Raw genomic sequence first — 56172 nt, 5'->3', positions numbered from 1 at the left:
GCGCTCACGTCGCCGTGCTTCAGTCGGGTCTGCAGTTGGCTTCTGCCTGTTCGGGTTCGTCTCGCACCACCAGGTCTGCCTGTAGATCGGCCCTGCGCCCTTCAGGCCGCGGGTAGGGTAGACCTCGAAGCCCGTGAGCAGGATGCCGCGGTCATTGATGGCCAGCAGCCGAACCTTGTCGAGCAGCGGCACCACGTAGCTCTCTCGATCGGCAGCGAGCAGCACTGCCACGCGCTTCATGCCTTTGCGCTGAACGCGCAGTTCGCCGTGAACTGGCGCAGCCTCGATGTCTTCCGGGTGCAGCGGCAACCCTTCTCGGCGGCAGCGGTAGAGGATGGTGAACACATGCAACTACTGGATGAATGTCCAGTGTATGCCGCCGAGTCAGGTCAGCGGTGGCCGATTCTTCGGCGGCCTTCCCCTTCGCTTCGGGACCGGAGGTATGTAGTTGATCCCGGCAATCATCTCGGCGATCAAAGCGCCTGGCTGGTAGCCCCTGTCGGGCGCTGATCCATCTGCTGGCATCCATTCAAACGTGTAGCGCTCGACAGCCTCGGCAAGAAGGTCACGGAGGACGTCAGGGGCCTCGCGTTGATTCCTATGGCAGAGCGCCTCAAAGTCTTCGAAGAGCTTCCGGTCGAGAAGCACGCTCAACAGATCGTGCCTGCTGTCGATCGGCTTAAGCAGCTTGAAGATGGTCATGGCGATTGAGATTTTGAGCCACCTTTCCGCGGGCGAGGAGGAAGGCGAGGAACTGTTCAACGTCGCAGTCCACCAGCTCAGGCTTCCGAGGAGCATCGTGGCAAAGCACGCAAGCAGCCGCTAACCTGCCAGGCGTCCGCACGGCTGAATGGGTAAAGTGAAGCGGAAGGGCGCCATACCGGCGGAGCGGTTCAGGCGTTGAGACAGTCTCCCGCGGAGGCCCGATACTCGACCAAATTGTTGAAGGCCCAGACGTTCCGAAATGACAGTGATTTCCGCGTTTTCCATCGCAGACACAGCAGCGCTAGTGGGCGATCTTTTGCTATCGGGGAGCAGTGAGACAAAGGCGCCAGAATTGTCAATCCCTGCTGTTGGTCGAGTTGACGACTTTTTCGGTGGGGCAGACGGGGGCTGGCAAATTCTTGGCCTTCGCCAGAAAGTCGTGCTCATCAGCCCGAAGTGTGTCATCGGATGGGCTGGGAGTTGGTTGCAGGCAAGAGTCATAGTTGCTGACCTGCGCTCTCTTGCTGGCCAAGGTCCGCTTACCGTTGAGCAAATCGGGCAGTATCTTTGCAATACCACTGAACAGATCGATGACTTAAGTCTTGTAGGGTGGGTGGCCCGGGGCGAGCGTTTCGTCAAATTCAATTTCAACGCAGAAACTTTTAGTGTGGACGGAGTAGGCCAGGTGATGGCAGGGGGAACCGGCGCCGATGCAGTCAGGGAGTACTTCAACTTTAGACCGAGCTTCACGTCAGTCACCGGCGCTACAAGTTCGTTGCATGAAGCCTTCTTTCACGGCGTCATGATGGCCATTCTTTTTCTGCGAGCGGAACTGCACGGAGGCGATGCTGCAGCAACCATAAGAAACTCCTTCGGCGGAGGTTATGAGATTGCTTGTTCTATGGGTGGGGAGTTTCGGAAATTGAGCGACGTCGCTTTTTTAGTCTGGCGCATTGACCTGAGTGACCCAAACCACTTCAACGTGGCCTTGGACCTTTCGATCAAGCAGCAGTATCAAGACGACACACTGCTGTTGCGCTCAGCGAGATGGACGCGCGACGAGACGGGTCGCCCGGCGCAGTTTGATGAGCAATTTCATGCAGTGCCGCCGATGTACGGAGCTGGTCCCCTGACCCTCCCGCCGACCAGAGAGTCCATGCCGTTTTCATCTTCTTCGTTCGTCCACTGTTTTCTAGTTCAGAAAGGAGAAAAGTTCGGCATAGCGGGGATGTACCACAGCCAAACGAGGTCTGATCAAACTTACTTTCAGCTCAAGGAAACCGAGTCTGATCTAAGTTTTTTTGCATCTGCTTCCTTCAAGCAAGCGGTCAAGAATGCCGCCTTTGGACTTCAGCTTGATTGATGAAGAAACTTCATTGGAGGTGTCGAGGGAATACCGGCATTGATGGCGGGTATCGACATTGGTCAATGCCCGTCTCGCCCCTGGCATAGTCTTGCCTCATGCCTGCAAGCCCCGAAGAGATGCGCCGCCTGGTCGAGGATTTCGAGCAGGCTCACCCGCCGATGGCACGCGCGATGGCCGACCTATTGCTGCGCGGCAATGTGGTCTTGGAAGAGCACGAACTGCTTGAGGGCAGCGTCGGCGACGGCTTCGAAGCCTTCGTTCTCGGCGTGCTCGAAGAGCATGGGACCTCAAGGGAAGTCTTCGCAGCCACCCTCACTGCGCTGAGCCGTCTACGAGACACGATCGATCATCTCGACCAGTTGCCGCCTTGATATCAAGCGCTCAGGAGGAACTTCCTTCCAACGAGGGAGGCGCAACGTTGTCCGAGGCATGCCGCGTCACATACTCATCGATCCAAGCGCGCGCTTTCGAAGCGAGAACCTTGCGCGCCGCGGCATCCTCTTCCGGCAGCCCAACGACCGAGACGCGGCACATCAGTTCACCGGCACGCCTCACCTCAGCCACATAGTAGGAAGTCCCCTCTGTGGTGCACTCGAGTTGGACGTCCATCGTCCAGTCTGCTGGTGCCGCAGGAGGATCTGCAGATTCGCGCGGAGGAGTGATGTTCATCGCCAAACGCCAGTCGTTTCGAAGCAAAGTATGCCGCAGCGTCCGGCAAACTGTCTTAACAGGCGTTAAGACTGCGCGCTTCGGCTCAAAGGGAACGCGGATAGGAGCTTTGAGCTTGAGCCCGTGCTCCGCCAGCGGTATCGCCAAGCGAATTTTCCAGTGGCGGCGGCACCGATTGCCAAGCAGCCATAGGCTTCTGGGGCCTGTTCCGTCGTGAGCGCGTGAGTGTTGGCTTGCGAGACGGTCTGAAGGCCTTCGCTTTGCGCTCCTCTTCAGCCGCCTGCTTCAGTGCTTCTCTACCGAGCTTGGTCACACACAACACCGTCGCGAATGGCTGGTCTGAACCGATCGTCGATATGAATGCAGCAACACATTCGGCTCGTCGCAGAAAGCGGACCTGCTCGACGCGGACGGGATCTCTGAGAGTGAGGGGCAAGGATTGCTCCGCCAGTTCGCGCAAGAACTCGAGTGCCATTTTCAGACTCCTTTCAACTTGGCAGTTCTAGGGTTGGCAGGAAGAGCGGCACGCAGCTCGCTCTCGGCGGAAATTTATGCGCGAGCCGACGCGATTTCAAGAGGGCAGTTTCGCGAGCCGGCCGGGGCCCTTGGCTTGCGAATACCGGCATCGGTGGCCGGTATTCCAGCGTCAGGTCATCGCCCCACCGTAGCACTGACTGCGCGCGATGATCCCTGCAATCCGTTGTTCGGTGCCGTCCTGCGCGTCGCGAACCTGCGACAGTTGTCGGATTGGTTGCCGACTGCAGCGAGTGAGCGCGCATTTCAGGAGCAACGGCACCCCTACGTCGCGCCCTCGCACGCAACCAATCCGAACAGCACGAAGAGCGACAACTACTCGACCAAGAACAGTATCAACGGATACAGCGGGCAAGGAAGGCACGAAGTAGGTGGCTCCCGGAGCTGATTGGAGCGCGGAATGCGCAAACTCGAACGCCTAGACAGCTAGCCCTGGGGCAGGCCGACCACCTCGGTGGAAACTCGGTTGAGGAAGTCGCAGTAGAAGCGCATCGCTAGCTCCGCAACGACTCGTGGCTCCGCCTTGCGCTTGCCTAGGAGCGGAGAAATGCTGGCGCCCAGATGGCTCCGCGGCGGTGGGTACAGCACCCCTCTATTCTTAACTGGAAGCAAGGGCCGATCCCAAGCGGCCCAGGAAAGCTGCACGCGTCCATCGGGAGCGACAACCCCCTTGAGGTTTGCATCCCACTCTTTTGCGAGCGGCGCGATGCTGTGCTCGTCAACGTTGCGGGCCTGTTGGAGATACAAGAGCAGTGGGTCAGTACGCCTCTTGTGTGCGACGTCAGATTTAACCTTCTGCCACCCGGGTATGGCGGCTACCGCAGCCTCTGTCTTGGTCCAGACCCGCTCAAGGCGTCCAAGTAGCTCGCGCCACGCCGCCTCGTATTCTTCAAAATCTCGTAGCGCACATGCGACCATACGGCGAAGCGCCACGTCCGCAGCCTCAAACTCCTTCCAAGCCGGGTACAGAGGATGGGATTTGAGGGAAGGGTCAATTGGCATGGCGCCTTGCCCGCTCAGCGGGGTTCCAGCGAGTACGGCGAAGCTCTCCACCCCAGGACGATGCCCCTTGACGAGCAAAAGCTTCGACCTTCCTAATCAAACGACTCATAGCGAACATCACGTAGTTGGAGGCGCGTAAATTTAGCTTGGAAGCTCTCGGGTAGTCACGAGGGGCCACGGCCATGCGCTGCAAGCTAGCCAGCCAGCTTGTAGGGGCGCTTACTGACGGACCGAAATGCTCTCACGACGGGGCAACCTTTGAGGCTTCATACGGCCTCCCGACCTTGGTCACGCAAGAGCGCTGTTTCGAGCCCCGATTTCGGGGCCGGTGGCTACACAGTGGCTACACCTTCACAAAGCGAAAAGGGCCTGCTGCATTTTTGATAGCAACAGACCCTTGTCTATGTTGGTGCCGGAGAGATGATTCGAACACCCGACCTTCTCATTACGAATGGATGGATTGGCTCCCCGTTTCCTAAGGATTTGCCGAAGATGGCTTACCTCGCCGAACTGTGGCTTTGCGTACCACCTTGTCCGAAGTGCGTACCGCTGCCAGGGCGCCGGCAAGAAGCTCGCGCGCGTCCTCGTGCAATTTGCGTTCCTCACGCGACTGGCGCTCGAGATCCACGACGCGCTGTTGCGACGCAGCTCCATCAGCCTGGGCTTGTGCCAGTTCGCCCGCCTGGACGGTGAGCCGTTCATGAAGCGCGCGCTCGACGTCCTGCGCGGCTTGCTGTGTCTCCCGCAACATGCGGCGCCCAGCCTCCAGTGTCTGAGCCGCGGCCTCCTCGCTCTGAATGCGCTGCTGCTGCTCTCTGGCGAGGATTGCCTCAAGTTGCTTGGCCGTCTGGCGCGCGCGGTCGACGTCCGCCAACATGCGCCGCTCCTGGCCCGCATGCCGCTCTTCAGCTTGGCGCAGATCTTGATCTTTCGCAGCCGCAAACTCGGCATGTTCCCGGCGCATTTGCTCCTGCCTCTCAGCCGCTTGAGAGAGAAGGGCGGTCAGCCGCTTGATTTCATCGTCGAGCCCCATGCGCACGCGCTGCGCCTCGAGCGCATGTTCCTTGAGCTGCCGCTCCATCGTTTCGCGGGCCCGCTGCGAGGAGGCCAGCGCCGCATCCAGGCTCACGCGTGCCTGCGCAAAGGCTTCCTCACGTCGAGCGTGCGCCTCCTGTGACTCTGCGAGAGCCGCTTCGTGCTCCTGAATCGCCGCCCGCGCCGCTTCGAGCTCGCCGCGCTGAACTTCCTCGGCTTCACGCCGAGCCGTCTCCCAAAGCAATTTGGCCGCGTTGCGCACGCCCGCCGGCATGCCGTCTGAATCGTTGCCTGCGGGCCTGCCTGGCCCAGCCTGAAGACTCACCAGCCGATCGCCCAGCGAAGCAAACCATCGCTCGAGCATCGGACTCACCGTGTTCGGCGAACCACGCCCGATCTTGAGCCGCACGCGCTCGATCGTCGGCCGCTGGCCCTCGGCCAGCAGCGCATCCGCGGCCGCGAAGACATCGGATTCTTGAATCCCGCGGCCTCTGAATTCCGTCACCTTGTTCATCTGCATCCTTTCACGCCAAACCAGCCCTCAGCCCTCAAAACAACCTTCGAACCTTCCCAATTTCGATTACGCTCAACCCGCCCTCTTTTACCCACGATAAGAGAATGTTATCGTGATCTATTATTGTATAATGTAGCAAATCATATGTCATATGTACGATAAACCAACCCAAGCCGCCAACTTGCAACCGCTGGCGCACCCGAGGCCCGTCCCCGCCGAGCTGGTCGGCCATGGGCTTGCGCTCGATCCGGCAGTGCTCACGAAGACCGCCGAGGACGCCGCACGCGCGCTGCTGCGCGAGGGCGAGTCCTCGAACACGCGGGTTTCCTATGCATCCGCCATGCGCTATTGGTGCGCCTGGTTCGCCGCGCGCTATGCCCAGGCGTTGGCGCTGCCAGTCCCAGTGCCCGTGGTCGTCCAGTTCATCGTCGACCACGCCGAGCGCAAGGCTGACTCGGACGAGGAGTCGCAGAGCCGCAGGGATCGCGACGAGTTGGTCAGCGAACTGCCGCCCGAGATCGACCGGGCGCTTGTTGAGAGCGGCTACAAGGCCCGCCTGGGCGCGCCCGCGCTCAACACGCTCGTGCACCGCATCGCGGTGCTGTCCAAGGCACACCAGCTGGCGAATGAAACGAACCCCTGCGCCGACGCGCTCGTGCGCGAGTTGCTGGGCCAGACCCGGCGCGCCTACGCCAAGCGCGGTGCGCGGCCGCGCAAGCAGCGTGCGCTGACGAAAGATCCGCTCGAGGCCGTGCTGGAGACCTGCGACGAGTCGCTGCGAGGAAAACGCGATCGTGCCCTGCTCCTCTTCGCCTGGGCCACCGGTGGCCGCCGGCGCTCCGAGGTGGCCTCAGCCGCCCTGGAAAACCTCCAACGCGTCGACGGCAAGGCTTATCTCTACACGCTCGCCTATTCGAAGACGAATCAAACGGGGGCACAGCGTCCCGAAGACGTCAAGCCGCTCGTCGGGCGCGCGGCCGTGGCCATGCAGGACTGGCTCGCTGCAAGCGGGATCAAGCAAGGCGCCCTCTTCCGCCGGATTCGCAAGGGTGGGCATCTGGGGGAGCCACTGGCGGCCGCGGCCGTGCGCGACATCGTCAAGGAACGATGTGCGCTCGCGAGCATAGAGGGAAGCTTCAGTGCGCATTCGCTACGGGCGGGCTTCGTGACAGAGGCCGGCAGGCAGAACATGCCGCTACCGGAGACGATGGCCATGACGGGGCATCAGAGTGTGGCGACCGTCGTGGGGTATTTCAGGGCCGAGGGCTCGCTGGGCAGCAAGACAAGCCGGATGCTTGATAACGAGTAACGAACTTCATTGGCCCAACCACTCGCGTCAGTATGACGACCTCGTCGTCGACAGCGACGGCCCTTTTTCATGCTGGCGGCTACGCGCTGGTAACGCGCCTCATCGCATCAAAGGATCTAAGGGGAACTTCCATGCCTGGCATCGAAGCCAGGCTGCCGCGAAGGAAATAGTATGAACCGGACGCTTGCTCCGGCAAAGGATGATGACCGATCTTTTCTCGCTTTGAGGCTCGATGCTTCGTGCGGGTGCGACCTTCGAACCAACGCAGAGCATTCTTCTTGCCCGCTTCTTCAGAGGCCGGCCCGACGCATCTATGTAGTGCTCACCCAAGCCCTGGCGGCACTCGGTGCGCCGCTTTCGCGAATGGCCGGCATTGGGCTACATCCACAGTCAGCGGCTTTCGATTGGAATCTCGTGCATGAAGTACCCGGCGCTCAGGGTGTTGACCGCGTCGCCCGCGAAGTCCATGAGGATGCGGCTGCGCTCCGGTGTCATCGTGACTGTGATGTACTGGACCGGACGACCTTCGGGGTCGTGAATGACGCGTACGACCTTGAGCAGCGGCACACCCACCTCGGTGTGCAGCAGGCGTGCCCGGTCCGGATCGCTGATGTCGGCGGTGATCTCCTGAATCACTCGCCCGAACTTTACGCCCTGGGCCAGAAGGATCTCGTACAGCGCCTGCTTGCGCAATGCGCTCGCGGTCACCTTCTTGCCTAAGGGCACAGGCACCCAGGCGTCGCTCAACATGACCGGCGTATCGCCCACGCTGCGCAGGCGCAAGGCATGCACGGCCCGGGCGCCGGGCGCCAGTTGGAGCATGGCGATGACATCCGCCGGCGGCTCGGACTGCTCGACAAGCAGCACCTGGACCTGCGTGTCGCTGGCCGCCTGGCGAAGGCTGTCAATCAGGCCGAGGGTCGGCTTAGGGCGGGCCACCGGCACCCGATCACCGCGAACGAAGGTTCCGCGTCCGTGGCGGCTTTCAACTAGTCCGAGCGCGGCCAAGTCGGCCAGGGCGCGTCGCACCGTCACGCGCGATACGCCGAACCGATCGCCCAATGCCTCCTCTTTTGGCAGCGCGCCCGTCTTGCCGAACAAGCCGCGCGAAATCTCTTCCCGAAGCACCAGAAAGAGCTGGCGGTGCAGCGATGTCCCCCTGGAAAACTGAGCAGGCTGGGCTTCGGGCTTGGGCGTCGGAAGGGTCATGGCCGAATAGAAATTCTTACAGCCAGCATAAAGCATTTGCCAACTCGGATTTCCTGTGTTTATGATGTAGCAATATCAATACAACTGAGCCGACCTTCCGCATAGCGTGATGCGGTAGGCCATTTAGGAATACGGAGCGAGACATGAAGAAAAGATGGCTGGGGTACGCCTCGGTCTTGGCCGCGGCATCGGCTTCCACCGGGTGCACCTCGACGGATGGCTTCCATGTGAAGGAAGTCGGCAGTTTTCACACCGGCGGCACCCAGGTGTCGCTAGCCGGTCTGCCTGAGCGCGAGATTCGCCTCACGCCGAGTGCGCCGCCGATGAAGGTCGACCCCAACGGTGAATTCGATACCGGGCAGGTCTATGTGCAGTACGTGAAGCTGGCCGCGCCGCGCGCCCGCTATCCGCTGCTGATGTGGCATGGCGGCGGACTCACCGGTGTGACCTGGGAGACCAAGCCGGACGGCGCGCCGGGCTGGCAGCAGTACTTCCTCAAGCAGGGCCATGATGTCTACTTGTCCGATGCCGTGGAGCGCGGCCGCGCGTCCTGGTCGCGCTACCCGGAGATCTTCACCAGCGAACCGTTTTTCCGGCCCAAGCACGAGGCGTGGGAAGGATTTCGCATTGGCCCGACCTATGACAAGGATCCGGCCAAACGTGTGGCATACGCCGGCGGACAGTTCCCTGCGCAAGCCTTCGACCAGTTCACCCGACAGGGCGTGCCGCGCTGGGCTACGAACAATGCCGCCACACAGGCCGCCTACGACGCCTTGGTGGCGAAGGTGTGTCCTTGCGTGATCGTCGTGCACAGCCAGGGCTCGGCCTTTGCCCTACAGGCTTCGCTCAACGCACCGGGCAAGGTCAAGGGCATCGTCGCGGTGGAGCCCGGTGGCGCGCCCGATCCGGCGCGCGTCGACCTCTCTGCCGCGAAGAACGTGCCGCATCTCTTCGTGTGGGGCGACAACCTGGCGGGCAACGACGGCTGGACCAAGCTTCGGGCTGCGCCCGATCGATACCGCGCTGCGCTGCTCGCCCAGGGAGCCAAAGCCGATCTGTTGGATCTGCCGGCGCGAGGCATCCGCGGCAATTCGCACATGCTGATGATGGATCGCAACTCCGATGAAGTGGCGAGCCTGATCCAGTCGTGGATGGCCGCCAACGGCCTGATGAAGCAATAGCCCCGACATCAAGGAAAAAGCATGAAGACAAATTCGCTCCGCGCAGCAGTCTCGCTCAATCGCCGCAACTTCCTCGGCCATGCAGCGCTGTTCGCAGTGGCCATGCCGAGCCTGGCACAGACTGCTCCCTGGCCGACGAGGCCCATCAAGATCGTCATCGGCTACGGCCCCGGTGGCGCCGGTGACGCCACGGCGCGCCTGCTGGCCGAGGGATTGCAGAAGATCCTGAAGCAGCCGGTGATCATGGACTACAAGCCCGGCGCCAGCGGCATGGTCGCCGCGGACTACGTCGCCAAGGCACCGGCGGACGGCTATACGATTCATTTGATTGACGACGGCGCGCTGTCCATCGGACCGGCCACCCGCAAGGTCAACTACGACCCGCAGGCTTTCACCTTCCTCGGCAGCCCGGGCGGCCTGCCTCTCGTGCTGTGCATCCCTCCCAGCCTGCAGGTCAACTCGGTCGCCGAACTCGTGACCTGGGTGAAGTCGAACCCCGGCACGGCGAGCTACGCCACCAGCGGCGTCGGCAGCCTTCCGCATCTGCTCGGCGAGCAGTTCAAGAGCCTGATCCGAGCGGAGCTGACGGCAGTGCCGTACAAGGGCACGGGCGCACTGCTGCCGGACCTCATGTCCGGCCGTGTGGCCTTTGCCTTCCCTGCGAGCACAGGCGTGCTGAGCCACGTCAAGGCAGGGAGCGTCCGCGCACTGGCCGTCACGTCGACCCAGCGGATCTCGCAACTGCCCACCGTTCCCACCATGGCGGAGGTCGGTTACCCGCAGATCAACTCGATCTACCGCTCCGCCATCGTGGCGCCGCCGGGTCTTCCGGCGGCGATCGAAACGACGTTGACCGCGGCCCTGCAACAGATCACACGCGATGCCGCCACCGTGTCGCTCCTGGAGACCGGCGGCTTCAACGTGGCGTTCCTGCCGCCCGACCAGACGAAGCAGATGTTCAAGAGCGAGTTGCAGAAATGGAAGGCGCTGATTTCGGCCAACAACCTGAACCTGAGCGAATAACTGCCAGACCGACGAAACCTTCACCGGAGATCCACTTGAGCACTTCATCCACCCTTCGCCAGCAACTCGCTGCCCCCGGCATGGTCATCGCGCCCGGTGCCTACGACGGCATCGGTGCGCGACAGATCGAACAGGCCGGCTTCAGCGCCGTGTACATGACGGGCGCGGGCGCCTCGGCCGCCCGCGGCTATCCCGATTTCGGCCTTCTCACGATGAGCGAGATGGTCGACAACGCGGCCGTGATGGCGCGCGCCATCGATATCCCTCTCATCGCCGATGCCGACACCGGCTACGGCAACGAGCTGAACGTGACCCGCACTGTGCGCGAGTACGAAGCGCGCGGCGTGGCCGCCATTCACATCGAAGACCAGGTCTCGCCCAAACGCTGCGGGCATCTGGATGGCAAGGAGGTGATCCCGCGCGAAGAGTTCGTCTCCAAGATCCGCGCCGCCGCCGAAGCGCGACGCACGAAGAGCTTCGTGATCATCGCCCGCACCGATGCGCGCGCCGTGATGAATCTCGACGAAGCCATTTGGCGCGCCAACGCCGCGCTGCAGGCGGGAGCCGACATCGCTTTCGTGGAAGCCATGCAGACCCTGGAAGAGATGGCCATGGTTCCGCGGCAAGTGCAGGGCCCCTGCCTGCTGAACGTGGTCCCGGGTGGGCGCACGCCCAACATCGACCTGCGGGAGGCCAAAGCCATGGGCTACAAGCTGGCCATCCTGCCGGGCCTGGTGCTGGTGGCGGCCATGGAGGCTGCCGATGCCGCGCTCGCCCAGCTCAAGGCCACCCACATGCCGCCCACGTTGACCCGCGGCGTCGCGGAAACGTTCCGCCGGTTCGGCGCCGACGAGTGGGATGCGCTTCGCACCCGCTTCAACGCCGGCCAACCCATGGGCCGCTGAGATGGCGCAGACCTTGTTCCTCAGACGGGTCGCGTCGGCGCTGCTGTTCTGCCTGCCGATCGCGACCACCGCTGCGGCGCCCGTCGGCGCCTGGAAGCCCACGCGCCCCGTCACGCTGGTCGTGCCCTATTCGCCCGGTGGCGGCACGGACACCGTCGCACGCGCCGTGTCGAAGCAACTCGCCTCGATCTGGGGCCAGCCGGTGATCATCGAGAACCTGCCCGGCGCGGACGGCCTCATCGGTACGCGCAAAGTCATGGACGCGCGGCCCGACGGCACCACGCTGCTGATGCAGGTTCCGGCCATCGTGCTGACCAAGTACACGCCGGGACTCAAGGGCATCGATCCCCTGGCTCAGCTTCAACCCATCACGGCCGTCGCGCAGGCTTCGAATGCCGTGGTGATCAGCGGCAAGCTTCCCGCGAGGTCATTGGCCGAGTTCGTTCAGTACTGCCGCCGTCCGGGCCAGCGCTGCTCGATCGCGACGACGGACAACCAGTCGCGCATCCTGTCGCGCCAGTTCGTTGCCGAAGAGAAGCTCGACGCCACCGTCATCGTCAACTACCGAGGCACGGCCGCAATCGTGGCGGACATGATCGCGAACAACGTCGATATGTCGTTCACGGGCATTGCCGCTGCGCTGCCCCATCACAAGGCGGGTGCGCTGCGCTTCGTCGCCACCACGGGCGACCGGCGCGCGGCGGCATTGCCGGAGGTCGCAACCGCCGCCGAATCGGGCTTTGCCCAGTATCGTTCGGTCAATTGGTTCGGTGTATTCGCACCCTTGGGCCTGACGCCCGACGCGACCCAGGGCGTTCAGGCAGCGCTGCGTGAGGCGATACAGGCGCCGGAGGTCCGCGCCGCCATCGTCGCCGCCGGTGCCGAGCTGCTGGTCAACTCGCCCGCCGAATTCGCTGCCCAGGTGAGAGCCGAAGGCGAGCGCCTCGGCGCGCTCGTCAAACGCTACCCCCTCGAATGACAACCAAGGAACTCCCGATGAACAGATTGGATATCAAGGGCGATGCCCGCCGCATCTTCGACACGCTCCAGGGCGGCGGTATCGCCATCATCCCCAACGACGCGGGCTATGCGCTGATGGGCGGCTCCTACGAGGCGGTCCGTCGCATCTTCGTCGCCAAGAAGCGCGGCGGCCACAAGCGCAATGCCATGCTGGCTTCGATGGCGACGCAGCGCGAACTGCATGTGCTCGACCAGCGCTCGCAGGACATGGTGGAGATGCTGACGCAGGACTACAACCTCACGGTGGGCGTGGCAGCGCCTTATCGCAAGGACCACCCTCTCATCGCGAAGATGGACAAGCGGCTGGTCGAGGCCAGCACCGGCAACGACACGGTGGGACTGCTGCTCAACGGCGGACCCCTGTTCGAGGAGGTGTGCCGGCTGTGCCGCGAAGCCGTGCTGCCGGTGTTCGGTTCGTCGGCCAACATCACGGGCACCGGGCCAAAGTTTCGCGTGGAAGACATCCAGCCGGAGCTGCGCGCGATTGCCGACGTCGTCATCGACTATGGCCTGCGCAAGTACCACCACTACCAGCGATCGGCAACCACGCTGAGCTTTGCCAACGGCGAGGTCGAGTGCCTGCGCATCGGCTCATGCTACGAATTGATCAGCGACTTGCTGCGCAGGCACTTCGATGTCACTCTTCCCGAAGACCCCGGGCGCGACGTCAATGCGTCGGGCCACCTGCAGGAGTTCGCGTTCAAGGATGCGAGCTATGTCTAGCGTCATCGCAGAACGAACAGCATCGATGTCGCCGGTGGCGAGCACCGCACTGTGCATGTCGTCGGCAGTCACCGAGATCACCATCGGACCGAAGGGCGCGGAATGAGCGGGCCGTCGTTGCTGGGCCTCATGCAGGAGCACCCCCTGCTGATCTCCAGCCTTCTCGATTTCGCCGAACGGCATCACGGCGATGGTGAGATCGTCTCTCGCCGCGTCGAAGGCGACATCCATCGCACCACCTGGGCGGGAATCGCACGGCGCTCACGCCAGCTGGCCAATTCGCTCGAGTCGGCCGCCGTCGAGCCGTCGGGCCGCGTCGGCACGATCGCCTGGAACGGGTACCGCCACCTGGAGCTGTACTACGGCGTGAGCGGCTCGGGCCGGGTGCTGCACACCATCAATCCCCGGCTGCACCCCGATCAGGTCGCCTGGATCATCAACCACGCCGACGACCAGCTGCTGTGCTTCGATCTGAGCTTCCTGCCGCTCGTGCAGGCGGTCCATGCGCGTTGTCCCGCGGTCAGGCAGTGGGTCGCGCTGTGCGAAGAGGACAAGCTGCCGGTCGACAGCGGCATCCCCCACCTGCTGAGCTACGAAGGGTGGATCGGCGGCGCAAGCGCGCATTACGACTGGCCTCGTTTCGACGAGAACATGGCGTCGAGCATGTGCTACACGAGCGGCACGACCGGCCACCCCAAGGCAGCCCTCTACAGCCACCGCTCCACGTTGCTGCACGCGTACGCGGCGGCTCTGCCCGATGCAATGGGCATCTCTTCGCGCGACGCGGTGTTGCCGGTGGTGCCGATGTTCCACGTCAACGCCTGGGGCATTCCTTACGCGGGCGCGTTGACCGGCTGCAAACTGGTGTTTCCCGGGCCGGCCCTGGACGGCAAGTCGGTCTACGAGCTCATCGAAAGCGAGAGCGTGAGCTTCGCCGCCGGCGTGCCGACGGTGTGGCAGATGCTGCTGGAGCACATGGATACCGGCGGCCTGCGCTTTTCCAGCCTGGATCGCACGGTGATCGGTGGTGCGGCTTGCCCGCCCAGCATGCTGCGCGCCTTCAAGGAGCGATACGGCGTCGAGGTGCTGCATGGCTGGGGCATGACCGAGATGAGCCCACTGGGCACGGTCTGCACGCTGAAGAAAAAGCATCTGGACTTGCCGATGGAGGCACAGCTGCAGATCTTGCAGAAGCAGGGCCGTGGCCTGTTCGGCGTGGAGATGAAGATCGTCGACGCCCAGGGAAGTGAGCTTCCATGGGACGGGCAGGCCCGCGGCGATCTGCTCGTCAAAGGGCCGTGGGTGGTGCAGGAGTACTTCAAGGGCGACGGCGGCGCTCCGCTGGTGCCGGACGCGCAAGGCCGCGGCTGGTTTCCCACCGGCGACGTCGCCACCATCGATGCCGACGGCTACCTGCAGATCACCGATCGCAGCAAGGATGTGATCAAGTCCGGCGGCGAGTGGATCAGCTCCATCGACATCGAGAACATCGCGATGGCGCATCCCGCCGTGGCCATGGCCGCTTGCATCGGCGTTCCCCACCCCAAGTGGGACGAGCGACCCATCATCGTCGTCGTGACGCGCCGCGGCGCGCAGCTCACGAAGGCCAAGTTGCTGGAGTTCTACAAGGGCAAGGCGGTAGCCAGGTGGCAGATTCCGGACGACGTGATCTTCGTGGAATCGATTCCGCTGGGCGCGACCGGAAAGATGCTCAAGACCCAGTTGCGCGAACAGCTCAAGGAACACCGGCTGGCCGATAGACAGGCCGAAGTCACAACGAACGGGTAACTCGGAACATGCCTTTCACCACCCTGGACAAGATCTGGAACGGGCACAGGATCAAGTCGTCGGCCGATGGCCTCGACCTGCTCTTCGTGGATCGCCACTACCTCACCGATCTGAGTGGAACGCTCGGCCTGGAGGATCTGCAGGCAGCGCACCGCCCGATCCGCCGCCCTGACTTGAGCTTCGCCATCCCCGATCACATGATCGAGACCGCGCCGCATGGCGAGCCGGCAACCCTGCCGGCCAACAAGCGATTCGTCGAGCCGCTCAGGCGTCTTTCTGCCGAGGCTTCGATCCAGCATCTCGGGCGTGAGTCGGGGCGGCAGGGCATCGTTCACGTGACGGCGCTCGAAGACGGCCTGACCTTGCCAGGCCTGGTGGTCGTCTGCGGAGACAGCCACACCACCACCCACGGCGCGCTTGGTGCGCTGGCGCTGGGCATTGGCTCCACGGAGGTCGCCCACGTGCTCGCCACGCAGGCGATCTGGGTCAAAAAGCCGAAGCAGGCCCGGGTCCGGCTGACCGGCCGCACGGGCCCGGGCGTTTTTGCGAAAGACATCGCGCTGGGCCTCATCGCCAGCCTCGGTGCCGATTTTGGCCGCGAGCACGCGCTGGCCTTCGAGGGCGAGGCTGTGGAGCGCATGTCGATCGAGGAGCGTGCGACGCTGTGCAACATGGCCGTCGAACTCGGCGCGCGCATCGGCTATGTGGCGCCGGACGAAACCAGCTTCAGCTACCTCTCCAGGACGAAGGCAGCGCCCCGGGGAGACCTGTGGGACCTTGCCGTGCAGGCCTGGCGCGAGCTGCGGCCCGATGCCGATGCTGCCTACGACAAGGACGTCAGCTTCGACGTGTCGGCTCTCACGCCCCAGATCACCTGGGGCACGAGCGTGCAGCACGGCATGGGAATCGATGGGATCGTCCCGGACGGTGGCGAGCTCGACGCATCGCGCGCCTACATGGATGTCCGCGCTGGCCAGACGTTGGTCGACACGCCCATCCAGCATGTGTTCATCGGCTCCTGCACCAACAGCCGGATCGAGGATCTGCGCGTGGCTGCCGGCATCGCTCGTCAGGGGAAAGTCGCCCAGGGCGTGCGGGCCTGGGTCGTGCCCGGTTCGCAGGCGGTGCAGCGGCAAGCCGAAGCCGAAGGACTCGACACGATCTTTCGCGACGCAGGATTTCATTGGCGCCTGCCCGGCTGCTCCATGTGCGTGGGCACCAATGGCGACACCGTGCCCACGGGCGAGCGCTGTGTCTCGACCTCGAACCGCAACTTCGTCGGAAGGCAGGGGCCCGGTGCGCGCACCCACCTGGCCAGCCCGGCCACCGCGGCGGCCTCCGCTCTCGCCGGCCGTATTGCCGACCCTCGCCCTTTCGTCGATCACCTGTCATGACCACGCCATTCCTACGCCATTCCGGCCGCGCCGTCAGTCTGCCGCTGGACAACATCGACACCGACGTGATCATCCCGATGCAGCAGCTCCTGAGGGCGCCGCGCAGTGAGCTGGGTCGATATGCCTTCAACGCGCTGCGCTACGACGCGGAAGGAGCGGAGCGCGCAGATTTCCCATTGAACGACGCGAAGGGGCGCGGCGCAAGCGTGATCGTGGGCGGGCGCAACTTCGGTTGCGGCAGCTCACGCGAAGGCGCTGTCTACGCGCTCGCAGGGTTGGGCATTCGCGCGATCGTCGCGAGTTCGTACGGCGACATCTTTTTCAGCAACTGCGTCAAGAACGGCCTGCTGCCCGTCCTTCTTGCGCCCGCCGAACTGGATCGCATGCACGCGGCGATCGCGGCCTCGCCCGACCCCGTCGATGCAGCGATCGATCTCGAGGCACAGAAGGTGGCGCTCAGCACGGGCGCGTCGTTCTCGTTCGACATCGATCACGCGCACAAGCAAAGGCTGATCGATGGCACCGATGAAGTGGCGCTCACCCTGATGGCCGAGGACGACATTCGAAGCTTCGAGCGTGAGCACGAGATTGCTCGCCCGTGGGCGCTGCCGGGAAAGCATGGTGAGTGAACCATCGCAGCAATCCGCAACATCCGTTCGGCTCGTTGCAGTGGGCGATGTGTTTCTCAATCGCAAGAACCCCCTGGAATCCTTTGAGCATGTGGGCGAGATTCTTGAGGCGGGCGACATCACCTTCGGCAATTCGGAAGGCACCTACGCCGTCAACCAAACGCCGGACGCCGACATGATGGCCGCGATCATTGCGTCGCCCGACAACATCGCCGCCTTGGCCCGAACAGGATTCGATGTCATGTCGGTGGCCAACAACCACATCAATGACTGGGGCCGTGCGGGCATGCACTCGACGGTCGGGCGCTTGCAACGCGAGGGCATCCAGACGGTCGGCTTCGGCAAGAACATCGACGACGCATTCGCCCCCATTGGCGTCGAGGCCAAGGGGCACCGAGTGGCCTTCGTCGCGGCGTCGATGATCGGCTCATGGAACGCCGCGGCGACCGCGGATCGCGACGGCGTGGCCATGCTCGAGGTCTCGACGCAATATCACGACGTTCACAAGCAGCCTGGAAGCCCGCCGCATGTCCGGTCGCAGCTCACGGAGCCTGCCATCGCTCGTGTCGCCAAAAGCTTCGAAGCCGCAAAGCGCACTGCCGACTTCGTCGTCGCCAGCTTTCACTGGGGTGTCCATTGCTTTCCCGCCAGCCTGGCCGAATACGAGCGTTCACTCGCCAGACTGGCCATCGACCACGGTGCCGATGTCGTCTTGGGCCACCATCAGCACATCCTGAAGGGCGTGGACTTCTACAAGGGCAAACCCATACTGCACGGGCTGGGAAACTTCGCCTTCGACTTGGTCGACATCGAGAAAATCGCGTCGCCCGCGGCCGTGCGCGAAACCATCGAGATCTACGGCGAGTACGGCATCTTCTCGCGGGAGGGCTACCCGACGGTGCCGTTCCACGAGGAATCGCGGATGACGGTCGTCGCCCATATCGAGCTCGCGCCAGGGACGGACCCCGTCGTCGAACTGACGCCCTGCATGATCCATACGAATGGGCAACCCCGGCCGATCCCGGCATCTGACACCTCATCGTTCGCGAGCTTCATGGCGTACTTGAAAAGGATCCACTGGCTGGCGAATCTCGATACGGAGATCGGGCAGCGCGGCGATCGAATATTCGTGCGCGCGACGCTGCGTGGGCAAGCGTAGGCGTCGTCATGCTCCACACGGCGGTGTTGCGAGCGGCGATCGGCGCCAGCGGCGCGGCCGCCAGGTGCGGCCGGCTGGTGCGACCGCCCGCTCGCACCAAGCCCCTCTGCTAGACGTGCTCGCGCAGGAACGCCAGCGTGCGCTCCAGCGCAAGTTCGTGGCTCGCCGGGTGGAAGCTGGCTCGTTCGTCACATGAGAACCCGTGGCCCGCGCCAGGATAGACATGGATCTCGACCGGCGCACCGGGCGGATTCGCCTGGACTTCCCTCACCTTGTCGACACCGGTGAGCGGGATGCCCTGATCCTCTGCGCCGAAGTGCATCAGCACCGGGCAGCGCGGCTGCTCCTCCGCGTGATTGGGGATCTGCGCGCCATAGTACGCGACCGCCGCGGAAACCCCGTCGAGACGGGTGGCGGCCATCCAGGCGAGCGAGCCGCCGAGGCAGTAGCCGACCACGCCGACCTTGCCGACATCGGCGACGGCGTTGATGGCCGCCTGCACGTCCATTTGCATCAAGGGCCATTGCATTTTCCCGAGCAGAGCCCGGCCTTCGGTACGGTCGCTCTCGGCGTACCCCAGCTCGACGCCACGCTGGACGCGATCGAAGAGCGCCGGCGAGATGACCTGCCAGCCCTGCGCGGCGAAGCGGTCGCACACGCCGCGGATGTGGTGGTTCACGCCGAAGATCTCCTGGATCACGACGAGCGCGCCGCGCGGCTTGCCAGTGGGCGCCGAGACATAGGCCGAGAGTTCGTGGCCGTCGGCGGCTTTCAAAGTTGGTGTGGACATGGTTTGGCCTTCCTTGGTTGGGTGGTTAATCGAGCTTCACGCCGCCGATGTCGCGGACGATCCTCGTCCACGTCGCGGCGTTTTCGGACAGGAACTTCGACGTGGGCCCCATGGGCATCGCATTCGGCTCCTGGTCCATGTCGCCCAGCCTCGTGACGACGTCCGTCGTTTGGACGCTCTCCACGACGGCATCGCTGAGCTTCTGCAGCAAGGGCTTGGGCACGGCAGCCGGCGCGAAGACGCCGAACCATGTGACGAAGTCGTTCATCGCGGGCATGCCCAACTCGGCAAAGGTGGGCACGTCGGGAAGCGAGCGGCTCCTTCGGATGCCGCCGGCAGCAAGCGCTTTCACCCGGCCGGCCTTGATCATTCCCTTGGCCGAGCCCGGGTCGGTGAACATGGCCGTGACCTGGCCTGATGCGAGGTCCTGCATGGCTGGTGCGGACCCCTTGTAGGCGATGTGCTCCATCGACAGGGTGACGAGCTTGTTGAAATAGGCGCCGGCCAGGTGCGACTCCGAGCCCGCGCCGAAGGAGGCATAGCTGAGCGGCTGCGCGGACTGCTTCGCCCACCCGACGAACTCCTGCAGGTTGTTCGCGGGAACCGACGAGTTGACGAGAAGCACCATGGGCGCCTGCGATACCCGTGCGACCGCAGCGAAATCGCGGCGCGGATCGTAGGCCATCTTGGAGTACAGCAAAGGGCTCAGCACGATCGGCGACCCGTTCGTCAGGAGGATGGTGTAGCCGTCTCCCGGCGCCTTTGCAACCAGATCGGTTCCCAACATGCCGGCCGCGCCGGGACGGTTGTCGACGACGACGGGTTGACCGAGGGTTTGCGACAGCTTCAGTGCCACGATCCGCGCCGCTGTGTCCGTGCCGCCGCCGGGCGCATAAGGCACGACCATGCGGACAGGACGATGAGGATAGTCGCCGCCTTGCGCCTGGGCACCGGTGACGACGAGGGCCGCGCAAAGTGCTGCGGTGACGAATGGAATGTTGCGCATGATGATGTCTCCTTTTTTCTTTGTTTCGCGAGCGCCTCGGCGGCGCTCATGCCGGATCAGAGTTGGACGCCCATGTGCACCCACTCCAGGCTGCGGATGTCGCCGAATTCGCGTTCGAGCTTCGTCCAATTCGCACCACCATCCAGCGACCGCATCACCTGGCCGTACGCCGTGCATGCGAAAAGGATCATCGGGTCGCCAGGATGCGGCGCGACCTTCCACACGGTGCTGTTGGCGCGCACGGGCAACTCCACCTCGCTCCACGAGTCGCCGTGGTCGGTGCTTCGGAACAGGCGCCCCCAGCTGCCCGGCGGGCCATCCCCATTGGTCGCGAACAGCAGCCCGGGCACGCCAGCAACCGCGTTGACCGATCGCGTGTAGGCTGCCGGCGAATCGATCGGTACAGGGCGCCATGTCTCGCCTTCGTCGTCGCTGCAATGCAGGCCTTCGTCCGTTGCCACCATCACGCGCCTGCGCCCCGGTACCAGCGTGATGCCATGGATGTCGTGCGACTTCAGCCCGTCGACGAGCCGCTGCCAGGTGTCGCCGCCATCGCGCGAGCGCCAAACGCCGTCGATCTCGACGCTGGCCCAAATGGCCAAGGGGTCGTCGGGATCGAAAACGATCCGCGTCACACGCGGGTAGTTCACGTAGCGGCAGCGCTGGGCCATCCGCGCCGGCAGCCACTCCCAATTGCGGCCGCCGTCCTTCGACCGGAACAGGCTGGCGGGCTTGCGGGTGCCGGCGATCAGCAGGTCGGGATCGTGCGGCGAATGCGCCACCGCCCAGACCGGGGTGTCGCTGAAGTCGCAGTGCAGCGCGTCCCAGCCAAGTTCGTGGCCGCGCCAGCGGTAAACACCCTCATCGGTTCCGGCGAGAAACTCGTCAGGGCGTCGCGGGTGCGAGCTGATCGCCCAGATCGGCATTTGGGGATACAGGCCTTTTGTGAGCCTGGTCCACGTCTCTCCCAAGTCGGTACTGCTCCAGGCCAGCGTAGCCGCCGTGCCCACCACGATGTGCATGTCGTCTCCATCCGGCGATCACGATCCGCCGCATGAAGGAAATGTAGAAGTGGGAGCCATGAGCGCGCTAACCCCGATCGTGCACGACTTACCCGTTTGTCCCGAAATGCAGCGTGACGCTGCGGCGGCGGAAAGAGGCAGGCGTTTCGCCGGTGTGCATCGCGAAGAAGCGGGAGAAATGACCGGGCGAGCTGAACCCGAGTTCGTCGCTGATGTCCGCGATGGGCTCGGTCCCGCCAATCAGGCGCTCCACCGCCCATTGCATTCTTGCCGCGTTCAGGAACAGCCGCGGCGGCACGCCGAAGCAGTCCTTGAAGCGCCTGTAGAACTGCGTGCGGGAGATGCCCACCTCGGCCGCGATCTCGTCGACGTTCAAGCGGCCGCTGTTCGCGCGCGCAAGTTGCGCCGCACGGTCGATACGTCTGTCCCAGGCGTAAGGTTGTGCACGTGCCTGAGGGCGCGCCGCGGCGGGAACCAGCCGGCCCAGGCAGTCGATCAGCGACATGATGAGCGGATGCGAGGCATTGGCCGCCTCGGGCTCGAGGCCGGCGAAGGCGGTTCGGATGCTGCACAGAAGATCGAAGACCTCATCCTCGATGCGCACGGGACCATGACGGCCCGTCAGCGCCCGTGCAGGTGACTCGTTGCGCGACAACCAGGTCGGGCTCAGCGCAAGCATGAGGACGAACGCCGGCGCCGACGAATCGACATGGCGCGCGTGGATATTCCAGGAAGGGATGACCAGGGCTTCCCTCTCCCTCACACGCTCGCGCCGGCCGTCGAGCTGATACAGGAGGGGCGGCCCGCCTAGGTTGAACGACACCTGGACTTCACCATGCGCATGCGCACCCACGCTGCGTCTGGCCCAGCCGCCCATGATCCGGCCGAACTCTCCTGCTGCGAGGAGAACGGGCGGCATTGCTGCGGCGTCTTGCGTTTGCACCATGTCAGCCATGCCGCGCAGTCAAAGATCGACTCGCGCCAGTCCAGCGGCAATCCAGCAACGCGATTCTGCGCGGGCGACGAGCGGCCGGTGGTCCGCTACGCATCCCGCCAATTCTGTTCAGCATAGCTGCAAGCTTATCGCAGTATGTCGATCAGGCATACCAAAAAAGCATCCTTCAAGCCGCGTGGAGACTGGTCCTGCCGGGACGCAGACCCATCGAGATTGGCAACGGAGGGGTCACCCGGCTCGGCGGGCTCACGCGGCGCGATGCCGACGAAGACTGACGACTGCGATCAACGCGCTGCGGCGCGCGGACCGCGAGACCATGCGGACGAAACGGCCAGCGAGAGTGCCGAGACCAGAAAATAGAAGGCGCCGAACGCCGCGTAAGGCGCGATGTCGGAAACCGTGGGCACGCGCGCTCCACCTGCACGCACGATGAAGAAGCCTCCTGCAAGCGCAGACTGCGCCCCGCTGAGGATCATGGCCCATTGAGCGCCATGCACCTTCCAACGGCGGACGCCCGTGGCAAGCTGAAAAATCCCGGCGAGCATCGCCCATGCGCCATACACACCGAGCACCGCATGCATGTCGATCGTGAGCGCGATCGCCACCGCTGCGGTGGCCACGCCGCTCACGACGACGTTGAGCATCTGGGTGAAGTTCTTCCCGAGTCCTCCGTGGCGCCGTGCGTCCGCCAGATTGGCCAGGGCGTCCCACGCCGGATAGACGACGAGCAGCACAGCGGCGACTGACGGCATCTTCGTGGCGACTGCGAAGGCAGCAGCGACCCACACGAGGGAGAACGCAGCGCGTGCGAGGTAGTACCGCGTGAGCCAATCGCTTGCTCGTGCAGACGTCGGTGGGGCGAGCGTCGTTTCAGTCATGTTCGTTCCTTGTTCGGAGGTTGAGTACACGGGGTTTCCAATCTACTAGTTGATAGGGATTCGAGATAAATAAGCGGCGATCGCGGTCGCCTGCTGGCGCTAGTGTTTGGCTGCCAACAGCTGCTTCACGCCCTGCTGGACGACTGTGGCGAATGCCTCCGGGTCGCCATGAACACGCGCTGCCAGCATGCCGCCATGCACGGTCGCCATGAGCGCCATGGCTTCCGAGGCGGCGTCGGTCCGCAACCCAAAAATCCCTTTGGCAGCGCCTTGTTCAAGAACCACGGTCAGCCATGCTTTCAAGTCCATGAAATGAGCTCGAACCTCGTCCGCGACCAACTGCGGAAGGGCGGGCAGCTCGGAACCGAGCATGGCGCAGACGCAAAACGGTGCCGTTCCGTCGCGAATGCAGCTCTCCCAGTAGCCCGTGTAGGCACGGAGCCGCTCGAGAGGATCCGGAATCATTCTCTGCAGCCCGGCCAGGCCTTCACGGCCGTGTTCGCGATACCGCCGCAGGACGGTCTGCACCAGCTCGACTTTGCTGGGAAAGTGATGGTGGATGCTGGGCTTGCTGATTCGCACCGCTTCCGATATGTCAGCGTAGCTGAACCCGTTGTAGCCTCTCGTCGCCAGCAGCCCCTGCGCGCAATCCGCGATCTCGGCAGCCTTGGGAGAGAGTTCAGCGAAGTTCATGCGCGCAGTCTACCTACTAGTAGATTTGTGTCAAGCCGTAGAGATCCTCGCCACCATGCAAAAGGTCGGACGCGAGCACGACAAGTCTCTGCCTCACGAACGGAGGCGACCTATGTGACCCGTGACGGTGGCAATGAAGGCACGCAGGCGGTTCAGCCGCCGCAGATCGCGGTGGTAGCCCATCCAGATTTCTCTCGGCGGCGGCTGCTCTGGAAGGTGCAGCCTTCGCACGCCCACGGTCTGGGCGCCGACCACCTGCGGTAGCACCGCGATGCCGACGCCATGCGCACACATTCGTCCCTGCACGTTCCGGTTGTTGGAAGCGAGGACTGGCCGGGCGTTGGGAAAACTGGCCTTGAGCCATTCGATATCCGGAAAGCGGCCTGTCGAGGTGTCGTGCGTGACGAGCCGAAAGCCGGCGCCATCGCCGAATACCGGATCGGCGGACTCTTCCGCGACATAGACGCCGTAAGGCAGCCGGACCAGCCGTCGCTGCACGACATCGGGCGCGTTGAACGGAACGATCCTGAAAGCGACGTCGGCCTCCCTCTTGGCGAGGTTGAACAGGCGAGTGCCTGTGAGGATCTCGACATCGACGTGTGGATAGGCCTTGGCGAACTCCGAGATGACCGGCGGAAGCACGTACGCGCCGAACCAGTCGGCCGACGAGATTCGCAAGAGGCCTTGCAGTTTGCTTTCTCGCCCGGCAAGGCGCCGTTCCATCGCGAGTGCGCCTTCTTCCATTTGCTCCGCCAGCGCGACGATGCCGGCGCCCTCTTCCGTCAGGACGAAGCCGTCTGCAGTCCGCTGAAACAACGTATGGCCGATGGCCTGCTCCAGTGCCCGGACACGACGCCCGATCGTGGGATGGCTCAGGTGCAGTGCGCGCGCGGCACCGCCCAGCGTACCCGTACGCGCCACGGCCAAGAAGATTCTGACGTCACTCCACTCCAACTGGCCTCCAACGAACGGTACCCACAAAAATGAACGAGCAGAGTACAGCATTGTCAGTTGTCGAACAAATTCAACTCGCTAGATTCTCCATGTACCGGCGGTGAGCTTGGCGAAGCCACTTCAAAGGCAGCCGCCGTCGCTGAGAAAGGAAGCAATCCATGGACATCGGCATCATCGGCCTGGGCGCGATGGGCTCCGCGATGGCGAAGAACATCGTCGCCGCCGGTCATCGGGTGAACGCGTGGACGCGGTCGGGTGGGAGCGTCGTCGGCGTCACCATGCTGGGCGACCCGCGAGAGGTGTTCGACGCGGATGCGGTCCTCACCATGCTCTCGGACGACGACGCGATACGCGGCGTGATCCTCGATACGGAAGTCTTGGCGTCCGCACGCCCCGGGGTCGTCCACGTCGTGTCGTCGACCATTTCGCTCGCATTTGCGCGCGAGCTCGAAAGTGCGCATCAAGCCGCGGGGGTGGGCTTCGTGTCGGCGCCCGTGCTAGGACGACCGGATGTCGCCGCCCGAGGTGAACTCAACGTCCTGGTCAGCGGCGCGCCGGCGGAGGTCGAGCGCGTGCGTCCCCTGCTCGAGGCGATCAGCAGGCGCATTTGGCCGTTGGGCGACGACGCCCCGGCGGCCAACGCTGCCAAGATCGCCTGCAACATGATGATCGCCATGGCCATCGAGGCCATGGCTGAAGCCGTGGTGCTGACGGAGGCCCAAGGCGTGCCGCGCGAACGCTTCTTCGAGTTGATCCTCGGCACTCTGTTCGACAGCCGCCCCTACCGGACCTACTCGGCAAACATCTCGGCGGGCGCCTACCAACCCGGCTTCAAGGCCGAACTGGGCCTCAAGGATCTGCGCCTGGCCACCCAGGCAGCCAGCGCCGCGAATCGGACGCTGCCCATGCTGGAAGCCACGCGCGCCCGCATGCAGGACGCAGTCGACGCGGGTTGGGGCGAGCAGGACTGGTCGGCCATGGCGAAATTCACGATCGAGAACGGACAGGCCCCTTGAACACCGCACCCGAACATGCCCCGTCCGCAACGCACGCAATCCCATGAAAACCGCAACGACGATCTCTTCGCCTGATCGAGCTGGGCTCGATTCCCGCCGATGGCTTGCCCTGGCTGTTCTGCTGGTCGGCACGCTGTTGCCGCCGCTGGACTTCTTCATCGTCAACGTCACGCTGCCCATCATCCAGGCCGACCTTCACGCGACATCCTCGGTGGCGCAGCTGGTCATCTCCGTGTACGCGGCGGCCTATGCGGTCATGCTCATCCTCGGAGCACGCCTGGGCGACCTCTATGGGCGCAGGCGCGTCTTCATCGCCGGGATGATCGGCTTCGGCGCAGCGTCGGCCCTGTGCGGATTCGCCACCTCTGCGGGCATGCTGATCGCGGGACGGCTCCTGCAGGGCATCACGGCCGCGATCATGGCCCCCCAGTCACTGGCATCCATCCATGCCATCTTTCCGGCGCACGAGAAGACGCGCGCGCTCAGCATGTACGGCACCACCTTCGGATTGGCGTCCGTTGCGGGACAGCTGCTGGGTGGGGCGCTCGTCTCGAGCGATCTGCTCGGCCTCGGGTGGCGCGCCGTGTTTCTCATCAACCTTCCGATAATCTTGTTCGCCGTGCCGGCAGCGTCCGCATGGGTGCGCGAAAGCCGGTCGGAACAGACGGCTCGCCTAGATGTCGTCGGCACGCTGCTGCTCGCAGCAGGTTTGCTGGCGGTGGTCGTCCCCCTCATCGAGGGGCGCGAACGTCATTGGCCGTGGTGGTGCGTCGGCGTGCTGGCGCTGAGCGCGCCGCTGCTCGTCGCATTCTGGAAGTACGAGAAGCGCAGCGAGGGCCAGAACCGCATGCCGCTGGTCGTGCCCTCGCTCCTTGCCGCACCCGGTCTGCGGCGCAGCCTTGCAGCCACCTTCTTCTTCTACTCGATCGCACCCTTCTTCCTCGTGTTCGCGGTGTATCAGCAGGCGGGGCTGGGCCGCGACGCACTGGCCGCGGGGCTCGCGATTCTGCCCCTGGGCATCGGCTTCCTGGTGGGGCCAATGTGCAGCCCCGGACTGGCGCGGCGCCTGGGCTCCGGCACGGCTGCCTTCGGCATGGCCCTGGAGGTCGCGGGGATGGCGGGGGCCGCTGCCTTGGCGTGGGTGGACGCCCCGGTCTGGCTCCCGTTGCCGCTCTTCCTGATTGGCCTGGGACAGGGCATTGCGTTGCCGGCGCTGGTGCGCTTGAGCGTCGACCAAGTGAATGGGCGTTGGGCAGGACTGGCGGCGGGACTGGTCAATGCGACGCTGCAGATCAGCGCAGCTGTTTCCACCGCGGTCATTGGCGGCCTGTTCTTCAGCCTCGCATCGGACGGTGACGGCGCGAGCGACGTGAAAGCCGCGTTCTCCGTTGCGACGCTCGCGATCGGTGGCGGCCTTGCGCTCGCGGCGGTTCTCAGTCGAAAGCGACAGAACACTTCCTGATCCTAAATCGGCTCCGCGCGCCGGCGGCGAACCATCCAGCGCCAACGCTCGGGCTTCATCGACACCGCGCTTGAATTCTGTTGAATTCAACTGCATTCAGGTGGTAGCATTTGGGCTTTTTTGGAGACTTCATGAGACTTGCCACCTATTTCCTGCGCAGTGACGGCGCAGCGCATCCACGTCTTGGCGTGTCTGACCAGGGTCAGATGATCGATATCGCTCGCTTGGGCAAAGCTGTAGGACGCGCTCTGCCCACGACCATGAAAGCGCTTTTGGAAAAAGGAGCGCAAGGACTCGAAGAGGTCCGCGCGCTCGTCGCGAGCACCGACAGGACCAAAGCCGATGCCGCGCACCCCCTTGAAGCGATCGGCTTCCTGCCACCCATCGCCGACGCGCACAAGTTCCTGTGCGTGGGCAAGAACTATCGCACCCACTTGCTCGAGTTGCAGCGGACCGACCTGATCAAGGAGCTCCCGACAGAGCCGACCGGATTCATCAAGCTGAACGACTGCTTGAGCGGGCACGACAGTGCCGTCGAGCGGCCGCCGAGCGTCCATCACCTCGACTACGAGCCAGAGCTCGTGTTCGTGATCGGCAAGCCCGCATACCAAGTGGCGGCCGCGGACGCGTTCTCTTACGTCGCGGGCATCACCATCCTCAACGATCTGACCTGCCGCGACACGCAGAAGCGGGAGGTGGCGTCCGGCTCGCGCTTCTGGACAGCGAAGAACGCCCCGGGATTCGGGCCGCTGGGGCCTTACATCATCACCATGGACGAAGTGAGAGACCCCTACGACATCTGGGTGACATGCAGCGTGAACGGAGAGCAGCGCATGCGCGTGAACACGAGCGACCAGATCTGGAAACTGCCCCAGATCATCGAGCACTTTTCCCGCCTGGTTCCACTCATGCCGGGCGACATGTTCTCGACCGGGGCGCCGGGTGGCGTGGCCGTCGGAAAGCCAAACGCCGAAGAACTCTTTCTCAAGCCCGGCGACGTGGTGGAGTGTGCCTTCGAAGAGCCCTCGATGGTGCTGCGCACCCACATCGTTGCACCGTCCTGAGCTCGCCTGCGCCAAAGCGCACCTCGATCCAACAAACAACAAGCACGGACAAATCGAAATGCGAATTCTCACGAAAGCAGCGGCGCTGCATGCCCTGGGCTTGGCAGTTGCGCTTGCAACAGGGGGAGCAGCAGGCCCCTCATTCGCCCAGACCTACCCGACGAAGCCTGTGACGATCATCGTGCCGTTCCCGCCGGCAGGCGGCGCTGACACGCTGGCGCGCATTCTCGCGGTGCAACTGGGCAAGGCATGGAAGCAATCCGTACTGGTCGACAACCGCCCGGGAGCGTCGGGGCACATCGGCGCGAATTACGTCGCACGCGCTCCCGGCGATGGCTACACCCTCATCATGAGCTCGACCGCCGCGCTGACCAAGGAGAACGCCGACAAGTTCGCGCCCGTTGCGTTGGTCTCGGCGTCGCCGTACGTCGTCGCCGCGAATCCGAAGCTCGGCGTCAAGAACATCCGCGAGCTGGTCGCCAAGGCGAAGGCCGAGCCGAACAAGATCACCTTCGGGTCATCGGGAGACGGATCGGGGTCGCATTTGACAGCCGAACTCTTCAACCAGGTCGCCGGCGTGGAACTGACGCACGTTCCTTACAAGGGCACGGGGCAAGCCGTCAACGATCTTCTCGCCGGCACCATCGACCTCATGTTCGCGCCGAGCCAGACCGTCTCGCCGCATGTGAAATCGGGAAAGCTGGTGGCGCTGGCGGCAACGGGCGAGAAGCGGTCCAAGGCAACGCCGGAACTGCCGACCATCGCAGAAGCTGGCGTTCCCAACTACGCAGCGGTCGGTTGGTTCGGCCTGCTCGCACCGGCGTCGACGCCGAAGGCGCTGGTCGAGAAGCTCGGGGCAGACGTCAACCGCGCGCTGAGCGACCCCGCCGTCGAGAAGTCGATGCTGGAAGCAGGCGCGGAGCCTGCGCATGGCACGCCTGCCTCCTTTGGCAAGTTCATCCATGACGAGTTGAACAAGTGGGAGTCGCTCGAAGCGCGAACGGCCAAGAACAAGGGCGGGAAGTCGTAACGCGCGACGCGGCGCGCCTCGGAGCGGCCAAGCCTCAGCTCTGCTCGCGGGGGAGCAGCGCCTTGAGGCGGGTGCGCTGGCCGCCAGCCAGGTGGAGTCGCATCGTTTCTCGCGCGCCTTCGATGTCACGCTGCGCGATCGCGTTGACCAGGCGGACGTGCTCGGCATGCGCACTGGCAGCCCTCTTCGGGTCACTGGCAGTTGCGGGGCCCAGCAGGATCATCGGTGATTGCAGGCTTCTCAGTGTCGTCAGCAGATATCTGTTGTGCGCGCTGCGATAGATCGCCTCATGAAGTCGTCGATTCAGGCGCTCACGGCGAATCGGATCCTGCAGCAGTTCCTTCTCGGCGGCCAGCATGTCGCGCAGCACATCCACTTCGGCCTCAGTTGCGTTCTGCGCAGCCAGCGCCGCCGCGGTTGTCTCGAGCACGAGCCGCATTGCGTAAAGTTCGATGACCATCTGCTGGTCGAGCCGTGCCACCACCCGCCCTAGGTAGGGCTCGTGAACGATGAGCCCATCCGTTTCGAGCCAAGAGATCGCCTCCCTGACGGGCGTTCTGCTGATCTCGAGCTTGTCGGCCAGTCCGTTCACGCTGATGCGGTCACCCGGTCGCAGAACTCCGGTTTCGATGGCCTCGTGCAGCTTCTCGTAGGCCGCCTGTCCCATGGACTTGGCGGAAGGTCCTGACTGGTCCCGCATCTTTTTCAGTTCACCTGGAATGTCGGGCCGGCAGTGCTGCGATCACTCGTCGGCCGCCGGCTGCGCGCCCGCCCCTGCACGTGGATCCGCCCGTTGGAAAGCTCGAAATGGTAGCACCGCGGGCCGGGCTCAGCGCCGTCGAGTTTGCGGGCTGGACGCCTCTACTTGAGGCTGATCCCCATGTCCTTGCCGATCTTCACGTACATCGCGTACTCCGTGTCCAACTGGCGCCGGAAATCGTCGGACGTGCTGCCGACCGGCGTGATGGCCATGTCCTTCAGGCGCGCGGCAACGGCCGGATGAGCCAGGGCCGTGACCAAGGCACGCTGGAGCTTGGCGACCACCTGCGGAGGCGTTCCCGCTGGCGCAAGCACGCCGTACCAGGGAACGATGGCGCCGGTCGGGTAGCCGGCCTCGGCCATGGTGGGAAGGTTCGGCGCCAGTTCCGAGCGGGTCGGCATGGCGATCGCGATCGGCCGCACACGCCCGCTGCGCTGGTACGTCAGCACTTCGGGCAGGTTCCCGAACGCCAGCTGGATGTGGCCGCCTGCCAGTGCGCCCATCGTCTCGGCCATGCCCTTGAAGGGAATGTCCGTCAGGGTGATGCCGGTCGCCTGTTCGAGCAGCCTGCCGTTGATGTGACCACCGCTGCCAGGACCCAGCGATCCGAAACTGAAGCCACCCGGATTGGACTTCGACAGCTTCACCAGATCCTGCAAGGTGCGCGCCGATGAATCTTCCGGCACCGCGACAACCTGCGCGATGGTGCCCAGCAGCGACACCGGCACGAAGTCCTTCTTGTAGTCGTAGTTGACTGGCGCCCCGAACGCCTGCGCCGACACGATGTTCGCGGCAGTGATCAGCAAGGTATGGCCATCGGGGCGCGCTCGCGCGACCACGGCGGTGCCGATGGTGCTGCCGGCGCCCGGCCGGTTCTCGACGACCACGGGTTGGCCCAGCTGCGGGCTCAGCTGTTCGGCCACCAGCCGCGCCATGATGTCGAGCGACCCACCCGCGGCGAACGGGTTGATGATCGTCACGGGCTTGGTGGGGTAGGCCTGCGCCGCGGCATTCACGTGGGCACCTGCCAGGATGAGGCCGCCCGCGGTCAGGACGAGCGCACTCACGAGGCGTCGGATCTTCATACGAACTTCCCTTTCTCGAAATTCGGTCATGTGCGCGCGTCAGTTCACATGGCTGGCCATGCGGCCAGAACCGAAGGCACGTTCGAAAGAGGGAAGCTTTCCGGCCTGCGCCGCGATGCCGCTGCGCGTCGCATCGATGCGCGGGTCGAGATGCCGCCAGTCCGGGGCCGTGAGCCACAGCCGGAGAAGCAGGCGCGCGCGTTCAGGCTCCGGCCAGTTCTCGAAGGCGGTCCGGGCATGCAGGACGGTGTAGTTGTTGATCAGGTAGATCTCGCCTGGGTCGAGCTGAAACTCGAACGCGCATTCGTAGGTCAGCCGCTCCAGGCAGTTGAGTGCCTCCACCTGCAGATCGCTCAACGGCGTGCCGCCCTCGCGTGCGGCGGTCTCGATGTACGAACGGGTGTAGCGGCAGCTCAGCTCGCCCTCGACATACGAGAACACCGGGATGCGATGCGGCGTGATCGGCGCCTCGCCTGGCAGGTTCTCACCCCGGCGGTGATAAGGGAAGCCGACGTACAACGGCTCCAAATACTGCGGAAAGCGCTCCAGCAGCGCGTTGTGCACCGCCGCCACGCTGGACGCGATGGACACGCCGCCTTGGCGCGCGGTGCGGACGCACATGAGCCCGACGAGGTCGGAGGTGTCCGTGTGCGGCGTCAACTCCTGCTTGTTGCGATACGCGCGCGCATGCGGGTCGGTGGCTGTCGTGTCCTTGACGTGGCCCAGCCGGTCGCCCAGCACGCTTTGCGAAACGCCGATGCCCAGGTGCGTGCCGATGCCCCAGTAGATCATTTCAAGCTCCGGCACGGTATAGCGGCCGACGTCGATCCCTCGCAGGATCACGATGCCGCGCCCGGTGCGGAGCTCTTCGCGCGTGGCCTGCAGGAGCGGCGCCGTCAGCGGCAGTTCGAAGTCACGCCGCTCCAGCGTATCGAGCTTGAGTCCGCTCTCCAGTGCTGCCTTCAGGGTGCGGTCGATCTCTTCGAGATGCTCCGGCGCGAAGTGAAGAGTGACGTCTTCCTTTGATTGAAAGTCGCTGCCTGTCCAGGCGCTCGCGTCGACGATGGGTTGCTTCAGAATGTCCATGGGATCTCCGTGGGTTGCCCGCTGCGCAAGTCGAAGCGGGATGGGTTTGCCTTCACGCGGGTCGTGCGGCCGCTGCCGCGCGATCCCGCCCAATGAGCGCTCAATGCGCGGTCGACCTCGCTGGCCCTGCAGGGGTGAACAGGAGTTCGTCGCTCCAGCCAGCGGACGCCCAGTCCGCGAATGCGAAGCGGGCGCCCGAGGGCGGACTCACCCCGCCTCGAAGCGCCCCGCCCAAGGTGCTCCCCCAGGCTTCGTGGCGCTCCCGGGGCAGCCGGCGGCTGCAAGGCGTTGCGAGCCACATGCGCAACAGCAGCCTCTTCTTCTCGGGCTCAGCACTGTCCTCGTAGTTCGTGCGCGCGTGGTACGTCACGTGGTTGTTCAGCAGTTGAATGTCGCCTGGCCGCATCCGGAAGCAGATGCACAGCTCCTCGGCCACCTCCGCTACGACGCGGATCGCCTCCTCCTGCAACGGCGTGAGCCGCGGGACTTCCGGATAGCGTTGTGCCGACTCGATGTAGGTGAGCGAGAACTGGCTGGTGAACTTGCCATCGATCACCGCATAGATCGAGCCTGCAAACCAGGGCTTCTCTCCTTCGATCTGCTCGGACTGGCGGCTGAAACGGAAGGGCGCGTACAGCGTGGCTATGAGCTCCGGACGCCGGCGCAGCACCTCGTTGTGCACCGCCGCCGAGCTGACCGCCTTGCTCCAGCCGCCGGTGCGGGCCTCCCGCACGCACAACAGGCCCAGAAGATCGCAGCGATCCATGTGAAAGCGCAGAGGGCCGCCTGTCCGGTAAGCCCGCGAATCCGCTTCTCCCTTCTTCGCACCGGTGTCGCGCACCTCCCCGAGGAAGTCGCCATTGCGGCTTTGCGACAGCGGCATGCCCAGGTGCGCACAGATGCCCCAATACATCATGCGGATGTCCTCCTCCGGCAGGCCTTCGATGCGGAGGCCGCGCAGCAGGCAGATGCCGCGGCCCTCCTCCAGTTCACGCCCGACGTCCCGCAGCAGCTCACCGAATCGGCGCAGTGGGAAGTTGGCTCGGTGGATCTGCTGGAGCGACAGCCCACGCGACGTCGCCACCCGGACCGCCATCAATGCTTCCTCGGTCAGCGCTGGATCGACCGGCACGACGAGCGCATCCGGCTCCAGCAGGCGGTTGTCCCACGAGCAGGCACCTTCGATCGGGCTGGGCGTCATCGTGCGCGTCTTTCTGAAAAATCTGGTGGCATGCCATTTTGGTCCACATTTACGATTGCCGTCAACGCGTTTTAGTGCCTTTTTGGTATACCATAAAGGCACTCTTTAATCCTGAGCCAGGAGACCCGATGTCAGTCACCGCGGAAGAAGCCTTCACATCCACTCATTTGGCGCGTGCGTTCGAGCAGATCGTCGAGAAGCGCCGCTCCGTTCACTTCTACCTGGAGCGCGACGTGCCCAGGGCTGCCATCGAACGCGCACTTGAACTGGCCGTGCATGCGCCGAGCCACTACCACACGCGGCCATGGCGCTTCACCGTTTTCGCCGGCAGTGCGCGCGACGAGCTCGCGTGCGCCTATGAAAAGGCGGCAACGCGCATCGGCTGGCATGCGGCGCCGGCGCGGTGTCGCGCCTACGAAGCGCCGGTCACGGTGATGATCGGCTGTGTCCCCGACAACCGCCACCCGAGGGTCCGGCCGCTGGAGGAGGAGTTCGCGACTGCGGCGGCAACGCAGAACTTGATGCTGGCACTGACCTCCATGCAGCTCGTGTCCGCCCTGAATTCCGCGCCTTGGCAAGTCTCCGAAGAGGTGGAGCAACTGGTGGGAATCGGAGCCGGCCGCGTGGTCGGGGCGCTCCAGGTCGGCTACCGCGACCCCGATCGCGAGTTGCTCAAGCGCCCTCGCCCGACCACCGCGGGCGTCGTGCACTGGCGCTGAATCGCTGCCGCTCCCGCGGCAAGCGCGGCCGGCGCATTGGCCGCGCTCAGATGCGCCGAAGTCGCCTGCCGAGCTCTTCGCCCAGGCACGTCGCCTCATCCGCCCGGCCCACCGGTGCGCTCGCCACGGCGAACACCGGTTCACACGTGTCGTCCGAGCGATGGGCGGCCTCGAGCCGCATGATGCCGTCCGACAGGGTCGCAAAGGCGGCGAAGGGCTGCGAGCAGCCCGCATCCATGCACAAGCCGACCGTCCGCTCTGCCGTGACGCACAACGTGGTGCCCTCGTCGTTCAGCGGTGCCAGGATCTTCCGCAGATCGGACCGGTCGCCGCGCGTCTCCACGGCGATGGCGCCCTGCCCCGGCGCGGGCAGCATCCGGTGCGGCTCGAACATCTCGGTGATGCGGTGGGCCAGGCCGAGGCGCTGCAGCCCTGCGCCCGCCAGCACGATCCCGGCGAACTCGCCCTGGTCGAGCTTCGCGAGGCGCCCCTCGACGTTGCCCCGGAGAAAGGCGATCTGCAAGTCGGGACGCATGCGGTGAATCATCATCGCGCGGCGCAGGCTCGAAGTGCCGATGCGCGCACCCGACGGGATCGCGGCGAGCCCTCGGCCATCCTGCGCCACCAGGGCATCGCGGGGGTCGCCCCGGCGCAGCACGGCGGCGATCGTCAGTCCAAGGGGCAGCTCCATGGGCATGTCCTTGAGCGAGTGCACGGCCAGATCGGCCTCCCCCACGAGCAACGCCTGCTCGATCTCCTTGAGGAACAGCCCCTTCCCGCCGACCTTCTGCAGCGGTCGGTCGAGCACGCGGTCGCCCGTGGTCGTGATCAGGCGAAGCCGCGATTCGTGCCCCAGCGCCGCCAGCGCGCGCTGGATCTCATGGGCCTGCCACAGCGCGAGAGGGCTCCCGCGCGTGGCGATCACCAGCGGCTCAGCTGACCCGCTGCCCATCGACCGAGGGCCAGATCCGCTTGTAGAGGCGCATGAGGATCTCACCGCTGGTGAGTCCCTCGTCGATGCCCACGGTGCTGTGGAAGACGGGCTCCGCCAGGTTCGATCCTGCATCGTCGAGGATCGGCCGGACCTTCACGTCGAAGCCGGGGTTCATGAAGAAGGGAATCGAGTAGCGCTCCTTGCCTGAGCGATTGATCACGCGGTGGGGGGTGGCCATGAAGCGGCCGCCGGTCCAGATCTTCATCACCTCGCCCAGGTTGATGACATAGCTGCCGGCCACGGGCGGAACCCCGACCCATTCGCCCTCTTCCCCCATGATCTCCAAGCCGCCCGTGTCGTCCTGCGCGAGGAGTGTGAATGCACAGTTGTCGGTGTGGGGACGCGTGCCGAAACGTCCGTCGGTCTCGGACGGCTCCTGCGGCGGGTAGTGGATCAGCCGCAGCAGCGACAGAGGCTGGTCGAAGTGACGCAGAAAGGTGTCTTCCGGGAGTCCGATGCCCAGGGCGGCCGTGGCGAGCAGGTCGCGCGCGAGCTGGGTCACCATGCCCGCGTACTCCATCACCTGCTCGCGCATGCCGGGCATGCCGGACGGCCAGACATTGACGCCGTGCAGGGGCTTGCCCTCGGCCAGTCCGAGATCGTCCGGACGATGCTCCTGCCATGCATGGAAGGCCTCGAGCAGAAGCCCCTTCATGCTGGGGTCATTGCCCGTGGTCTTCATCGGCAGATAGCCGCGGTACGAATTGTTGGCCGCCATGGACAGCGCCTGCTTCTCATCCGGCGCCAGGCTGAAGAATTGCCGCGCGATGTCGAACATGCCCTCGATCTTCGCCTGCGGAATGCCATGGTTCACGATATAGAAGAAGCCGACGTCGCTGCAGGCACGGGCGATCTCGCCGCCCAGCTTCGTGCGCCGCCGGGGATCGGGACTGCGCAGGTCCGTCAGGTCGATGATCGCCACCTTGGTGGCATTGCGCTTCGCTTGAATCAATTCGGTCATGGTGTCTTTCCTGGATTGCTGTCTCTAGTCGGCCTTGATGTTCTCTTCCTTGGCGATCACCTGGTAGCGGCGAAGCTCCGTCGCGAGGCGATCGCCGAACTGCGACGGCGAGCTCGCCACGACGTCGATGCCGAGATCCGCCAGCCGAGCCCGAACGTCGGGCAGGCCGAGCACGGTCAGCAGGTCCTTGCTCAGACCCTCCAACGCCGGCGCGGGCGTGCCCGCTGTCGTCAGCAGCCCGTACCAGGCGCTCTCGCTGATGCCCGCGATGCCGGCTTCCGTGAGGGTGGGCACCTCCGGCGTTGCCGGGGTGCGGCGCTCGGTCATCGTCGCCAGGATCTTCACCTTGCGATCGGCGGCCTGCTTGACGGCCGAAGGCATGTTGATCATGGCCATCTGGACATGCCCTCCCATCACGGCCAGCAGGATGTCGGCCTGCCCCTTGAAAGGGACTTTGAGGAAGTCCACCTTGGCAGCCTTGGCGACCTGCGCCAGCACGAACTCGCTCTGGCTTCCCGGCCCGCTCGTGCCGAAGGTAATGGGTTGCCCCGAGGCGCGCGCTGCGCTGAAGAGCTCGCCCAGCGTCTGGAACCGGGCATCCCCTGGCACCACGATGCCATAGGGCGCCAGCCCCAACAACGTCAGCGGCGCGAGATGCTTCTGCAGGTCGTAGGGCAAGTCGCTGCGCACCGCCGGCGTGGTGGTCAAGCCGTTGGCCTGGATCAGGAGCGTCTTGCCATCGGGCCTGGCCTTGGCGACGTAGGATGTGCCCAGGATGCCCGCCGCGCCCGGCCGGTTGTCCACCACCACCACCTTGTGCGCGGACACCTCGGGCAGCTTGTTGGCAATCAGCCGCGCCAATGCGTCGATCGTGGATCCCGCGGCAAACGGGACAACGAGGCGCAGCACCCCTTCAGACTCCTGCGAGCGCGCGAGTCCGCTCGCAGCGAGGGCACCCAATGCCAGCACGGCGCGCCGGTGGATCAGTGGGACGGTAAGACCTTTCATCGTGCAACTTTCATTCTGGTTGGTGGTATTCGGCGCCTTTATCGTCACTAGATGTCGAGCGTGATGCGGGCGCTCGAACAACGCGAGACGCAGGGCAGGACCAGTTTGTTCGCCGCCTTTTCCGCGCTGGTGAGGTACGAGTCGAAGTGGGCAGGCGTGCCCTCCAACACCCCGACGGCACACCAGCCGCACACACCATATTCGCATTCGCTCTTCATGGCGATGCCGGCGTCGCGCAACGCGGCGAGCATGGTCTTCGTCTTCGGCACAGGGATCGTGCGGCCCGTGCTGGCCTGCACCACGCTGAACTCCTCGTCCTGGGCCTCGTCGCGCTCCAACTGCGGCGCGGCGAAATACTCGAAGTGAAAATTGCCGGCCCGGCCCGAGGCCTCGCCGTACAGCCGCACCACATCCATCATGCCGGCCGGTCCGCAGCAATAGACCACGGTCTGCGCATCCGTGCCGGCCAGCTCGGTCGCCAGGTCGTACAGCCCGCCGTCGGCATCGAAGTGGACGTGAACGTCATGGAAGGCTGCCAGCTCGGATAGCCAGTCCTGAAAGCCCAGGTCTTCGCGCGCGCGGCACATGTGCACCCAGCGAGCCCGCACGCCGCGCGACTTCAGTTCGTATAGCATCGAAATGATCGGGGTCATGCCGATGCCGCCGCTCAAGAAGAGGAAGCGGCCCGCGCCCGAGACGAGCGGGAAATGGTTGCGCGGTCTGGAAATGAGCCATTGCGATCCGATGGCCGCGTTGTCGAACACCCACCGACTGCCACCCTGGCTGTCGCTCGCAAGCTTGATGCCAAGCTCGTAGAGGCCGGCGTGCTGGCGCGAACCCGTCAAGGAGTAGTGGCGCACCACACCGTCGCCGCATTGCAGTGCAACGTGCGCGCCAGGCTCGTGTCCGGGCAAGGGGTCTTCCGCGGCCGAGCGCAGGCGCAGCAGCAGGGTGTCGGACGTGAGCTTGACGGCTTCGCAAACCGTCGCCTGCAGCCAGTCGCCGGGCTCGGTCCCGGCCGGTACGGCCGCAGATTCGATGACTTCCATGGCATTCACCTGTTGAGAGGCAGGCTGGACACGGCCAGCGAGCGCTCGTGGCCCAAGCGACGGCGCGTCGGCAGCGTGCCGGACAGCGGCACGGGCTCGCCGCCCTTGTAGACGGCCGCGATCCGCTTGCGGTCGCCCAGCACGCGGATGTCGGCCAGCGGATCGCCGTCCAGCACCAGCAGGTCGGCCCAGCGGCCCGGCTGCAGGCTGCCCACGTCCCGGTCCCAGCCGAAGGCCTTCGCGTTGTTGAATGTTCCAGCAGCGATGGCCTGCAGGGGGCTCATGCCGAGCAGTTCCACCATCAGTTCGATCTCCCTCGCGTGCCACTGCCCATAGGGCGTGACGGAGAAGCCGGATTCCGAACCGGCCATCATCGGCACCCCGGCCTCGATCGCCTTGCGATGGGCATTCACGAGCGCGTCCAGTTCCCGCTTCTTGACCTCGATGTAGTTCGGGTCGACGCCGACGTCGCGGCCATGCTGCACGATGTTGGCCGTGTAGGTCATCGTCGCGCAGATGGGAATCTGCCGGTCCAGCAGCAGCCCGATGTCCGCCGTGTCCATGTAGGAAGCGTGAATCACCCAGTCGACGCCCGCGCGTGCCGCGGCCGCGACCGTCTTCGCATAGCGCGAATGGATCGTGACCTTGCGGCCCAAGTTGTGGGCCGTGTCGACGATGCAAGACAGCTCCTCGTCGGAAAAGCAGGGCCCGGCATCGCGCCGCGTGTCCTGCGCCTGGCTGTCCCCGCTGACCTTGACCAGGTCCACGCGATTCTTGACCTGGCGCCGCACCTCCTGACGCATCTGGTCGATCGTCGAGCACAGCACACCCTCGGCCGACACCGGCATCCCCAGCCAGGGCGGGAAGTAGTCGGCAAAGCCGCCGTCGGCGCAGATGTGGCGGCCCGCGGCGAAGATGCGGGGTCCATCGAACATCCCGTTGTCGATGGCATCGCGGCAGGTGACCGCCACGTTCCAGGTGGAGCCCGGATCGCAGAAGCTGGTGACCCCGCCCTGCAGCACCTTTTGCGCATTCCACACGGCGCGGACCGCGGACCATTCCGCTCCGCCGTAGATGTCGACCTCCTCGGCGGTCCTGCCTTCCCCGTAGGAGATGTGGCAATGGGCGTCGATGAGGCCCGGCATCACCGTCTTGCCCCTGGCCTGCACCACCTCGTCGGCCGGCCCCTGCTGGTCGGCCGGCCGCTCGGCATGGCGCCAGACCGCCGTGATGCGGCCGTCCACCACGCGCAACGTCGCGTCGGGCATCGGCTCGCGTCCCGTTCCATCGATCAGCGTGCAGCCGGCGATCTCGAGGATCCTTCTCATCGCCGGCGCCTACAGATCGATCTTGAACAGCTTGGCCGCATTGCCCGCCACCACCTTGAAGCGGTCCTCCGGCGACAGCTCGCTCAGGATCCGGTCGATGTTCTGCGTGGTGTTGGGATACGGGCAGGGCGGGTGCGGGAAGTCCGAACCCCACATGATCCGGTCGATGCCGATCTCGTTGCGCAGCTTCGCAGCCAGCGGGTCATTGATGATGCCGGCGTAGATGTTCTCCTCGACATAGCGGCTCGCCGGCTTCTTTTCCAGATGATCGAAGCCCGGGAAGGTCTGGATGCGGTTGAGGCGGTACTTGAGGATCGGAAGCCAGGACGCGTCGTACTCGGAGAGGAAGATCTTCAGACGTGGAAAGCGGTCGAAGATGCCGCCGAAGATGAACTCATTGGCAAGCGCCGGCTGCGCTTCGTAGAACAGGTCGAGAAAGCTGGCCGGAATGTTCTCGCGCTCCTTGTCGCCGTGGTAGGTGAAGGGATCGCGCACGCGACCGGTGACGATGTGGAGCGTGACCGGCAGCTCCGCCTCCTGCGCCGCGGCCCAGAACTTGTCGTACTTGCGGTCCCGGTAGGGTGCGGCCCCGTCCACCGGATTGGTGCCGATCATGATGGCGCGCGCGCCGCGCTTGACCACGCGATCGAGTTCCTTCACGGCCCAGTCGACATCCACGATCGGGATCATCGCGACCGCCAGCAGGCGCTTGAGGTTCTGGGAGCAGTACTCCTGGATCCAGTCGTTGAAGACCTCGGCGCAGGCATTGCGCGCGGCACCGTCGGCCATCCGGGGAATCCACAGACCCCAGGTCGGGTTCAGGACCTCGGCGTGGATGCCATCCTTGTCCATGAGCTCCAGACGATAGACCGGATCGGCACCGGCCTTGGCCAGGTCGTCCAGGCGCCGGTCCTTGCCGTCGTCGGACACCAGTTCTTCCAGACGTGCAGCCTCCCCTGGGCGGCCGACGTAGAAGAAGTTGCCTTCATGTCCCTCGAAGCTCGTCACGCCGTGCGGCACCTTGTCGCCGAAGCGGTCGCCGAGCGTCTTCTTCCAGAGGTCGGTCGGCTCGAACACGTGCGAGTCCGACGAAATGATGATCTTGTCCATGGGTTTCTCAGTAGGCGTGGTGGTTGATTCAGGTAAATATATGCATTAATGGTATGCCAGTCAAGCATGCCTTTCTTGTAGCAACAGGAACTCCAGCGCGTCGCGGGTGAATGCGTCAGCCTCGAAGTTCAGGATTCGGTGCGGCTTGCTTGGGTAAATCTGCAGGAAAGAGCCTGGGATCAGCTGATGCATCCGCTCGGAGTGCACCGGCGACGTTACGGCATCTGCGCCGCCCACGGCGATCCAGGTCGGGCAGCGGATCGCGCCCAGGCGGCTGGACGTGTCGTGCGCCAGGATCGCGCGATAGTGGCCCGCCAGGCCTTTGCGGGAGGGGCCCTGGCCATCGTTCCAGCGCGCCGTCCGCTTCGCGATCTCCTCGCGCAGCGCCTTCTCATGCGCATTGACGAACTCCGGCCCGAAGGCGGAGAACGCGCTGTACATGGCCCACAGCTCGGGCGTGGTCTCCTCCACGACCTTGATCAGGATGTCGTAGCGCAGCCGCATGTAGGGCAGCGGACGTTCGTAGCTCGAGTAGAGCGACAGCGAGCGCACGCGCTCCGGCTGTGCCAGCGCCATCTCCTGCGCGATGGCGCCGCCCAGCGAGTAGCCTGCCACGTGGGCTGTGCCGACGTCGAGCGCCGACAGCAGCGCCAGCGCATCCTTTGCCATCTCCATGGGCGTGTAGCCTGCTTCGGGCACCTCGCTGGCACCGATGCCGCGCAGGTCGTACACGATGCAGCGGAAGTGAGGCCCGAAGGCCTTCAACTGCTCGTCGAAGGTCGTGTGGTCCATGCCGTTGCCGGCAATCAGCAGCAGGGGCGGTCCCTCCCCTGACATGCGATAGAAGGTGCGCACGCCGTTGGTGGTCACGTGGGGCATGGCGTACCTCAGCGTCGGGTCAGGGGCGCGATCTCGCGGTCCCAGGCGTCTTGCCATTTCGCGCGGCCGCTCGCGGTCGCCTGCTCGTCGAACACCACCAGCTGCTGGAATTGCGCGTCCGTCAGCGTGTATCTGGCGTGCTCCGGCGTGATCTTCGCGTTCCGGTTGACCGGCGTGATCTTCAGTTCGCGCGTGACGTTGGCGATGATCTCCGGACCCAGGTAGAAATCGATGAACTTCTTGGCTTCGACAGGGTTGGGCGCGTTCTTCACGAGGGCGATGACGTCCATGCCGGCCGGAGCCCCCTCGCACGGAATCGCGAACTTCGCGGGCACGCCCTCGTCGATCATCTTGTAGGCCGGGCTCGACACCATCGGCACGGCCCAGACCTCCTGCTGCGCGAGCAGGCGCTGCTGGCCGGCCGAGTCGTCCACCACCGCGACGAGGTTCTGGCCCATCGTCTTGACCATGTTCAACCCCGGCGTCACGTCCGCTTCGGTGCCGCCGGCGAGACGGTTCGCCATCAGCAGGAAGTAGCCGTTCATGTATTTGGGCGACGAGACGCCGACCTTGTTGCGCAGGTCGGCACGCCAAAGGTCCTTCCAGCACTTGATCTCGTTCTTGACCTTGTCGGTGCGGTAGACGATGCCGTAGGGGTAGACCCACATGCCGGCGAAAGCGGCGGCACCCCCGGGCTCGCGCCGAACGCCGCTGGCCGGCAGCGTTGCGAGCACGGGCACCTCCTTCGCGTCCATCGGCGCCAGCAAGCCATCGTTGTAGGCGGTCGTGGCGTCTTGCGAAGTCGCCATGAGGAGGTCGATCTTCGGGCTGGCGCGCTGGGCCGAGATCATCTGGATGTTGGCGAGCGACACCCCTGAGATGACCTTGACCTTCACACCCGTGGCTTTCTCGAAGGGCGCGATCGCTTGTTCCGCGATCGCCTTGCCCCAGGTCCCGCCCCAGGTGGCCAGCACGATCTCGCCCGCATGAGCGCTTGCTTGAAGAGTGATGGCGGCGGCGATCGCCAAGGCAGGTCGCTCGAATCGGCTGAGAAGTTTCATGGGCTGGTTCCTCGCGGTTGAAGTGGACATTTCCTGATTTTGGTATGTATGATTGGCATACCATTTACGTATCCTGTACTTCATGACCACTTCTGTCAATACGACCGGGCTTGCGTCCGGCTCCTTCACGGAACTTGCGCAGCGGCGCCGCTCGGTCTATGCCTACCTGGACCAGCCCGTGCCGCGATCGGTCGTCGAGCGCGCACTGGCTGACGCCGTGCTGGCACCCAACCACCACCGAACGGCGCCGTGGCGCTTTTTCGTGATCACGCGCGAATCGCGCCAGGGCTTGGTGCGGGCCTACGAAGCAGCCGCCCTGCGCACCGGCCGTGATGTCGCGCGCGCCGCGCAGCGCGCGCAGGACGCACCCCTGAACGTGGTCGTGGCCTGCGTGCCGGCACAGGACAACCCCAGGGTGAGCCTCAAAGAAGAGGACTTTGCCAGCGCCGCAGCAGTGCAGAACTTCCTGCTTTCACTCGCGGACGCCGGCGTCGGCTCACTGCTGACCACCGGCGAACTGGCCGAATCACCGGAGGTCGCCGCCCTGGTCGGGCTGGATGAACCGGGCGCGCATTTGATGGGCGTCATCAATGTCGGCTATCGCAACACGGAGCGCCCTCTCGCCAATCGGCCCGAACCCCGACTGGACCGCGTGATCCGCTGGATCGGCGAAGACTGAGTTTTCAAACCAAGAAAGGACTGGACATGAGTGAAATCACCCGCGGCGACCCACCTGGCCTCGCCAATGTGCGCAAGACCGTCTACCACCACTACATCCGCGTGGACCAACCGTCATCGCTGATCTTCTTGTCCGGGCAGCTGGCCCGGGACAGCGAGGGCAAGCTGGTGGGTGCCGGCGACATGGCCGAGCAGACCCGCCAGTGCATCCGCAACATGCGCACCGTTCTGGAGTCCGCCGGCGGCACACTTAAAGATATCGTCTCGATCGTCGTCTACACGACTGACGTGCGCCAATTCAAGGAGATCGTCGCGGCGCGCATGGAGTTTTTCAAGGACAAGCTGCCCACCAGCACGATCGTCGAGGTGAACCACCTGGCCGATCCAGGACTGCTGATCGAGTTCCAGGCGGTGGCCGCACTGTGAAAGACGGGCAAGGACGCTCCTGTCCCTGCCCGTCCGTCGACGGGTCGCCGGCTCAGGCCGGCGTCTTCCTGCGCGCGCTCTTCGCGGGCGGCGGCGACTTCACCGCCTTCGGGGCGGCACGACCGGCTGCCTGCTTGGGAGCCCCTGCGGGCGCGACGGCCCTGGTGCCGGAGGACGCGCTCCACGACGGCGCCTGCAGCCTGTTCTCGTAGGTGGTGATGGCGGCGCTGATTTGCTGGCACACGAGCTTCACGAAGACCTCCGTGTCCTTGCGCTCCAGGGCCTTGATCATCTGGTTGTGCGTGTCGAGCGTGGAGGAAGCGCGGCCCAGGTCTTGCCAGTGATAGTGTCGAACCATATACGCCTTGTCGCGCAACATCACCAGCACCTCGGCGAGCCAGCGGTTGCGCGCGGCACCGCTGAGCACCGCGTGGAAGTCGGCGCGAACCTCGAGCATCCTGACCAGGTCCCGCTGCTCCAACGCCTGCTTGAACTCCTTGTTAATCTGCTTGAGTGAATCGATCTCCGGTGCCGTGATGTGCGCCACGATCTCGCGCGCCGCCGTGCTCTCGAGCTGCAGCCGCAAGGTGTAGAGCTGGCGCAGGTCCTCCGCGCTGATGTCGACCACGACGGCCACGCCGCGCGGGCCGGTTTCGATGAAGCCGCGCTCCAGCAGCCGCTTGGTGGCCTCGCGAACCGGCGTGCGGCTCACACCGAAGCGCGACACCAGCTCACGCTCGGACAAGCGATCGCGAGGACGGATCGCACCGGCGAGGATGTCGGTGACGATGCCGTTGAAGACACGATCGGCTTCCGTGGATTTGCTCATGGTGCGTGCGCGACTTGCTGGCTGCGGAGAGTTCGGGATGGGGTCCGAACCAAGTCTATCTTGAAAATCAAGGCTCTCCGGAGCGCCCAAGTCCGGCCGGGCCGGCACTTCACGCAGCATGTCGGCTCCTGAACAGACCCAGATCCTCGTGGGTCCAGCCGGCGTCGGCCCAGTCCTCGAAAGCGAAGCGCCGTCCCGAGGGCGGCGTGATGCCTCCCCGCATGGTGCCGCCGCGCGTGGAACCATAGAACACGCCCGCGCCATTGGGCAGGTGGCGGCTGTCCGGCGTGGCCAGCCACAGGCGCAGCTGGGTGCGGCGCTGGGCGGGGTCCTCGTGGTCCTGGTAATCGGTGCGCGAGTGATAGACGATATGGTTGTTGAAGAACTGCATGTCTCCCTTGCGCAACTCGATGGTCACGCTCAATTCCTCGGCCAGCGCGGCCACGAGTTGCAGCGCTTCCTGCTGCTGCCCGGTGAGCCGCGGCACCTCGGGCAGCCGCTGCGCGCTCTCGATGAAGGACATCGAAAACAGGCTGGCGAATGCACCGTCGGCGGCCCGATCGAAGATCGGCCGCTCGTACCATGGCATTTCACCCTCCACTTCCTCCCCCTGACGGCTGAAACAGAAAGGCGCGTGCAGCACCGGCAGCAGGTCGGGCCGCCGCTTCAGCACCTCGTTGTGGATAGCCGCCGAACTGACCACGCGGCTGTGGCCACCCGCGATGGGCTCGCGAATGCACAGCAGCGCGAGCGCATCGCATTGGTCGGTGTGAAAGCGCAAGGGCCCTCCCGCCCGGTAGGCCCGCGTCGTGGCCTGCCCCATTTTTTCGCCGATATCCTTGACTTCGGCAATGTAGTTTTGGAGGCGGCTCTGCGACAAAGGTGCGCCGAGCTGCAGTCCGATGCCCCAGAACATGACCTTGCATTGCTCGTCGGAGAGCTCGTCCACCGGCACGCCGCGGATCAGGTAGAACCCGCGCCCATGTTCGATCTCGCGCGATGCGCGCTGCCAGCGGGCCTGCAGCAGCGGCATCTGGAAATCGCCACGCCGCAGCGCTTCCAGCGGCTTGCCGCTGGCGATGGCGGCTTGGGTCGCGCGCAGCAGCGCCGCTGCCTCGCCAGGTTCCAAAGTGCAGCGCCAGTCGTCAGCGGCACTCAGCTGTGCGCCGGTCCAGACACTCGGTCCTTGCAGCAGCGCGCGGTTGAAACTGTCCATGGGCATGACTCCTTGTCTCGTATGTGATGGGTTGTCGGGTGGTGAAACGGAAAGCACTTGCGGGGAGCAGCCCCCCGCATCGCGTCAGGCCCGCAGCCCCACGAAACGGTCCATGCCCACGACCTTGTCGACCACTAGGACGCCAACGACAGACAACAGAACCAGCATCGCGGACACCGCCGACACGGTGGGGTCCAGGTTGAACTCCATGTACTGATAGATGGCGATCGGCAGCGTCTTCGTGCCTGGCGAGATGAGGAAAATCGTGGTGGCGAAGTCGTCGAAGGACATGACGAACGCGAACAACGCGCCCGCAAAAAGGCCCGGCCGGATCAGAGGAAGGGTCACGTGGCGAAATGCTGCGGCCGGGCGCACCCGAAGCGATGCCGCGACCTCGTCGAGCTGCCTGTCGTAACGTCCGAGGACCGCGAGCACTGAACGGAAGCTGTACGGAAAGGTGACGATGACGTGGGCGAGCACGATGCTCCAGAGCCCGCCGGGTAGAACGCCCCGATTGAAGAATACGAGCAGCGCAAGCCCGGTCACGACCAGCGGAAGCAGAATCGGCGCCATCAGCAAAGACTCAAGCGCACGCGCGCCGCTGCCGGGGTACTTCCACAACCCGTAGGCCGCGAGCGTGCCGATCACCACCGACAGCGGCGTCGCCAGCAGCGCGACCTGTACACTCGTCAGAAAGCTCTCGACCAAGTCGTTCCGGGACACGGCGTTGGCATACCATCGCAGCGAGTAGCTGTTCGGCGGCAGCGTGGTGTAGGCATCCGCCGAGAAGGACAGCAGGATCACCAGCACGATGGGGAGAAAGAGCAGGGCGAAAGCCGCCGCCCTGAGCGCCCAGACGGCGCCGAAGGAAACCACCCGGCGTGCGCGATGGACGCGGTTACGGTGACTACGCATGCTTCCTCCTGCGGGAGAATCGGCCGGCCACATAGAGGCACGCCATCGTGAACAGCAAGGCCAGCACACTGAGCGCGGCAGCCACTGGCATGTTCTGGGCGAACATCGCCTGGTCGTAGATGACGTTGCCCACCATCCGCACCGCACTGCCACCCAGGATGAGCGGCGTGGCAAAGGCGGTTCCTGCCAGCACGAAGGCGAGCGTGCAGGCCGCGAGGATGCCGGGGGCCAGCAAAGGCAGCGTGATGCGCACGAACGTCACCACCTCGTCGGCACCCAGATTCTGGGCGGCATCCTCCAAGGTGCGGTCTTGACGTTGGAAGCTCCCGGCAAGCGTGAAGATCACGAACGGCAGGACGAAGTAGGTCAGCCCGATGGAGACACCGACTTCGTTTCGCACCAGGGCGACGAAGTCGTTCTCGGCAATCCAGCCGGCTGCCTGCAGCAAGGAATTCACGAGGCCGCTGTTGCCCAGCACGAGCAGCAGCGCATAGAGGCGCACGATGAGGCTGGTCAGGAACGGCACCGCCACCAGGACGATCAGGAGCGCACGCACGCGGCTCGATTCCGTGCGCACGATCCAATAGGCGACGGGTAACCCGAGCGCCAGGCTGCAGATGGTGGAAATCGCCGACAGGCGGATCGTGGCGACGATGGCGCTTATATAGAGCGTGTCGCCGAGGATGCGGCCGTAGGTTCCCCATCCCCTCTCGCCGCTCGGTGGTGCACCCAGTTTGCCGCCGCTGTAGAAACTCCAGTTCAGCAGATCGGCAAGTGCGACTGCAAACACGCCCAGCACGAGAAGGGCCGGCGCCAGCAGCAACCACTTGGGCAACACACCCGCGGCGCGATGGACTTGGACCGATGGAATCTCGCCGCCGGGCGAGTTGTCCGGCCGCGACGGAACGACCTGCGTGGTCGCGGTGCTCATGGCTGCAGCACCTTCACGGCCTCTGGTGCCCACCGCATGAGCACCGGCTGGCCGACCGCCACCGTGGGCGCGGAAGTGCCGGCCGCCAGCTTGACCAGGATCTGCTCGGCGCCGACACGGGTCCGGATCTCGGTGTACGCGCCCATGTAAGCGGCACTCTCGACATGGGCCGTCAGCCCGCTCGCGGAGTCGGTGCCACCGGCGGCGCCACTGAGATCCACCTGGATCAGCTCAGGGCGGATCAGGAGCCGGGCCACCTGCCCGTTCGGCGGCGCAGCCGTCCGCGTGGCACGGACCACCATGCCGCCTTGCGTGCGGTACAACGAACAGCCGTCGGCAGCGAAGCCGACGTGCTGGGCATCGATGACATTGGCGTCGCCGACGAAATTCGCAACAAAGGAATCTGCCGGGTGCAGGTAGATGTCGATGGGCGTGCCGACCTGGCGGATGCCACCTTCGGCCATGACCACGATCCGGTCGGACATGCCCAGCGCTTCTTCCTGGTTGTGGGTCACGGCCACGGCAGTCATCCCCAGTCGCTTCAGCAGCACGAGCAGCTCGACGCGCATCTCGGCGCGCAGCCTCGCGTCCAGATTGGACATGGGTTCGTCCAGGAGAAGCAGCGAGGGGCGCATTGCCAGCGCCCGCGCGATCGCCACGCGCTGCTGCTGTCCTCCCGAGAGCTGGTGGGGATAGCGTTCCCTCAGCCGTTCGAGGCGAACTTGCGCAAGCGCCTCGGCGACCCGCACCTCGATCTCGGCGGACGGCACCTTCATCATGCGCGGGCCGAAACTGAGGTTGCCTGCCACCGTCATGTGGGGGAACAGGCCGTAGTTCTGGAACACCAGACCGACGTCGCGCTGGTACGCCGGCACGGCTTCCATCGATTCGCCGCGCAGCCGGATACGGCCGGCGCTGACAGGCGCGAACCCGGCAATCGTCCTCAGCAGTGAGGTCTTGCCGCTGCCGCTCGGCCCCAGCAGCGTCACGAATTCGCCTTGCCGAACGTCGAAGGTCGCACCGGCGACCACGAGATTGCCGCCGTAGCGTATGTCCACCCCATCCACTTGAAGGACGGGCGGAGGTTCTGCTGCGTTCATCATTGCCCCAATTAATGCATCCCTAAATGGTATGCCAATATGGATGCTACAGCATTGCTCCGCAGTGTCAACGCGTATAACAAAGGAGGCCGCAAGGTCAAGCTGGAGCTCATACTTTTCACATATGCGTCTGCGAGGCCGCCAGCCCTCCCGGTTCTGCCTCGTGGAAGCTGGCCTTGTGATCCGCACTTCATCCGGGATATCGGCTTAGCTGAATCCGCTATACCTCCGCGTTGCCAAAGCGATTGAGCAGATATTGCGAGTTCAGCTGCATAGGGCGCGAGGTCCAATGTGTCCACGCCTAGACATCAAAACGGCTTGGTGCAAGCATCACTACCTAAACATTGACCACGCCGGGCGGCGCATCCGTAGAGCGCGTGGTCGGCTCCCACTCACGGAACAACGCGTTCAGCGCTTCCAACTTGCCCGTGTCCAGTTCGAGTGCGTCACTGCCCAGCAGAAGATGTGCCGGCGGCCGTTCGTCTGCGGTAGCAATGCACAGCATTGCCGCTGCAGCCTTCGTCGGGTCGCCCCAACTGCCGGCCGCTGACCGATCGCCGACGCTCGCGTACGGGATCGAACGGCGCGTCGTAGTCCGCGATGCTGCGCGGCGTGCGCACCATCGAGCGTTTCGCCCAATCGTTGCGGAACGAGCCAGGTGCCACGGCGGTGAACGTCGATGCCCAAGTTGGCTACTTCACGACCCAGCGCCTCCGAGGGAATCGTGGTTCGGCTAGATGTCGAGCCGGCTGGCTAGCTCACAGAGGCTAAGGGTCGCGGCAAGGTGAGCAGTACGCCATTTAAACTACTGCGACAAAAAACGCTCGGTGGGCTCTGCACCTAGAGCATGACTTCCAGTTCGGGATGACTCGCTGCTTCCGGGTTCGCGTCTCTCCAAGCGCGATCCTGATGTTCTTGAGCGGGCTCCTGAGCCATGATCAGCACAGCTTCATAGACGCTCATGCAGAAGCGCTCGCTGCCGATCCCGCCAGCGGCGGATTGAACGGGCCCCGCCGCACCTGAAGGGGCAGCCGCCGGCCAGGCAGCACCACCAAGTTGCGGACGCCTCCGCGGTCAGCGACGCCGTAATGTCATCGTCTCGAAAACGCCGTCGCGGCGAACCCAGGCATGAAAGAGCGCGGCGGCGAGGTGCAACAAAAACAGCGCGAAAAGGCAGAATGCGAAAGTCCGGTGGACCGCCCACAGCAGGCTGTGCAGCTCCGGATTGGGCGGAAGGATCGACGGCAGCCGGATCCCCGCCACTACCACCGGATAGTCGGCGGCCGAAAGCATGGACCAACCGATCAGGGGCATCGCGATCATTAGCGCGTAGAACGCCAGATGCGACAGCTTCGCCGCGATTTTCATCGGCTCGGGCATGCTGGAAGGCAGAGCAGGCGCTCCGTTGCGCCAACGCACGATCAGCCGCAGCACGGCCAGCAGCAAGACCGCGATGCCCAGCGTCTTGTGGAACTCGACCAGAGCGAGGTAGGCGCGGTCGACGGTGGCCACCATGCCGACGCCGACGAAGAGCATCGTCAGGACGCCAATGGCCATGCTCCAATGAAGCAGTCGTTGCACGAGTGTGAATTGCAATCTGATGTTGCTCATGGCTTGCCTTGAGCGCGGGTGCGCGGATGTTGTTGCGCCTCGCTCGTGCGGCGGTCGAAGGACACGGCATAGGCAGCGGATCTGGCTGCGGGGAACGGGTCATCCGACGTCCGCATACCGGACGGGAGCACCGTGGGATCGAAGTTGATGTCGCGGCACGGTCCGTCGGCCTCCGCCTCGATCCTTTGGACCACGAGCATGCCGGCTTCGATCTTGCGCCGCTCTTCCGGCCAGGCCTGAGTGGGATCGGCGGTGGGATCTCCAGGCGCGGCAACCGTCAGTACAAGCGTCCACTTCTGCGGCGCAGCGGCGACGCGCCCGGCAATTTCCTTGGACAAGAAATCGGGGTCGCGGGTGTTCAATTCTTCTTTCGGGACAGCCAACGGGGCCGCTGTTGGAATGAATGACCAGCGAACCGCTTGGCTCTGGCCCTGTGCATTGGTCAGCACGAAGCTGTGAAGGCTGTTGAAGCGATCCTCCGCATAGGACTCTGTGTACGGCTCGCTGCCCGCCCACGCGCCGAAAGCGCGCAGCGAAGGATGGCTGGCCGCAAACTGCTTCATGGCATTGGGATCGTCCTTGTTCGCGCTCGCCAATTGGAAAGCATAAAAGTCATGTGGCGTGGCAACCGGGAAGAAGGGTGCGTTGATCATCGCGGTGCGCCACTCCTGCCCGTCCGCCCCCTGTATCCGCAAGCTCAAGCCGCGCACACGCGCCGAGCCATCCGCCATTGTTGGAACCGGACCCGCCAGATTGAATCGGCCCGTGACGCGATAGCTGCCGGCTTCGAACATGGGCGCACGGGAGATTGCGGCACCTGCTCCATTGGCCTCGAAGGTGCCGGCAAAGCAGATTCCCTTGGCATGGTTTCGCCTGAAGCCTCTAACCGCGCCGTCGGGCGGCGCGAGCGAATCAACGAGTTTCGTCGGAGTCAGGCGCGATGGTGTTAACCAACCCGCCGTGTAGGCGAACGCGAGCGCTGCACCAACCACGATCAGGACAATCGTCGCAAGACGGGCGGCAACCGGGATGTCGAAGCCATACGTATTGTTGCGGCTCTTCATACGAATTGCTTCCTCGCGCGCACATCAGACACTGCCAGCGAGAGAGCTGAGACGAGAAAGTAAAACGCACCAAATGCTGCGTAGGGCGAGATGTCCGCAATGGTGGGCACCTGAAATCCTTTGGCCCGCGTGATGAAAAAGGCGCCTGCGAGCGCGGACTGGGCGCCGCTCAGGATCATGGCCCACTGAGCGCCATGGGTCGTCCACCGACGCACACCGGTGGCAAGCTGAAAAACACCCGCCAGAATGGCCCAAACACCAAACACCCCCAGGACCGCGTGCATGCTGTTCCCGAGCGCAATCGCTACGGCCACGGTTGCCATGCCGCTCACAGCAACGTTCAACGCTTGAGTTAAGGCGTTTTGAAATCCGCCGTTGCGCCGTCCATCCACCGCGTTGGCGAGTGCATCCCAGGCTGGGTAGATCACGAGCAGCAAGGCAGCAATCCCGGGCATTGCCCTGCCTAGCGTGAGTGCGGCCGCAACCCACGCGATCGAAAAAGCCGCGCGTACGACGTAGTACCGCTTCAGCCATTCGGTCCCACGCTCGGTATGGCGCGAGCCAAGTGTCGTATCAGTCATCTTTGTTCCAGGTTCGAAGTTGAAGAGGATCCGGCCGTGATGCCGGATCCGCGAAAATTGGCCGCGTCGAATGTCATCGACATGCGCTGCCAGACCCAATCAGCAAAAGCGTCTGCAGGCGCCTGGCCCTCCATCGATGTGCGATTCAAGCCGGGCCAAGGTGCTCTGGCGCAACTCAGTGCTCATCTTTCGGCACCAGCAATTGCTTCACGCCTTGCTGAACGACCGTCGCAAATGCCTCCGGGTCGCCGTAGACGCGGGCTGCAAGCATGCCGCCGTGGACGACGGCCATCAGGGCCATCGCCTCTGACGCGGCATCCGTTCGCAATCGAAAGATGCCGTTGGCGGAGCCCTGTTCCAGCAGGGCCGCCAGCCATGCGGTCAGATCGACGAAATGTCCGCGGACTTCCTCAGCCACGGATTCAGGGACGGCAGGCAACTCCGATCCAAGCATCGCGCAAATGCAGAACGGAGAGGATCCGTCGCGGATGCAGGTTTCCCAATAACCGGTATAGGCATGAAGCCGCTCGAGAGGGTCTGCGACCATCCTCTGCAACGCCGCCAAGCCTTCCCGCCCCTGTTCCCGGTAGCGCCGAAGTACGGTCTGCACCAGTTCGGCCTTGCTCGGAAAGTGATGGTGAATGCTGGCTTTGCTGATTTGCACCGTCTCCGAGATGTCGGCATAGCTGAACCCGTTGTACCCCCTGGTCGACAGAAGCGACTGAGCGCAGTTCGCGATTTCGGCGGCTTTGGCCGAGAGAAGTGTTGAATCCATAACAGCAGTCTACCTACTAGTTGATAGATGTCAAGCAGCGACGTCCGCTTTTGGGGAGTGCAACTGCGGCAGGGACCCGGCTCTACGCGCAACTCCCTTTAGGTGCCCTGACGCCCGCTATGGACTCGGCGAATCCCCTCGTCCTCATCGCGACAGCACTGCCTGGGCGCTGGTCCATTCCGTCCTGGAGGACGGGGCGAAGCGTCGCAGCGAGCGGCCCGCCACGTCAGCCCAAGCGCGCGGCGTGTCAGGGGCATCTACCAGCGCAACCCGTGGCCAAGTGGCGGCAGCGAACGGAAGCACACCTCCGCTGGCTCGGGTCACGACGTCGACGAGTTGGTCTCGCGGCTCGGCGCCGCGAGCGGCGCTCTACCGGATCGGGCATGGCGAGGTCCTCAAGAGCAACTTCGTTCAGCACGTTGCGTCGATTTCGGGCGCCGGTTCGGGCTTGCTGCGTGGAGCTGAGGCACAACCAGGTGCACTCAGCACGCGGTCGCCGCGCGCGGCCGAGCCGGTGCGTTGCGCGCGGGCGGCCCTCGCCGCGTTATGACGCACTGGCCGACGGCCGGCCACCGGGACAGCCGGCTCGCTCGTCATTGCCGAAGGTCCAGACGCGCTTGGCTGATCAGAGCGCTCACGCGTGCGTACTCGCTGCGCATGAACGACTCGAACTCCGCGGCGCTGGAGGCGCGCAGCTGCACTGCCTGCTCGGAAAGTTGCGCAGCCAGGGATGGGTCGCGCGCGGCCTTGGCGACCGCCGCGTTCAGGCGGTCGACCACCGATGCGGGCGTGCTCCGCGGAACCACCAGTCCCATCCAGGCGCCAGTGCTGAGCTGCGGGTACCCGGCTTCGATGGTCGTGGGCACGGCCGGCAGCGCCTTCGTGCGCTGCTCTCCGGTGACGGCTAGCCCCTTGATCTTTCCTTGCTGGACGAGCGGCACGGCTGCGCCCGCCGCGAACGCCAGCAATTGGATCTGCTCGCCCATGAGTGCCGTCAAAGCCGGTGCGCCGCCGCGAAATGGCACGTGCAGGACATCCGTTGCGGTCAGCAACTTGAGCTGCTCCATCGCCAAGTGGCCGGAGCTGCCCGCCCCCACGGAGCCGTAGGACAGGGTGCCGGGTCGACGCTTAGCCTGTGCAACGAAGTCGCGCAAGGTGCGCGCGCTGGTATTCGCCGGCGCTGCGAACACGAGGGGCACGGTCCCGATCATCGATACGGGTGCGAAATCCTTGAATGTGTCGTAGCGCAGCCCGGGATAGATGTGCGGATTGACGACGTGCGTGTCGAACACCACGAGCACCGTGTGGCCGTCGGCCGGTGCGCGTGCCACGGCCTCCGTACCGATGATGCCGCCCGCCCCAGGCCGGTTGTCGACGATGACCGGCTGCTGCAGGTCCTCGGCCAGCCTCTGGCCCAATTGACGCGCGGTGACGTCGACCACGCCCCCGGCCGGGAACGGCACGACCAATCGGATGGGTCGGCTTGGGAACCCTTGGGCGAAGCTCGGGACGACTAGACAGGTCACGACCGCAAGCACGATCCATCGGACCATGAGCCAGTTCAGCCCGGCGACGAGGCGGTGCACTCCGTTTCTTGTGGGTTGGCCTGCCATGTCAACACCCCCGGTACCTGCCGGCACGCTGCTCACGGTGCGCCGCGATGGCTTCGTCGACGTCCTCGCTGTATTCCAGCGCCTCACGCAACGCCCACGACAGCTGATGGGCCGCATCGTCACCTGCAGTGGCCTGCAGCCGAGCGACGCGCTTGGCGCCGCGGGGTCCCAGGGGCGGCTTCGCGGCGATCTGCACGGCCATCGTGCGGATCCGCTCCTGCAGCGCGTGCGCAGGCTCGATGCCTGTGACCAGCCCCATGCGCAGCATTTCGTCGGCCATTACCTCACGTCCGGTGGCCATGATCTCCAGTGCGCGACCTGCGCCGATGAGGCGCGACAGGCGCACAGGCGCGCCGGCGCCGGGAAAGCAGCCATAGCTCATCTCATGGAACCCCAGCGTCGCGTGGCTTGCGCACAGCCTGAAGTCGCAGGCAAGCGCGAGCTCCCCGCCACCCGCGCGAACGGCGCCGTTGAGCGCGCCTATGACCAGTTGTGGCAGTGCCTCGAGAAGGTCGAAGGCCTCGTTGGCCAATCGCACGATCTTCAGAATATCGGCCTTGGAATAGCAAGCCCGCAGTTCGGCATTGAAAATGCCCAAGGAGAAGTGTTGCTCGCCAGCGCCCGTGATGACGACGCAGTTTGTCCGCTCGTCACAGGCCAACTCGCTGGCCAGCCGCTTCAGGTGTGTCAATGAAGCCGCCGTGAGACGGTTTCCTTCGTCTGAACGATCGATGGTGAGGAAGACTACATCGCCTTCTGCGCGTACGCGAATGTCCGAGGGCTCTTTCAAATCGCTCTCGAGGCTACAGGCTGGGAGGGACATATCGATCCTTTACAGGCGTGAGAATGGTGTGATTGGACGATTCGGGTCTCAGACTTGCAGTCCAGTGCGCGCCTGTAGCCGGTGCGTCGTGGTGGACAGCAGCCTGACGATGGGGCTGAAAGGCGCGGCCACGAGAATGCGGTTGCTCTGCGCCGTGATCAGAGGACGCACGTGGGCAGTCTTCGACGCCCACAGCGGGTGCGCCGCCAAGGCGCTCCGTTTCTGCTCGCGCTGGGCCATGCTGTCGTACGCCCACAAATGCACGATCTGGTTCAGTGTTCCAACTTCGGTGTGAAAGTAGCCCACCAGCCCTCCGAGGATCTCCCCCTGAAGCGGCATCAGGTGCGTTTGCACCATCTGCAGATACTCGGCGACCTTGCCGGAATGCACGGTGTAGGTCCGCTCATCGATGATCATCGGTCTGTCCTCTTTCAGTAGTCGATCGAGATGTTGCTACGCTGTCCCAGGCGCATGTACACCTCCATCTCGTGGCTCACTGCCTGGGCAGTGGACGGTCCATCTCGGAAGGCCGGTGTCACGGCGGCGTCCGCCAGGCGCGACCTGAGTTGCGGCTCTTGAAGAAGCCCGCCAACAACATTGCCCAGATGCCGTACTAACTCAGGCGGCGTATTTGCTGGGAAGGCCAGTCCCAACCAGGTGTCGAAGGCGAAACCCGGGCTGAACTCCGCAACCGCCGGCACATCTGGCAGTTGCGGCACGCGCGTGGGCGTCGTCACCGCCAGCGCCGTGAGGGCGCCGCTCCTGATCTGACCGATGGCGGCACTCAGGCCGACGACCGAGAGATCGACCTGCCCGCCGATCAAGTCCGCGAGCGCAGGCCCCGTCCCCCGATAAGGCACGTGCAACCAATCCACGCCAAAGGTTTGCTTGAGCAGTTCGGCGCCGAGTTGCGCCGGCGACCCATTGCCAGCCGACGCGTAGGCATACTTGCCCGGCGCAGCCTTGGAGGCCTGGATGAATGCACGAAAGTCCTTGAATGGCACACGCCCGGGATGGGTCACGACGACGAGCGGCACGGAGGCGAAGGTGGCAACGTGCCGGAAGTCCCTGGTCGCGTCGAAAGGAGGTTTCTTGGCAAGCGCCGATGCGATCGGCAGTGCACCGGAACTCACGAGCACCGTGTACCCGTCGGGGCTGGCCCGCCGCACCTCCTGGGCACCGACCACGCCCCCGACGCCGCCGCGGTTTTCCACCACGAACGGCTGCCCCGTCGCTTGGCCCAGGCGTTCCGCGAGGATGCGCGCGGGCCCATCGAAGCTGCCACCGGGCGGATACGGCAGGATCAGCCGCACGGGACGCAGAGGGTAATCCGC

General features: G+C 64.6%; 57 protein-coding genes and 1 pseudogene (1 of these 58 only partly in view). 19 read left to right on the top strand and 39 right to left on the bottom strand.

The window, feature by feature from the left end; translation table 11 throughout:
• Together B0W80_RS18270 and B0W80_RS18265 are read right to left on the bottom strand one after the other, a co-directional pair.
• Positions 1-345: the 5' portion of a hypothetical protein gene (locus tag B0W80_RS18270; protein ID WP_143684683.1), read on the bottom strand. Its footprint begins 84 nt before the window's first position; only the first 345 of its 429 coding nucleotides appear in the window; it begins with the start codon at positions 343-345; the stop codon falls past the left edge of the window.
• 39 nt (positions 346-384) lie between these two features.
• The gene (locus B0W80_RS18265) at positions 385-702 is read right to left on the bottom strand and encodes a hypothetical protein (RefSeq protein WP_077000575.1); all 318 of its coding nucleotides are present in this window, start codon (positions 700-702) and stop codon (positions 385-387) included.
• A 262-nt stretch (positions 703-964) separates the two neighbouring features.
• Between B0W80_RS18265 and B0W80_RS35025 the strand changes: the two genes are divergently transcribed.
• Together B0W80_RS35025 and B0W80_RS35020 are read left to right on the top strand one after the other, a co-directional pair.
• The gene (locus B0W80_RS35025) at positions 965-2068 is read left to right on the top strand and encodes a hypothetical protein (protein ID WP_143684682.1); all 1104 of its coding nucleotides are present in this window, start codon (positions 965-967) and stop codon (positions 2066-2068) included.
• A 119-nt stretch (positions 2069-2187) separates the two neighbouring features.
• Positions 2188-2442 (top strand): hypothetical protein, encoded by a 255-nt coding sequence (locus B0W80_RS35020; RefSeq protein WP_218668920.1) that lies wholly within the window; start codon positions 2188-2190, stop codon positions 2440-2442.
• A gap of 383 nt (positions 2443-2825) precedes the next feature.
• On the opposite strand, the gene B0W80_RS35940 is transcribed toward B0W80_RS35020, so the two are convergent.
• Positions 2826-3215: a hypothetical protein gene (locus tag B0W80_RS35940; protein WP_143684680.1), complete on the bottom strand. Its 390-nt coding sequence runs from the start codon at positions 3213-3215 to the stop codon at positions 2826-2828.
• A 1536-nt stretch (positions 3216-4751) separates the two neighbouring features.
• Positions 4752-5825 carry a DNA-binding protein gene (locus B0W80_RS18250; RefSeq protein WP_218668919.1) on the bottom strand — a complete coding sequence of 358 codons (1074 nt, stop codon included), beginning with the start codon at positions 5823-5825 and terminating at the stop codon, positions 4752-4754.
• A gap of 181 nt (positions 5826-6006) precedes the next feature.
• Here B0W80_RS18250 and B0W80_RS18245 point away from each other — a divergent pair, with 181 nt between their 5' ends.
• Positions 6007-7134, top strand: coding sequence for a site-specific integrase (locus B0W80_RS18245; protein WP_373038771.1), 1128 nt, complete (start codon positions 6007-6009; stop codon positions 7132-7134).
• Positions 7135-7524: 390 nt separating this feature from the next.
• Here the strand turns inward: B0W80_RS18245 and B0W80_RS18240 are convergent, their stop codons facing one another.
• On the bottom strand, positions 7525-8343 hold the full coding sequence (locus B0W80_RS18240; protein WP_077000589.1) for a GntR family transcriptional regulator: 819 nt from the start codon (positions 8341-8343) through the stop codon (positions 7525-7527).
• A 143-nt stretch (positions 8344-8486) separates the two neighbouring features.
• On the opposite strand from B0W80_RS18240, the gene B0W80_RS18235 reads away from it, so the two are divergent.
• From B0W80_RS18235 to B0W80_RS18195, 9 genes are all read left to right on the top strand, one after another.
• On the top strand, positions 8487-9524 hold the full coding sequence (locus tag B0W80_RS18235; RefSeq protein ID WP_077000571.1) for an esterase: 1038 nt from the start codon (positions 8487-8489) through the stop codon (positions 9522-9524).
• A 21-nt stretch (positions 9525-9545) separates the two neighbouring features.
• On the top strand, positions 9546-10547 hold the full coding sequence (locus B0W80_RS18230) for a tripartite tricarboxylate transporter substrate binding protein (RefSeq protein WP_077000570.1): 1002 nt from the start codon (positions 9546-9548) through the stop codon (positions 10545-10547).
• On the top strand, positions 10502-11452 hold the full coding sequence (locus tag B0W80_RS18225) for an oxaloacetate decarboxylase (protein ID WP_306171865.1): 951 nt from the start codon (positions 10502-10504) through the stop codon (positions 11450-11452). Before B0W80_RS18230 ends, B0W80_RS18225 begins: the two co-directional genes overlap by 46 nt.
• Before the next feature lies 1 nt (position 11453).
• Complete coding sequence (locus tag B0W80_RS18220; RefSeq protein WP_077000588.1) at positions 11454-12431, top strand: tripartite tricarboxylate transporter substrate binding protein; 978 nt, start codon at positions 11454-11456, stop codon at positions 12429-12431.
• Between the two features lie 17 nt (positions 12432-12448).
• Positions 12449-13195: a Sua5/YciO/YrdC/YwlC family protein gene (locus tag B0W80_RS18215; RefSeq protein WP_077000568.1), complete on the top strand. Its 747-nt coding sequence runs from the start codon at positions 12449-12451 to the stop codon at positions 13193-13195.
• A gap of 117 nt (positions 13196-13312) precedes the next feature.
• A complete protein-coding gene (locus B0W80_RS18210) occupies positions 13313-14983 on the top strand; it encodes a 3-(methylthio)propionyl-CoA ligase (protein WP_077000587.1) in 1671 nt (556 codons plus the stop codon).
• A gap of 8 nt (positions 14984-14991) precedes the next feature.
• A complete protein-coding gene (locus tag B0W80_RS18205) occupies positions 14992-16377 on the top strand; it encodes a 3-isopropylmalate dehydratase large subunit (RefSeq protein WP_077000567.1) in 1386 nt (461 codons plus the stop codon).
• Positions 16374-17006, top strand: coding sequence for a 3-isopropylmalate dehydratase small subunit (leuD, locus tag B0W80_RS18200; RefSeq protein ID WP_077000566.1), 633 nt, complete (start codon positions 16374-16376; stop codon positions 17004-17006). The genes B0W80_RS18205 and leuD overlap by 4 nt, the downstream gene beginning before the upstream one ends.
• On the top strand, positions 16999-18165 hold the full coding sequence (locus B0W80_RS18195; protein WP_179106967.1) for a CapA family protein: 1167 nt from the start codon (positions 16999-17001) through the stop codon (positions 18163-18165). The genes leuD and B0W80_RS18195 overlap by 8 nt, the downstream gene beginning before the upstream one ends.
• Before the next feature lie 109 nt (positions 18166-18274).
• Here B0W80_RS18195 and B0W80_RS18190 read toward each other — a convergent pair whose 3' ends face one another.
• From B0W80_RS18190 to B0W80_RS18160, 7 genes are all read right to left on the bottom strand, one after another.
• The gene (locus B0W80_RS18190; protein WP_077000564.1) at positions 18275-18955 is read right to left on the bottom strand and encodes a dienelactone hydrolase family protein; all 681 of its coding nucleotides are present in this window, start codon (positions 18953-18955) and stop codon (positions 18275-18277) included.
• Between the two features lie 25 nt (positions 18956-18980).
• The gene (locus tag B0W80_RS18185) at positions 18981-19961 is read right to left on the bottom strand and encodes a tripartite tricarboxylate transporter substrate binding protein (protein WP_077000563.1); all 981 of its coding nucleotides are present in this window, start codon (positions 19959-19961) and stop codon (positions 18981-18983) included.
• 56 nt (positions 19962-20017) lie between these two features.
• Entirely contained in the window at positions 20018-20983 is a 966-nt protein-coding gene (locus tag B0W80_RS35530) for a hypothetical protein (protein WP_179106966.1), read from the bottom strand.
• Positions 20984-21071: 88 nt separating this feature from the next.
• Complete coding sequence (locus B0W80_RS18175) at positions 21072-21938, bottom strand: AraC family transcriptional regulator (protein WP_083745477.1); 867 nt, start codon at positions 21936-21938, stop codon at positions 21072-21074.
• Positions 21939-22222: 284 nt separating this feature from the next.
• Positions 22223-22816, bottom strand: a complete 594-nt coding sequence (locus B0W80_RS18170) for a hypothetical protein (protein WP_077000560.1) — start codon at positions 22814-22816, stop codon at positions 22223-22225.
• Between the two features lie 99 nt (positions 22817-22915).
• Positions 22916-23509: a TetR/AcrR family transcriptional regulator gene (locus B0W80_RS18165; protein ID WP_077000559.1), complete on the bottom strand. Its 594-nt coding sequence runs from the start codon at positions 23507-23509 to the stop codon at positions 22916-22918.
• 93 nt (positions 23510-23602) lie between these two features.
• Entirely contained in the window at positions 23603-24463 is an 861-nt protein-coding gene (locus B0W80_RS18160; RefSeq protein ID WP_077000558.1) for a LysR family transcriptional regulator, read from the bottom strand.
• A gap of 158 nt (positions 24464-24621) precedes the next feature.
• Between B0W80_RS18160 and B0W80_RS18155 the strand changes: the two genes are divergently transcribed.
• The 4 genes from B0W80_RS18155 to B0W80_RS18140 all read left to right on the top strand — a co-directional run bounded on the left by B0W80_RS18155 (position 24622) and on the right by B0W80_RS18140 (position 29035).
• Positions 24622-25479 (top strand): NAD(P)-dependent oxidoreductase, encoded by an 858-nt coding sequence (locus B0W80_RS18155; RefSeq protein WP_077000557.1) that lies wholly within the window; start codon positions 24622-24624, stop codon positions 25477-25479.
• Between the two features lie 43 nt (positions 25480-25522).
• Positions 25523-26941: an MFS transporter gene (locus B0W80_RS18150; protein ID WP_077000556.1), complete on the top strand. Its 1419-nt coding sequence runs from the start codon at positions 25523-25525 to the stop codon at positions 26939-26941.
• Positions 26942-27072: 131 nt separating this feature from the next.
• Complete coding sequence (locus B0W80_RS18145; protein WP_083745476.1) at positions 27073-28005, top strand: fumarylacetoacetate hydrolase family protein; 933 nt, start codon at positions 27073-27075, stop codon at positions 28003-28005.
• Between the two features lie 58 nt (positions 28006-28063).
• Positions 28064-29035 (top strand): tripartite tricarboxylate transporter substrate binding protein, encoded by a 972-nt coding sequence (locus B0W80_RS18140; RefSeq protein ID WP_077000554.1) that lies wholly within the window; start codon positions 28064-28066, stop codon positions 29033-29035.
• Between the two features lie 34 nt (positions 29036-29069).
• On the opposite strand, the gene B0W80_RS18135 is transcribed toward B0W80_RS18140, so the two are convergent.
• From B0W80_RS18135 to B0W80_RS18120, 4 genes are all read right to left on the bottom strand, one after another.
• Positions 29070-29702, bottom strand: a complete 633-nt coding sequence (locus tag B0W80_RS18135) for a GntR family transcriptional regulator (RefSeq protein ID WP_179106965.1) — start codon at positions 29700-29702, stop codon at positions 29070-29072.
• A 194-nt stretch (positions 29703-29896) separates the two neighbouring features.
• On the bottom strand, positions 29897-30880 hold the full coding sequence (locus B0W80_RS18130; RefSeq protein ID WP_077000552.1) for a tripartite tricarboxylate transporter substrate binding protein: 984 nt from the start codon (positions 30878-30880) through the stop codon (positions 29897-29899).
• Positions 30881-30919: 39 nt separating this feature from the next.
• Complete coding sequence (locus B0W80_RS18125; RefSeq protein ID WP_077000551.1) at positions 30920-31966, bottom strand: TauD/TfdA family dioxygenase; 1047 nt, start codon at positions 31964-31966, stop codon at positions 30920-30922.
• Between the two features lie 100 nt (positions 31967-32066).
• Positions 32067-33167 carry a TauD/TfdA family dioxygenase gene (locus B0W80_RS18120; RefSeq protein ID WP_077000550.1) on the bottom strand — a complete coding sequence of 367 codons (1101 nt, stop codon included), beginning with the start codon at positions 33165-33167 and terminating at the stop codon, positions 32067-32069.
• A 128-nt stretch (positions 33168-33295) separates the two neighbouring features.
• Between B0W80_RS18120 and B0W80_RS18115 the strand changes: the two genes are divergently transcribed.
• A complete protein-coding gene (locus tag B0W80_RS18115) occupies positions 33296-33886 on the top strand; it encodes a nitroreductase family protein (RefSeq protein ID WP_077000549.1) in 591 nt (196 codons plus the stop codon).
• Positions 33887-33932: 46 nt separating this feature from the next.
• Here the strand turns inward: B0W80_RS18115 and hemC are convergent, their stop codons facing one another.
• The 8 genes from hemC to B0W80_RS18075 are packed head-to-tail and all read right to left on the bottom strand — an operon-like array spanning position 33933 to position 42276.
• Positions 33933-34811, bottom strand: a complete 879-nt coding sequence (gene hemC / locus B0W80_RS18110; protein ID WP_306171864.1) for a hydroxymethylbilane synthase — start codon at positions 34809-34811, stop codon at positions 33933-33935.
• Positions 34812-34818: 7 nt separating this feature from the next.
• Entirely contained in the window at positions 34819-35841 is a 1023-nt protein-coding gene (locus B0W80_RS18105) for an isopenicillin N synthase family oxygenase (RefSeq protein WP_077000547.1), read from the bottom strand.
• A gap of 24 nt (positions 35842-35865) precedes the next feature.
• Positions 35866-36897 carry a tripartite tricarboxylate transporter substrate-binding protein gene (locus tag B0W80_RS18100; RefSeq protein ID WP_143684678.1) on the bottom strand — a complete coding sequence of 344 codons (1032 nt, stop codon included), beginning with the start codon at positions 36895-36897 and terminating at the stop codon, positions 35866-35868.
• Positions 36897-37898, bottom strand: coding sequence for a PDR/VanB family oxidoreductase (locus B0W80_RS18095; RefSeq protein WP_143684677.1), 1002 nt, complete (start codon positions 37896-37898; stop codon positions 36897-36899). The genes B0W80_RS18100 and B0W80_RS18095 overlap by 1 nt, the downstream gene beginning before the upstream one ends.
• A gap of 5 nt (positions 37899-37903) precedes the next feature.
• On the bottom strand, positions 37904-39226 hold the full coding sequence (locus B0W80_RS18090; RefSeq protein ID WP_077000544.1) for an amidohydrolase family protein: 1323 nt from the start codon (positions 39224-39226) through the stop codon (positions 37904-37906).
• 9 nt (positions 39227-39235) lie between these two features.
• Complete coding sequence (locus tag B0W80_RS18085) at positions 39236-40336, bottom strand: amidohydrolase family protein (protein WP_077000543.1); 1101 nt, start codon at positions 40334-40336, stop codon at positions 39236-39238.
• Between the two features lie 60 nt (positions 40337-40396).
• Positions 40397-41215 (bottom strand): alpha/beta fold hydrolase, encoded by an 819-nt coding sequence (locus tag B0W80_RS18080; RefSeq protein ID WP_077000542.1) that lies wholly within the window; start codon positions 41213-41215, stop codon positions 40397-40399.
• A gap of 8 nt (positions 41216-41223) precedes the next feature.
• Entirely contained in the window at positions 41224-42276 is a 1053-nt protein-coding gene (locus B0W80_RS18075; RefSeq protein WP_077000541.1) for an extracellular solute-binding protein, read from the bottom strand.
• 82 nt (positions 42277-42358) lie between these two features.
• On the opposite strand from B0W80_RS18075, the gene B0W80_RS18070 reads away from it, so the two are divergent.
• Together B0W80_RS18070 and B0W80_RS18065 are read left to right on the top strand one after the other, a co-directional pair.
• Positions 42359-42955, top strand: coding sequence for a nitroreductase family protein (locus B0W80_RS18070; protein ID WP_077000540.1), 597 nt, complete (start codon positions 42359-42361; stop codon positions 42953-42955).
• 26 nt (positions 42956-42981) lie between these two features.
• Entirely contained in the window at positions 42982-43380 is a 399-nt protein-coding gene (locus B0W80_RS18065) for a RidA family protein (RefSeq protein WP_077000539.1), read from the top strand.
• Positions 43381-43432: 52 nt separating this feature from the next.
• Here the strand turns inward: B0W80_RS18065 and B0W80_RS18060 are convergent, their stop codons facing one another.
• From B0W80_RS18060 to B0W80_RS18000, 15 genes and pseudogenes are all read right to left on the bottom strand, one after another.
• Positions 43433-44209: a GntR family transcriptional regulator gene (locus B0W80_RS18060; protein ID WP_077000538.1), complete on the bottom strand. Its 777-nt coding sequence runs from the start codon at positions 44207-44209 to the stop codon at positions 43433-43435.
• Between the two features lie 109 nt (positions 44210-44318).
• Positions 44319-45425, bottom strand: coding sequence for a TauD/TfdA family dioxygenase (locus B0W80_RS18055; RefSeq protein ID WP_077000537.1), 1107 nt, complete (start codon positions 45423-45425; stop codon positions 44319-44321).
• Positions 45426-45509: 84 nt separating this feature from the next.
• Entirely contained in the window at positions 45510-46340 is an 831-nt protein-coding gene (locus B0W80_RS18050) for an ABC transporter permease (protein WP_077000536.1), read from the bottom strand.
• Positions 46333-47271 (bottom strand): ABC transporter permease, encoded by a 939-nt coding sequence (locus B0W80_RS18045; RefSeq protein WP_077000535.1) that lies wholly within the window; start codon positions 47269-47271, stop codon positions 46333-46335. The genes B0W80_RS18050 and B0W80_RS18045 overlap by 8 nt, the downstream gene beginning before the upstream one ends.
• On the bottom strand, positions 47268-48329 hold the full coding sequence (locus tag B0W80_RS18040; protein ID WP_256856614.1) for an ABC transporter ATP-binding protein: 1062 nt from the start codon (positions 48327-48329) through the stop codon (positions 47268-47270). Before B0W80_RS18040 ends, B0W80_RS18045 begins: the two co-directional genes overlap by 4 nt.
• A gap of 379 nt (positions 48330-48708) precedes the next feature.
• A pseudogene (locus tag B0W80_RS36225) lies at positions 48709-49088 on the bottom strand (short-chain dehydrogenase/reductase); the annotation flags it as partial.
• 123 nt (positions 49089-49211) lie between these two features.
• Positions 49212-49334 (bottom strand): hypothetical protein, encoded by a 123-nt coding sequence (locus tag B0W80_RS36220; RefSeq protein WP_256856613.1) that lies wholly within the window; start codon positions 49332-49334, stop codon positions 49212-49214.
• A 111-nt stretch (positions 49335-49445) separates the two neighbouring features.
• Positions 49446-49982, bottom strand: coding sequence for a cytochrome b (locus tag B0W80_RS18035; RefSeq protein ID WP_077000534.1), 537 nt, complete (start codon positions 49980-49982; stop codon positions 49446-49448).
• The gene (locus B0W80_RS18030) at positions 49979-51046 is read right to left on the bottom strand and encodes a catalase family peroxidase (RefSeq protein WP_077000533.1); all 1068 of its coding nucleotides are present in this window, start codon (positions 51044-51046) and stop codon (positions 49979-49981) included. The genes B0W80_RS18035 and B0W80_RS18030 overlap by 4 nt, the downstream gene beginning before the upstream one ends.
• Positions 51043-51627: a DUF308 domain-containing protein gene (locus tag B0W80_RS18025; protein WP_077000532.1), complete on the bottom strand. Its 585-nt coding sequence runs from the start codon at positions 51625-51627 to the stop codon at positions 51043-51045. The genes B0W80_RS18030 and B0W80_RS18025 overlap by 4 nt, the downstream gene beginning before the upstream one ends.
• A gap of 175 nt (positions 51628-51802) precedes the next feature.
• Complete coding sequence (locus B0W80_RS18020; protein ID WP_077000531.1) at positions 51803-52402, bottom strand: TetR/AcrR family transcriptional regulator; 600 nt, start codon at positions 52400-52402, stop codon at positions 51803-51805.
• A gap of 593 nt (positions 52403-52995) precedes the next feature.
• Positions 52996-53988, bottom strand: a complete 993-nt coding sequence (locus B0W80_RS18015) for a tripartite tricarboxylate transporter substrate binding protein (RefSeq protein ID WP_179106962.1) — start codon at positions 53986-53988, stop codon at positions 52996-52998.
• Between the two features lie 28 nt (positions 53989-54016).
• The gene (locus B0W80_RS18010) at positions 54017-54838 is read right to left on the bottom strand and encodes an enoyl-CoA hydratase/isomerase family protein (RefSeq protein WP_077000530.1); all 822 of its coding nucleotides are present in this window, start codon (positions 54836-54838) and stop codon (positions 54017-54019) included.
• Between the two features lie 48 nt (positions 54839-54886).
• Positions 54887-55255 carry an NIPSNAP family protein gene (locus tag B0W80_RS18005; RefSeq protein WP_077000529.1) on the bottom strand — a complete coding sequence of 123 codons (369 nt, stop codon included), beginning with the start codon at positions 55253-55255 and terminating at the stop codon, positions 54887-54889.
• Between the two features lie 14 nt (positions 55256-55269).
• Positions 55270-56172, bottom strand: a 903-nt coding sequence (locus tag B0W80_RS18000; RefSeq protein ID WP_077000528.1) for a tripartite tricarboxylate transporter substrate binding protein, incomplete at its 5' end; no start/stop codon positions are given.

Origin of the sequence: Variovorax sp. KK3, assembly GCF_001984055.1 — a bacterium.
Classification (GTDB): Bacteria; Pseudomonadota; Gammaproteobacteria; order Burkholderiales; family Burkholderiaceae_C; genus Variovorax.
Note: the sequence above shows the minus strand (reverse complement) of the source record. Positions and strands in the feature narration are given on the sequence as shown.

Bases quoted from the DNA above. Each gene is read 5' to 3' on its own strand.
- B0W80_RS18035 (WP_077000534.1), bottom strand. From the start codon at position 49,982: ATGAGCAACATCAGATTGCAATTCACACTCGTGCAACGACTGCTTCAT.
- B0W80_RS18240 (WP_077000589.1), bottom strand. From the start codon at position 8,343: ATGACCCTTCCGACGCCCAAGCCCGAAGCCCAGCCTGCTCAGTTTTCC.
- B0W80_RS18165 (WP_077000559.1), bottom strand. From the start codon at position 23,509: ATGAACTTCGCTGAACTCTCTCCCAAGGCTGCCGAGATCGCGGATTGC.
- B0W80_RS18060 (WP_077000538.1), bottom strand. From the start codon at position 44,209: ATGAGCAAATCCACGGAAGCCGATCGTGTCTTCAACGGCATCGTCACC.
- B0W80_RS18030 (WP_077000533.1), bottom strand. From the start codon at position 51,046: ATGAAGAGCCGCAACAATACGTATGGCTTCGACATCCCGGTTGCCGCC.
- B0W80_RS18005 (WP_077000529.1), bottom strand. From the start codon at position 55,255: ATGATCATCGATGAGCGGACCTACACCGTGCATTCCGGCAAGGTCGCC.
- B0W80_RS18220 (WP_077000588.1), top strand. From the start codon at position 11,454: ATGGCGCAGACCTTGTTCCTCAGACGGGTCGCGTCGGCGCTGCTGTTC.
- B0W80_RS18050 (WP_077000536.1), bottom strand. From the start codon at position 46,340: ATGCGTAGTCACCGTAACCGCGTCCATCGCGCACGCCGGGTGGTTTCC.
- B0W80_RS18250 (WP_218668919.1), bottom strand. From the start codon at position 5,825: ATGAACAAGGTGACGGAATTCAGAGGCCGCGGGATTCAAGAATCCGAT.
- B0W80_RS18080 (WP_077000542.1), bottom strand. From the start codon at position 41,215: ATGCCCCACGTGACCACCAACGGCGTGCGCACCTTCTATCGCATGTCA.
- B0W80_RS35025 (WP_143684682.1), top strand. From the start codon at position 965: ATGACAGTGATTTCCGCGTTTTCCATCGCAGACACAGCAGCGCTAGTG.
- B0W80_RS18085 (WP_077000543.1), bottom strand. From the start codon at position 40,336: ATGGACAAGATCATCATTTCGTCGGACTCGCACGTGTTCGAGCCGACC.
- B0W80_RS18130 (WP_077000552.1), bottom strand. From the start codon at position 30,880: ATGAAGATCCGACGCCTCGTGAGTGCGCTCGTCCTGACCGCGGGCGGC.
- B0W80_RS18265 (WP_077000575.1), bottom strand. From the start codon at position 702: ATGACCATCTTCAAGCTGCTTAAGCCGATCGACAGCAGGCACGATCTG.
- B0W80_RS18230 (WP_077000570.1), top strand. From the start codon at position 9,546: ATGAAGACAAATTCGCTCCGCGCAGCAGTCTCGCTCAATCGCCGCAAC.
- B0W80_RS18155 (WP_077000557.1), top strand. From the start codon at position 24,622: ATGGACATCGGCATCATCGGCCTGGGCGCGATGGGCTCCGCGATGGCG.
- B0W80_RS18125 (WP_077000551.1), bottom strand. From the start codon at position 31,966: ATGGACATTCTGAAGCAACCCATCGTCGACGCGAGCGCCTGGACAGGC.
- B0W80_RS18225 (WP_306171865.1), top strand. From the start codon at position 10,502: ATGGAAGGCGCTGATTTCGGCCAACAACCTGAACCTGAGCGAATAACT.
- B0W80_RS35940 (WP_143684680.1), bottom strand. From the start codon at position 3,215: ATGGCACTCGAGTTCTTGCGCGAACTGGCGGAGCAATCCTTGCCCCTC.
- B0W80_RS18020 (WP_077000531.1), bottom strand. From the start codon at position 52,402: ATGGATTCAACACTTCTCTCGGCCAAAGCCGCCGAAATCGCGAACTGC.
- B0W80_RS18150 (WP_077000556.1), top strand. From the start codon at position 25,523: ATGAAAACCGCAACGACGATCTCTTCGCCTGATCGAGCTGGGCTCGAT.
- B0W80_RS18070 (WP_077000540.1), top strand. From the start codon at position 42,359: ATGACCACTTCTGTCAATACGACCGGGCTTGCGTCCGGCTCCTTCACG.
- B0W80_RS18075 (WP_077000541.1), bottom strand. From the start codon at position 42,276: ATGAAACTTCTCAGCCGATTCGAGCGACCTGCCTTGGCGATCGCCGCC.
- B0W80_RS18135 (WP_179106965.1), bottom strand. From the start codon at position 29,702: ATGGGACAGGCGGCCTACGAGAAGCTGCACGAGGCCATCGAAACCGGA.
- B0W80_RS35020 (WP_218668920.1), top strand. From the start codon at position 2,188: ATGCGCCGCCTGGTCGAGGATTTCGAGCAGGCTCACCCGCCGATGGCA.
- B0W80_RS18185 (WP_077000563.1), bottom strand. From the start codon at position 19,961: ATGCGCAACATTCCATTCGTCACCGCAGCACTTTGCGCGGCCCTCGTC.
- B0W80_RS18090 (WP_077000544.1), bottom strand. From the start codon at position 39,226: ATGAGAAGGATCCTCGAGATCGCCGGCTGCACGCTGATCGATGGAACG.
- B0W80_RS18140 (WP_077000554.1), top strand. From the start codon at position 28,064: ATGCGAATTCTCACGAAAGCAGCGGCGCTGCATGCCCTGGGCTTGGCA.
- B0W80_RS18235 (WP_077000571.1), top strand. From the start codon at position 8,487: ATGAAGAAAAGATGGCTGGGGTACGCCTCGGTCTTGGCCGCGGCATCG.
- B0W80_RS18190 (WP_077000564.1), bottom strand. From the start codon at position 18,955: ATGTCCACACCAACTTTGAAAGCCGCCGACGGCCACGAACTCTCGGCC.
- B0W80_RS18010 (WP_077000530.1), bottom strand. From the start codon at position 54,838: ATGTCCCTCCCAGCCTGTAGCCTCGAGAGCGATTTGAAAGAGCCCTCG.
- B0W80_RS18065 (WP_077000539.1), top strand. From the start codon at position 42,982: ATGAGTGAAATCACCCGCGGCGACCCACCTGGCCTCGCCAATGTGCGC.
- B0W80_RS18095 (WP_143684677.1), bottom strand. From the start codon at position 37,898: ATGGAAGTCATCGAATCTGCGGCCGTACCGGCCGGGACCGAGCCCGGC.
- B0W80_RS18170 (WP_077000560.1), bottom strand. From the start codon at position 22,816: ATGACTGAAACGACGCTCGCCCCACCGACGTCTGCACGAGCAAGCGAT.
- B0W80_RS35530 (WP_179106966.1), bottom strand. From the start codon at position 20,983: ATGCACATCGTGGTGGGCACGGCGGCTACGCTGGCCTGGAGCAGTACC.
- B0W80_RS36220 (WP_256856613.1), bottom strand. From the start codon at position 49,334: ATGAGCGTCTATGAAGCTGTGCTGATCATGGCTCAGGAGCCCGCTCAA.
- B0W80_RS18145 (WP_083745476.1), top strand. From the start codon at position 27,073: ATGAGACTTGCCACCTATTTCCTGCGCAGTGACGGCGCAGCGCATCCA.
- B0W80_RS18055 (WP_077000537.1), bottom strand. From the start codon at position 45,425: ATGGACAGTTTCAACCGCGCGCTGCTGCAAGGACCGAGTGTCTGGACC.
- B0W80_RS18175 (WP_083745477.1), bottom strand. From the start codon at position 21,938: ATGGCTGACATGGTGCAAACGCAAGACGCCGCAGCAATGCCGCCCGTT.
- leuD (WP_077000566.1), top strand. From the start codon at position 16,374: ATGACCACGCCATTCCTACGCCATTCCGGCCGCGCCGTCAGTCTGCCG.
- B0W80_RS18025 (WP_077000532.1), bottom strand. From the start codon at position 51,627: ATGACTGATACGACACTTGGCTCGCGCCATACCGAGCGTGGGACCGAA.
- B0W80_RS18120 (WP_077000550.1), bottom strand. From the start codon at position 33,167: ATGACGCCCAGCCCGATCGAAGGTGCCTGCTCGTGGGACAACCGCCTG.
- B0W80_RS18205 (WP_077000567.1), top strand. From the start codon at position 14,992: ATGCCTTTCACCACCCTGGACAAGATCTGGAACGGGCACAGGATCAAG.
- B0W80_RS18215 (WP_077000568.1), top strand. From the start codon at position 12,449: ATGAACAGATTGGATATCAAGGGCGATGCCCGCCGCATCTTCGACACG.
- B0W80_RS18105 (WP_077000547.1), bottom strand. From the start codon at position 35,841: ATGACCGAATTGATTCAAGCGAAGCGCAATGCCACCAAGGTGGCGATC.
- B0W80_RS18045 (WP_077000535.1), bottom strand. From the start codon at position 47,271: ATGAGCACCGCGACCACGCAGGTCGTTCCGTCGCGGCCGGACAACTCG.
- B0W80_RS18115 (WP_077000549.1), top strand. From the start codon at position 33,296: ATGTCAGTCACCGCGGAAGAAGCCTTCACATCCACTCATTTGGCGCGT.